Source organism: Pseudomonas sp. NPDC088890 (genome assembly GCF_044900155.1).
GTDB lineage: Bacteria > Pseudomonadota > Gammaproteobacteria > Pseudomonadales > Pseudomonadaceae > Aquipseudomonas > Aquipseudomonas urmiensis.
Genome location: NZ_JBJDNG010000003.1, coordinates 169,549 through 225,566, shown reverse-complemented (window position 1 = coordinate 225,566; position 56,018 = coordinate 169,549). Strand labels below are relative to the sequence as shown.

The window sequence follows — 56,018 nt, the reverse complement described above, 5'->3', positions numbered from 1 at the left end:
GGAGCAGGACGCCCAAGGCTACCCACCCGCCTCGGTCGAAGGCCTGTGGGCCAAACAAGTCGACGCCGGCTACCTGATCGACAGCATCCCGTTTTATACCTATGGCATTGCCCCCGGCGACATCATCAGCGTCACCGACGAGGGTGAGCAAACCTGGTTTGCCGCCCTGCACGGCAATGGCGGTGCATCGGTCTTTCGGATAGTGGTCAAGGCGCCAGGCGCGTTTGAACAGGTCCGCGCGGCCTTGAGCGATTTCGGTTGCCCCTGCGAAGTCGAGCAAGCGGTAAAGATGCTCGCCGTGCACGTGCCGCCACGCCTATCGCTCGATACCCTGCTCTACTACCTGTTGACCCAGCGCGAAGCCGGCACCCTGGCGTTCGAGGAAGGCGTGTTGCGCCACGCCATCCCCGCAGAGTTTCTGTGATACCAGGCCATCGTCTGCCGATGGCCTGGCCAACCTTCACCCTTCTCGCTGGGCCTGTGCCAGGCGCGCGGCCGGCGTCCTGAACACGAACAGCAAGCCGATCACGATCAGCCCCATCCCCAGCAAGCTCAGCGGCGCCAGGCGGTTACCGAAGATCAGCAAGTCCATCACCGCAGTCACAGCCGGCACCAGGTAGAACAGGCTGGTGACATTGACCAGGTTGCCCCGGGCGATCAGCCGGTAGAGCAACAGCGTCGCCAGCAGCGAGACCACCAGGCTCATCCACAACAACGCACCGATGAAGCCGGTGGTGAAATCCACCTCCAGGTTCTGCAACGGCGCGAACAACGCGCACAAAACAAACCCGGCCAGGTACTGCAGCGGCAAGGTGCCCATGGGGTTATCGGTGATGCGCTTTTGCAGGATCGAGCCAAAGGTCATGCTCGCCAGCGCCAGCATGGCGAACAGCATCCCGACCAGGGACACCCCGCCCAGGTTGATGCCTTGGTAGACCACCATGACCAACCCGGCCAAGCCCAAGCCCAGGCCAAACAAGCGGCTCAAGAAGCGCTGGCGCTCCATCAGCACCACGGTGAGGATCGGTTGCACGCCCATCACCGTGGCCATCACCCCTGGGGTGACATGGGTGTTCAACGCCAGCAGGTAGAAGATCTGATAGGCGCCGAGCAACACACAACCGGTGACCAGGGCCTGCAGGATGGCCCGCGGTGAACGCGGCCAGCGCAGGCCCAGCAGCGGGCTGATCAGCAACAGCCCGCACAGCGCCAGAGCTGAGCGCAACAGCAGAAACGCGAACGGGCTGGCATGCGCTAGGCCGAGTTTGGAGACGATCGCCCCGCTGCTCCACAGCAGGACGAACAGGCTGGTAGTGGCCGCCGAGGCCACGGATGCTTTATTGAAGACGAACATGTAGTGCCACCTGTATGCAGGCAAATAAGCCAAACGGCGGGCGTGTGCTTCAGCGAGCGAAGGTGCCGACCGTGTTCAGTAGCGTGCGGGTGCGGGAGGGTTCGGCAAGACGCCGATCAGCCCAGCACAACCACGCAAGGAGGCGCGGTTACTACGCCCCCGACAACGCCACTGACAGGTGGTGGGTAGTGACTGAGCATGACCGGCTGCTGGCTACCACGCACGACCATGCCCGCGACAGGCGCGATGGCAAAGGCGTTGGTGGCAGGGATGGCGGACATGCACAGGCTCTTGGGTGAGGTGAATGGGCTTGACTATAGCGTTGCGCTCATCGCGGGGCAAGCCTGCTCCCACAAGGCTTGGCCCGGCGATGCTGGGCTCAGAACAACCAGCGATACAGCAGGTAAGCGACAACCACTGCCAACACCGGCCGCAGTACTCGATAAGCCTTGGGATTGGCGCGTTTGAATTGCTTGACCCGGCTACTGATCTTGTTGCTGAAGCGCTTGCTCCAGGCGTACGCCTGGTTGATGCCGCCAACCCGCTCGTCGTCGGTGTTCTGCGGCGCGGTGGCGCGGCCGAGGAAGGCGCTGACCTTGCGGTTGATGCGGGTCATCAGCGGGCTATTGAGCGGGCGCTCGACGTCGCAGAACAGGATCACCCGAGTCACCTCGGTTTCGTTCTTCACCCAGTGCACGAAGGTCTCGTCGAACATGACGTCTTCACCGTCACGCCAGGCATACGGCTGGCCGTCAACGTAGATGCGGCAGTTGTCCGAGTTAGGCGTGGACAGGCCCAGGTGATAGCGCAGCGAGCCGGCGAACGGGTCGCGGTGCGGATTGAGGTGGCTGCCGCCGGGCAGCAGGGCGAACATCGCGCCCTTGACGTTGGGAATGCTGCTGACCAACTCGACGGTCTTGGGGCACAGGGCTTGCGCCGAAGGCAGCGGTTTGTCGTACCACTTCAGGTAAAACCGCTTCCAGCCCTTTTTGAAGAACGAGCCGAAGCCTGCGTCATTGTCTTTTTCGGCGGCGCGGATGTAACCCTCGTCGAACAGGCGCATGGCCTCTTCGCGAATCACTTGCCAGTTGTCCTTGAGCACATCGAGCTCAGGGAAGCGCTGACGGTCCAGATAGGGTTTGGACGGTACGCCGGAGAACAGGTACATCAGGCTGTTGTAGGGAGCGAACAACGCCGAATGGTTGACGAATTGGCGTAGCACCGGCAGCCGGGCCTTGCCGCGCAGGTGCACGAACAGCACGCTGCCGAAGAACACCAGCAGAACACCCGCCTTGGCGACAAAGGAAAAGGTCATGCAACACTCCTTGGAATAGGAAATCAGGCCATCGCTTCCAGATAGCCGGACATCATAAACCCATCCGACGCGGGTAAAAACAACTTGGGTCGGATAGCAATGTTGAAGATTTTGTAATAAAGGCCGTGGCTGGGTATTGCGCCGGGTCAGGTAATAGCCCACTTGCGACTGCTACGCAGTCCATCGCAGGCAAGCCAGCTCCTACAGAATTGCGCGGCATGTGTAGGAGCGGGCTTGCCTGCGAAGAGGCCGGCACTGACTGAATGCCTACTGCTGGTTTTCCTGTTCGGTGAACAGATCGGCGAAGAGCATGCTCGACAAGTAGCGCTCACCCGAATCAGGTAGGATCACCACGATGGTCTTGCCCTGCATCTCCGGCTTCTCAGCCAGGCGCACCGCCGCGGCCATTGCCGCGCCGCAGGAAATACCGCAGAGGATGCCCTCTTCCTGCATCAGGCGCAGGGCCATGGCCTTGGACTCTTCGTCGCTGACCCTCTCGACCTGGTCGACCAGCGACAGGTCAAGGTTCTTCGGCACGAAGCCTGCGCCGATGCCCTGGATCTTGTGCGGGCTGGGCTTGAGCTCTTCGCCGGCCAGGGTCTGGCTGATCAGCGGCGAGGCGATAGGCTCGACGGCAACCGACAGGATCGGCTTGCCTTGGGTGTTCTTGATATAGCGCGACACGCCGGTGATGGTGCCGCCGGTGCCGACGCCTGCGACCAACACGTCGACCGCGCCATCGGTGTCGTTCCAGATCTCCGGGCCGGTGGTCTTTTCGTGGATCGCCGGGTTGGCCGGGTTGTCGAACTGGCCCGGCTGGTAGTACTTGGCAGGGTCGGAGGCGACGATTTCGTTGGCCTTCTCGATCGCGCCCTTCATGCCTTTGGCAGGCTCGGTCAGTACCAACTCGGCGCCCAGCGCCTTGAGCACCTTGCGCCGCTCCAGGCTCATCGAGGCGGGCATGGTCAGCAACAATTTGTAGCCGCGGGCGGCGGCGACGAAGGCCAGGCCGATACCGGTGTTGCCCGAGGTCGGCTCGACGATGGTCATGCCCGGCTTGAGCTTGCCGCTGGCTTCGGCGTCCCAGACCATGTTGGCACCGATCCGGCACTTGACCGAGTAGCCAGGGTTGCGCCCTTCGATCTTGGCCAGGATGGTCACCCCGCGCGGGGCGATACGGTTGATCTGCACCAGCGGCGTGTTGCCGATGGAGTGCGCGTTGTCTGCGTAGATACGGCTCATGGCAGGGTCCTTAACCGAGCGGGGAAAGCTTCAAGGGTAAGCCTGCCCGAGAGGAGCGTAAAGCCCGTTCGAACTCCCGCGACGGGCCTGCGGTCAACCGGACATCCTCGATTGGAGAGCCTTCGATGAAAGCGCGTTATCGCTGGCCGCTGGTCGGCCTGGCCAGCCTGGCCGTGCTGCTGGTGGCGCTGCACCTGGCGCTGCCCTACCTGGTGCGCGACTACCTCAACGACAAGCTCGCCGACATGGGCGAGTACCGTGGCCAGATCACCGATGTCGACCTGGCCTGGTGGCGAGGGGCCTACCAGATCAATGGGCTGAAGATCGTCAAGACCACCGGCAAAGTGCCAGTGCCGTTTGTCGATGCGCCGTTGATCGACCTGTCGGTGAGCTGGCACGCGTTGTGGTACGACCGGGCCGTGGTGGCCGAAGTGGTGTTCGTCCGCCCAGAGCTGAACTTCGTCGACGGCGGCAACAAGCAGAATTCGCAGACCGGTCGTGGCACCGACTGGCGTCAGCAGCTGGAAAAGCTGCTGCCGATCACCCTCAATGAAGTGCGCATCGACAATGGCACGCTGACCTTTCGCAATTACAACTCCAAGCCGCCCGTCGAGCTCAAGGCCACTCGATTGCAAGCGAGTATCCGCAACCTGACCAATGTGCGCGACGACAAAGGTCGGCGTGATGCCAGCTTCGAAGGTTCTGCGCTATTGCTTGGTGACGCCAAGGTGGAAAGCCGGGCGACCTTCGATCCGTTCAGCGACTTCGACGACTTTGAGTTCCGCCTGCGTGCGACGGGCATCCAGCTGCGTCGACTCAACGATTTCGCCAGCGCCTACGGCAAGTTCGACTTCAACGCCGGCCACGGCGATGTGGTGATCGAGGCCCAGGCCGAGAAGGGTCGGCTCAATGGCTATATCAAGCCGCTGCTGCGCGATGTGGATGTGTTCAATTGGCAGCAGGATGTCGAGAACAAGGACAAGGGTTTCTTCCGTTCGATCTGGGAGGCGTTGGTCGGTGCCTCGGAAACCGTGCTGAAAAACCAGCCGAAAAACCAGTTCGCCACCCGCGTGGAACTCAGCGGCAGTGTCCATCAGCAGGACATCAGCGGGTTTGAGGCCTTTTTGCAGATTCTGCGTAACGGTTTCGTGCAGGCGTTCAATGCACGATATGAGCAACCTGCGCCTGATTCCGACTGAGCCTGCGTGACGGGCCATTCAGGGACTGAATACCCGGTCTGCGTTTGCATGTGCCTGGGGCCGGGGTATAGTCGCTGACACACATAGACAATGTTGTCTGGGCCGCCCCTATCGCGGGGTACGCACGCTCCCACGCCGCGCTACACACAGAATGCGTGGGAGCGGGCTTGCCCCGCGATGAGGCCGCCACTGACACCCCGCACAGAGGATAGGTTGATGAAGTTCGAAGGCACCCGCGACTACGTCGCCACAGACGACCTGAAACTGGCGGTCAACGCGGCGGTTACCCTGGAGCGCCCACTGCTGGTCAAAGGCGAGCCGGGCACCGGCAAGACCATGCTCGCCGAGCAACTGGCGGCTTCCTTCGGCGCCAAGCTGATCACCTGGCACATCAAGTCGACCACCAAGGCCCACCAGGGCCTCTACGAATACGACGCAGTGAGCCGCCTGCGCGACTCGCAGCTGGGCGTGGACAAGGTCCACGATGTGCGCAACTACCTGAAGAAGGGCAAGCTGTGGGAGGCGTTCGAGTCTGAAGAGCGGGTGATCCTGCTGATCGACGAGATCGACAAGGCCGACATCGAGTTCCCCAACGACCTGCTGCAAGAGCTCGACAAGATGGAGTTCTACGTCTACGAAATCGACGAGACCATCAAGGCCAAGCAGCGGCCGATCATCATCATTACCTCGAACAACGAAAAGGAGCTGCCCGACGCCTTCCTGCGCCGCTGCTTCTTCCACTACATCGCCTTCCCCGACCGCGACACCCTGCAGAAGATCGTCGATGTGCACTACCCGAACATCAAGCAGTCGCTGGTCAGCGAGGCGCTGGATGTATTCTTCGATGTGCGCAAGGTGCCGGGCCTGAAGAAGAAGCCCTCCACCTCCGAACTGGTCGACTGGCTCAAGCTGCTGATGGCCGACAATATCGGCGAAGCGGTGTTGCGCGAGCGCGATCCGACCAAGGCCATCCCGCCGCTGGCCGGCGCCCTGGTCAAGAACGAGCAGGACGTGCAACTGCTCGAGCGCCTGGCATTCATGAGCCGACGCGGCAATCGCTGACAGGAGCCGGTCATGCTGCTCAACCTGTTCAACGAAATGCGCGCGGCCAAGGTGCCGGTCTCGGTGCGCGAACTGCTCGACCTGCTGGCGGCCCTGCAGCAGCGGGTGGTGTTCGCCGACATGGACGAGTTCTACTACCTCGCCCGAGCGATTCTGGTCAAGGACGAGCGACACTTCGACAAATTCGACCGGGCCTTCGGCGCCTACTTCAAGGGCCTGGAGAACCTCGACCGACACCTGGAGGCGCTGATCCCCGAAGAGTGGCTGCGCAAGGAGTTCGAGCGTTCGCTCAGCGATGAGGAGCGCGCGCAGATCCAATCGCTCGGTGGCCTGGACAAGCTGATCGAGGAGTTCAAGAAACGCCTCGAAGAGCAGAAAGAACGCCACGCCGGCGGCAACAAGTGGATCGGCACCGGCGGTACCAGCCCGTTTGGCTCAGGTGGCTTCAACCCTGAAGGCATCCGGGTCGGCGAGGCCGGCAAACGCCAGGGCAAGGCGGTCAAGGTCTGGGACCAGCGCGAGTACAAGAACCTCGACGATCAGGTCGAGCTGGGCACGCGCAACATCAAGCTGGCCTTGCGCCGGCTGCGCAAGTTCGCCCGCCAAGGTGCGGCTGAAGAGCTGGACATCGATGGCACCATCGACCACACCGCCCGCGACGCCGGGCTGCTGAACATCCAGATGCGCCCAGAGCGGCGCAACACGGTGAAGTTGCTGCTGCTATTCGACATCGGCGGGTCGATGGACGCCCATGTGCGGGTATGCGAAGAGCTGTTCTCGGCCTGCAAGACCGAGTTCAAGCACCTGGAGTACTACTACTTCCACAACTGCGTGTACGAGTCGGTGTGGAAGAACAACCTGCGCCGCACGTCAGAGCGCTTTGCCACCTTCGACTTGCTGCACAAGTACGGCGATGACTACAAGGTGGTGTTCGTTGGCGATGCGGCCATGGCGCCTTACGAGATCACCCAGCCTGGCGGCAGTGTCGAGCACTGGAACGAGGAAGCCGGCTATGTGTGGATGCAGCGCTTCAAGGAGAAATTCAAGAAGATCGTCTGGATCAACCCGTATCCCAAGCAGACCTGGGACTACACCGCCTCCACCCACCTGATCCGCGAGCTGGTCGAAGACAAGATGTATCCGCTGACCTTGCAGGGGTTGGAGGATGCGATGAAGTATCTGTCCAAATAGACTTGTGCTGGATTCACCGGCCTCTTCGCGGGCAAGCCCGCTCCCACAGGTACCCCACTGTTCTTGAGTTCAGTGGGGTACCTGTGGGAGCGGGCTTGCCCGCGAAGAGGCCGCGACAGGCCAACACCAAGCCAGCAGCTCAGCGCCAGCTCTCCTTGACCGCCTTGCGCCGCCCGCCAAGAATCACCCAGCCGACCAGCAGCAACACACTCTCGACCACCAAGGCCAGCAAGAACCCCGCCCCCAGGCCCCAGCCAATCGCCTCTGGCACCAGCAGAATCTGGTAGCTGTAGCCCTTGAGGGTTTCTTCGCGCAGCTGTGGATCGGCCTGCACCAGCACATGCCAGCTGCGGCTCAACCACGATCCTTGCAACGCCTGCCACTCGCGCTCGAGCAACTGATTGCGGATCAGCAGGCTCTCGATGCTGTTGGCGTCGCTGAGAAACACCGGATCGTCACTGCTGCGATAGTGGCGCACCAGCGCCTGCAAATCGCCCTTGAAGAAGCGCTCGGCGGTCTCCTGGAAGCCCGACAGCGCCTCGCGCGACTCCAGTACATGCGCCTCGACCCGCTGGCTGTAGTCCTTGACCATGCCCGGGACCTGAATACCGGCCAGCAGGCCGAAGGTGAACAGCAGCAACCGCAGGTAACTTCTGAACATGCAGCGTCCTTAGCTTTGCCCGTGGGCGATGCACTCGCCATGGCGCCACAGCGCCCATTGGCCGGGCTCATAACGGTGCCAGGTTTCGTTTTCGGTCAGGGCCTCGGTGGTGATCACCGTGACCACGTCATTTGGAGTGGTTTCTGCCTGGAAGTCGACGATCATGTCGACATCCTTGAGCCTGGCCGGGCCAAACGGTGCGCGACGGGTAATGTGCGCCAGTTTGGTCGAACAGAAGCAGAACAGCCAGTCGCCGTTGCTCAGCAAACCATTGAACACGCCCTTGCCACGGTACTCGGCGCAGGCCTCGACCAACACGGGCAACAGTTGCTCGACCTCGACCGGCTCCGGGAAGGCGCTACGCACGCGATTGAGCAGGTCGCAGAAGGCCGCTTCGCTGTCGGTGTCGCCAATGGGCCGGTAGAAGGTTTTCTGTCCGCTGAAATCAGCCAGTTGGCCATTGTGCGCGAAACACCAGTTATGCCCCCACAGTTCGCGCACGAACGGGTGAGTATTGGACAGGCAGACCTTGCCGACGTTGGCCTGGCGAATATGGCCGATGACCACCTCGCTCTTGATCGGATAGCGCTGCACCAGCTTGGCCACTTCCGATTCGCTGCTCGCTGCCGGGTCCTGGAACAGACGCAGGCCGCGCCCTTCATAGAAACCGATGCCCCAGCCATCGCGGTGCGGACCGGTACGGCCGCCGCGCTGCATCAGTCCGGAGAAGCTGAAGACAATGTCAGTAGGGACGTTGGCACTCATGCCCAGCAGTTCGCACATACGCGCGGCTTCCTTTACAGACGGGGCTCGACCCGGCCGCGGCCAGGGGCCGCTGGCGGCGGGTCGTTGCGATAACGGTCATTGCGATCGGCGGCAACCGATGCCTCGGCCAGCACCTGGTCATCTTCGCCGACCTGGCGCTGGGCGGCGGCATCGGCCTGCTCGCGGCGCTCGCGGGCGCGTTTTTCCAGCGGCCAGCGGATCAGCACGAAGAGCAGATACAGGGCAAAGGCGATCATGCCGTACATGGCCAGGTCCGAGGCGGCGCGCCAGGCGTTGTTACCGACCTTGAAGGCGATATCCAAGGCACTGATGGCGATGGCCGGGGCGAAGCTTTCCTTGACCGGATCGACGATGGTTGGGGTCAGCAGCAGCACCGCGATGATCACCCGCAGCGGTTCGCGCAGCCAACGCCACATCCAGCCGGTGAGTTTGAAGCCCACCAGCAGGCAGCCCAGGGCGGCCACGGCATAGAGGCCCCAGGCGAGGGTATAGTCGTTCTCGGTCATGGTGTTCGTGCAAGCCAGGCAAAGAGACGCCTATGATAAACACATTTGGGCCTAGGCGCCCCTATCGCGGGGCAAGCCCGCTCCCAGGTGCTGTTTGATTGAACACTGCCAGCGTGGGAGCGGGCTTGCCCCGCGATAGGGCCGGCAAAGCCCGCAACAGCACACCAAGAGATCATTCATGCCAGCCACCGCTAAAGCTCCAATCGCCCATCAGGCCCCAGGCGCCGACCCCTACGCCTGGCTGCAAGAGCGCGACACCCCCGAGGTACTGGCCTACCTGCACGCCGAAAACGCCTACCAGGAGGCCTGCCTGGCCGACCAGGCGCCGCTGCGCGAGCAACTGTTCAAAGAGATCAAGGGCCGCATCAAGGAAACCGACCTGTCATTGCCCTCGCCCTGGGGCCCTTGGCTGTATTACACGCGCACCACCGCCGGCGACGAATACCCACGCCACTACCGCTGCCCGCGCCCGGCCGACGACTCCAACACGGTCGATGAAAGCCGCGAACAATTGCTGCTCGACCCCAACGCCCTGGCCGCTGGCGGCTTCCTGGCACTGGGCGCGTTCAATGTCAGCCCCGACCACCGCCTGCTGGCCTACAGCCTCGACACCAACGGCGAAGAAACCTACACGCTGTATGTCAAGGACCTGGCCAGCGGCAGCATCACCACCCTGCCCTTCGACGACTGCGACGGCAGCATGACCTGGGCCAACGATAGCCAGACGCTGTTCTTCGCTGAACTGGACGACACCCACCGCCCTTGGCGCCTGCGCCGCTTTACCTTGGGCGAGGCTGACGCGCAGACCGTGTTCGAGGAAGCCGATGGACGGTTCTTCCTGCACTGCTACCGCGCCAGCTCCGAGCGCCAGCTGATCCTGCTGCTCAACAGCAAGACCACCAGCGAGGCCTGGGTGCTCGACGCCAGCACCCCACAGGCCGACTTCACCTGCCTGGCGCCACGTGAGGAAAATCACGAGTACTACCCCGATCACGGCCAGCTCGATGGCCAGTGGCGCTGGTTCATCCGCAGCAACCAGGACGGGATCAACTTCGCCCTGTTCCACGCCCCTGCCGAGCAGGTGCCAAGCCGCGCGCAGTGGCAGGTGCTGGTGGCGCACCGTGAGACGATCATGCTCGAAGGCCTGAGCCTCAATGCCAGCGCGCTGGCGCTGAGCCTGCGCGAAGGTGGCCTGCCGATCATCGAAGTGCGCCCGCAAGGTTTGCCGACATACCGCGTGGAGCTGCCGGATGCGGCCTACAGCCTGTATGTGCAAGACAGCCTGGAGTTTTCCAGCAGCCGCATTCGCCTGCGGTATGAAGCGCTCAACCGCCCAGCCCAGGTGCGCCAACTGGAGCTGGCCAGTGGTGCTCAGCAGGTGCTCAAAGAGACGCCAGTGCTTGGCGCGTTCGATGCCGACGCCTACGTCAGCCAGCGCTTGTGGGCGACCGCCAAGGATGGCACGCAGGTGCCGATCAGCCTGGTCCGCCGCCGCGAGGATCTGGACAAGACAGTGCCGCTCTATCTGTACGGCTATGGCGCCTATGGCGAAAGCCTCGACCCATGGTTCTCCCACGCCCGGCTGAGCTTGCTCGAACGCGGCGTGGCCTTCGCCATCGCCCATGTGCGTGGCGGCGGCGAGCTGGGCGAGGCCTGGTACCGGGCTGGCAAGCAGCAACACAAGCAGAACAGCTTCGATGACTTCATCGCCTGCGCCGAACACCTGATCGCCGAGGGCGTCACCGGCCGCGAACGCCTGGCGATCAGCGGCGGCAGCGCCGGCGGCCTGCTGATTGGCGCGGTACTCAACCAGCGTCCGGATCTCTTCCGTTGCGCGATTGCCGAAGTGCCGTTCGTCGACGTGCTCAACACCATGCTCGACCCTGAGTTGCCGCTGACCGTGACCGAGTACGACGAGTGGGGCAACCCCGAGGAGCCGCAGGTTTACGCACGGATCAGGGCTTATGCGCCCTACGAGAACGTCAAGGCCCAGGCCTATCCTGCCATGCTGGTGGTGGCCGGTTACAACGACAGCCGCGTGCAGTACTGGGAAGCAGCCAAGTGGGTCGCGCGCTTGCGTACGCGCAAGACCGACGACAACCTGCTGCTGCTCAAGACTGAGATGGGCGCGGGTCACGGCGGCATGAGCGGCCGGTACCAAGGGCTCAAGGACGTGGCGTTGGAGTATGCGTTCGTCTTCAATGAGCTGGGCGTGGTGTAAATCGGTTTTTTTGTTGTCTTAAGGTGGATTTGTCTTGCCGGTTTTGCGTCGCCAGTGCTGGCCTCTTCGCGGGCAAGCCCGCTCCCACATGGGCCGAGTCGATCACACAATTGATAGGGGTCTGCACGATCCCTGTGGGAGCGGGCTTGCCCGCGAAGAGGCCAGCACTGGCGACAAAAACTGCGCTTGAAAGACGCGAACCAACGATCCACCGCCCCAGACAGAAGAACAACACATGCCAGACGCCTCCCAGCTCAATGCCGAAATCCGCGACATGCTCATGGACTGCGGCCTGTTCGACGCCCTGCAACCAACCGACTTCCACGCCGTGGCCGGCTACTTCAGCCTCGCCCATATGACTGCCGGCGAGACGATTTTCCAGGAAGGCGACGCCGGTACCTTCATGTGCATCCTGCACCGCGGCCAAGTCTCAGTGCGCAAGACCGATGGCAGCGGCCAGGCGGTGGAAATCGCCGTGCTGCGCCGCGGCGCGTTTGGCGAAATGGCCGTGCTCGACGGTGAGCGCCGCTCGGCCAGTTGCGTAGCGGCCAGCGAATGCCAACTGCTGACCCTGGGCAAGGACTCGTTGGAAAAGATGCTCAACGAAGCGCCACGCATCGCTGCGCGGATCATCCGCGCACTGGCTGTGGCGCTATCGAAGCGCTTGCGCATGCAAGACGGCCAGCGCCTGGCCCAGGTCTAATCGTCCTTGGCCGGTGGTCGCGGCGGCTCTTGCGAAAGGCCCGGCAGCGGCTGATCGCGCGGTGGCCCGGGCACGGGCATCGGCGGCAACAGCGGTGCACCGGGCTGGCGGTCGTAGGCCTTGGGCGGTGCGCTCGGGGTAATCTGTGGATAGGGCGTGGGCGTGGCGGTGCCCGGTGCACCAGGCACCGGCGTGGTGATCCGGGGCTGCTGGCCAGCGGCGTGCGCCAAGGGCGCGGCAACCACGATCAATGCGGCGAGGATCGCATGCAACATCTGCAACCTCCTGTCGGGAATCTTTCTACAGGCTACGCCGATCTGCAGGTTTTTGCCTGTCCGCGTGGCCTGCAGGCGCGCTAGACTCAAGGCTATAACCGTCATTCGCCTGAATACAATAAAGGTAACACCATGAGTTCCACCCTATCGGCTACCGCCCGCCTCGACCGCATCCTTGCGGACGCCAAGCGCGACAAGGAAATGGGCTACCGCGACAAGGCCCTGAAGATGTATCCCCATGTCTGCGGCCGCTGCGCCCGTGAGTTCTCCGGCAAACGCCTGTCGGAGCTGACCGTGCACCATCGTGACCATAACCACGACAACAACCCCCAAGATGGCTCGAACTGGGAACTGTTGTGCCTGTATTGCCACGACAACGAGCACTCGCGCTACACCGACCAACAGTACTTCAGCGAAGGCTCGACCAGCACGCCGAGCATCGCCAAGGCCACCCACAACCCGTTCGCCGGTTTGGCCGGCCTGCTGAAGAAAGACTGATCCCCATCACTGCCGGCAAGCCCGTATAATTGCGTCTTTTTTGCGAAGGGCCCCGGCACGTGGCAAACAAACGGTACAGCTGCATCGGCCTGTTCAATCCCAAGTCCCCGGAGAACGTCGGCTCGGTGATGCGCGCAGCGGGTTGCTACGGCGTCAACTCAGTGTTCTACACCGGCAAACGCTATGAACGCGCGCGCGATTTCGTCACCGATACCAAGCGGGTGCACTACGACATTCCGCTGATCGGAATCGATGACCTGCAGCGCATCATCCCCCTGGGCTGCACGCCGGTGGCGGTGGAGCTGGTCGAGGGTGCTCGGCCGCTGCCTGAGTACACCCACCCGGATCGCGCCATCTACATCTTCGGGCCTGAAGACGGCACCCTCGATGAGAGCGTGCGGGCGTGGTGCGAAGAGACCATCTACATCCCCACCGAGGGCTGCATGAACTTGGCGGCGACGGTCAATGTGGTGCTGTATGACCGCTTGGCCAAGGGCCTCAATACGCGCTCCGGGCCCAAATTCAAGTAAGCAGGGCTGACCTCATCGCGGGGCAAGCCCGCTCCCACGCAGTGGGCTGCCGCCTGAAAGCTGGATGGGTTGTCCAACTTCGGGGGGGCAGTTTACTCATGGGCAATTGTGCCCCTCGTGGGCGTGCGATGGGCCGCGAAGCGGCCGCATAATCTCAAGCCAGACGCTCACTGGCAGGCTTGCTCCAGGCCGACAGCACCGTCGCCACGATCACCAGCGCCGCCCCCACCAGCATTCGCAGCGACGGCTGCTCGGCGAACAGCACCCAGGCACAGGCAATCGCATACACCGGCTCCAGGGCAATGATCATCCCCGCGCTACGCGCCTGCAGCCCTTCCAGGCTCTTGACGAACAAGAACTGCGACAACCCCGTGCAAAACACCCCGAGCAGCGCCAGGTAGACCCAATCCGTTACCTGCAAGCCCTGCACCATCAACTGGTTCAGCGCAAACGGCGCCACCAGCACGGCCACCGTCAGGTTCTGCCAGAACGCCACCTGCAGCGCATCCATGCCCCGCGCGGCACGCCGATTGGCGATTGCCAGCAAGGCGAACGACAGACCCGAGGCCAAGCCCCAGAGCAGCCCCAGCGTGCCCTGGTCCAGCAGGTCGAACGACGGCACCACCAGCACCAGCCCCAGCGTCACCAAGCCCAGCAGCAACGCTTCACGCAGGTGCAGACGTTCGCGAAACACCAGCAGGTCGAGCAGCGCGATAAACGCCGGGAAGCTGGCAAAGCCCAGGGTCGCCACCGCTACCCCGCCGACCTTGATGGCGATGAAGAACGTCACCCAGTGCGCTGCCAGCATGGCGCCGGTGAACAGCATCACGGCGAACTTGTGCCAATCAAGGCCAGTGAACAGGGCCTTACGCTGCATCAGCGCCATCACCCCCAGGGCCAGCACGGCGAACACCGCGCGGCCGGCGGTAATGACCGTGGCGTCAGCATGGATCAGGGCGCCGAGAATGCCGGTCAGACCGAACAGCACGGCGGCGATATGGGCAACGAGCAGGGCGTTGCGGTGGGATAGCGCAGGCGCAAGCGCGCTGGCTTGGGAAACGATCATGGCAGTCGACTCACAAAAGATTTTAGGTGCGCACGCAGCCACTCCCCAGTGGATCTGTGCACGGGTTTTTCTTGGTTTCAGGGAATGTGTGGCCGCCGGTGTCCCGGTAGCCGTCAGCGCCGCAGCCTTGTCTAGCTCATTGCCGAGCCGTGCTGCTTATTCGCTGTGAAGCAGGATGTGTCTGTAAGTTGTGTGTCTAGGTTGTGTCTGTTCCGGCCTCTTCGCGGGCAAGCCCGCTCCCACAGGGATAGCGCTCATCTTCGCAACGGCGCTGTACCTGTGGGAGCGGGCTTGTCGGGGCGCCGAACCGCCGCAAAGCGGCCCCAAAATGCTCGGTTTACGCCGCGTTGATCCAGATGGTCTTGAGCTCGGTGTACTGGTCATGCGCCCAAATCGACTTGTCGCGCCCACCAAAGCCGGACTCCTTGTAACCACCGAACGGCGTCGAAGCATCGCCTTCGCCGAAGCAGTTGACCGTGACCACGCCCGCGCGAATCTCCCGCGACAGGCGCAGGGCATTGCGCAGGCTGCCGGTGTAGGCCGAAGCCGCCAGGCCGTAGATGGTGTCGTTTGCCAGCTCGATGGCCTCCTCGATGGTCTCGAACGAGGTAACGCTCAGCACTGGCCCGAAGATCTCCTCGACGAACAGGCGGCTATCGCGCGCCACGCCATCGACGATGGTCGGCTGCACGAACACCCCCTGCTCGGTCTGGCCACCCTGCACCACGTTGAGCTTGTGCTCGGCGGCGTACTCCAGGTAGGACTTGACCTTGTCGAAGTGCGACTTGCTGACCATCGCCCCGAGGCGGTTGTCCGGGTCGAGGGGATCGCCGAGTTTCCATTGCTTCAGGTGCTTGGCAATCAAGCTCAGCAGTTGATCCTTGACGTCCTTGTGCACGATCAGCCGCGACGACGCCGAGCAGTTCTCGCCCATGTTCCAGAACGCACCGGCGGTGACGAACTGGGCCACTTCATCCAAGTCTTCGCAGTCGTTCATCACCACAGCCGGGTTCTTGCCACCCAGCTCGAGGACGATGCGCTTGAGGTTGGACTCGGCCGCGTACTTGAGGAACAAGCGGCCGGTGTCGGTAGAGCCGGTGAAGCTGACCATGGGGATGTCCATGTGCCGGCCAATGGCCTCGCCTACTTCACGGCCACCCCCAGGCACCAGGTTGAACACCCCGGCCGGGACACCCGCCTGATGGGCGAGCTCGGCTACCCGCAGGGCGCTGAGGGTGGTTTCCTTGGCCGGCTTGACCACGATCGAACAACCGGCGGCCAGTGACGGGGCGATCTTCCAGGCCAGCATCAGCAGCGGGAAGTTCCACGGCAGCACCAGGCCGACCACGCCAATCGCCTCGCGCACCACCATGGTCACCGCGGCGTTGCCGGTCGGCGCGGTGTTGTCGTAGATCTTGTCGATCAGCTCGGCGTGCCAACGGATGGTGTGGATGGTTTCTGGAACGTCGACGTTCTGGCACTCGCTGACCGGCTTGCCGCTGTCCAATGCTTCCAGTACCGCCAGCTCGTGGCTGTGGTCTTCCAGCAGCTGGGCGAATTTCAGCAGGATGTGTTTGCGCTCACCCGGTTGCAGCTTCGCCCAGGAACCGTCTTCGAACACGCGCTTGGCGGCCGCCACGGCGACGTCCACGTCCTGCACGTCGCACGCGGCGACTTCAGCCAGCTGCTTGCCGGTGGCCGGGTTGGTGGTGACGAAGGTGCGGCCCGAGATGGCATCGCGGAACTCACCGTCGATGAACGCCTGGGTACGCAGTTGCAGGTCGGCGGCGATGGCCGCGTATTGGTCCTTGCTCAGCAATTGGGCCATGGTCAGGCTCCCCCGGTGATCTGTGCGATGTTGCGCTTGAGTTCGCTCACGACGCGCTCAAGCGCCTGCTTCTCGGCAGCGTCCAGCTCGGACAGCGGCTTGCGCACGCCACCGGTGCTCAGGCCGTTCAGGGCCACGCCGTACTTGATCGACTGGACGAACTTGCCACCTTCGAGGAAGTCCATCAGCGGCATCATCGCGCCCATGATGCGCCGGCCTTTGTCGAAGTCCTTGTCGATCACGCAGGCCTCATACAGGGCCACGTGCTCGCGCGGGATGAAATTGGAGCCGGCGCACACCCAGCTTTGTGCACCCCAGGCGAAGAACTCCAGGGCCTGGTCGTCCCAGCCGCACGACAGCTGGATGTTCGGGCGCTGGATGGCCAGGCGGTGCAGCTGGCCCATGTCACCGGAGCTTTCCTTGATGGCGACGATGTTCTTCACATCCGCCACGGCATCGAAGAATTCCTCGCCCATGCTCACGCTCATGCGGCCTGGGTAGTTGTAGAGCATGATCGGCAGGTCGGCGGCAGCGTCAACGGCTTTGACGTGTTGAGCGATCTCCTGCTGAGTCGGCAGGGCGTACGGCGGCGTGCCGACCAACAACGCATCAGCCTTGATCTCTTTGGCGTGCTTGGCAAAGGCCACCGCGTCTTCGGTGCGGATGCCACCGGTGCCGACGATCAGCGGCAGGCGGCCGTTGAGCACGTCTTTGGCTTGGGCGGCCAACTCGATGCGTTCCTGGGAGGTATGCGCGTAGTACTCGCCGGTGGAACCGCCGATGATGACGCCATGAATCTTCGAATCGATCAGGTACTCAAGGACGTCGGCGAACGCCGCCTTGTCGATCGAGCCGTCCGCGGCCAGCGGAGTGATTGCCGGGGTATAGATGCCTTCGAATTTCACGGTGAGTTCTCCAATGCAACGATCAGTTTTGTTCAGGCCGCAGCGCCCGATCAGCGCCACGCCGTGGTGGTGATTCAGCCCAGCGATGCAGCTTGCTGCAGGTTCAGCGAACGGGTTTCCGGCGCCAGCGCGACAGAGAACGCCAGGCCAATGAAGGTGACGATGGCCGCGGCGTACATGGTGAAAGCGATGCCGTAGCTATCCAGCGCCATCGGCACCAGCCAGGTGCCGATGGCAGCACCGACCCGCGACAGCGAAGTGCCCACGCCGACCGCGCCTGCACGAATTTCAGTGGGGAACAGCTCGTTCGGATACACCAGCTGCAGCACCTGCGCGCCGCCGATGAACAGCGCGTAGGCGCCAAACAAGCCGAGGATCAGCAGCTCGGAGCCGGCGTGGAATGCCGCCAGGCCCAGCAGCGCCATGCCCGACCAGGCAAAGCTGTTGATCAGCATGCGCCGCCGACCCATGCCGTTGATCAGGCGGGTGGCGATGATGCAGCCGACCACGAACAGGAAAGTGATCGCCACCGAACCGAACGAAGCCCAGTCGCCCTTGAGGTTGAGCGCGGCCAGCACCTTGGGCGCGAAGGCATACACGGCGAACACCGGGATGACCGAGCAGGTCCAGAACATCGCCACGAACAGCATGCGTTTGCCGTAGCCTGAGTGCAGCAGGCTGAGCAACGAGAGTTTCTTCTGCTTGGGCTCTTCAGGCAGGTTGCGCAGGGAGAAATCACTGCCGTAGACCTGCTTGATCACCGCCTCAGCCTCGGCCGCACGGCCTTTGCTCAGCAGCCAGCGTGGCGATTCCGGGGTGCCCATGCGTAGCACCAACAGCAGCGCGCCGATCACCACCGGGCTGGCCAGCACCAGGCGCCAGGACTCCTCGCCGCCGTGGCGCAAAAGCAGATCGCCAATGACATAGGCGAACGCCGCCCCGGCAAACCAGAGAATGGTCAGGGTAGCCAGGCGCGGGCCGCGGTTCTTCTTGGGCAAGAACTCCACCAGCAGCGAGGTCGCCACCGGGTACTCGATGCCCACCGCGATGCCGATGGCAAAGCGCAGCAAAAACAGCACCAGCGCCGACTCGACCCAGAACTGGCTGAGCGAGGCCAGCATGAACAGCACCGGGCCCACGAAGAACACCCGTTTGCGGCCAAAACGGTCGGTCAGCCAACCGCCGAAAAAGCCACCAAAGAAGATCCCGATCAGCGCCGACGCGGCGATCATGCCTTGCCAGAAACTGCTCAGGTTCAAGCCGGCGGACATCTGCACCAGGGCCACGCCAATAATGCTCAGTACATAGCCATCGACGAACGAGCCACCGCCGGAGCGCACGGTCAGCAACTGGTGAAAGCGATTGAGCGGTACATCTTCAACGGAAATATTCGGACTTGTCATTATTGTTCCTACCACTTCTGTAGTGCACTTATTCAAGGCGAGCGCGTGCGCGACACTGAAAACTGCCTTCAGCCTCGTTCGATCGACTACCCGCCTCGATCATCTTTGTCTGGGCAAAGGGCGCCCGTGCCGGGTAACTAAGCCCCAGCCAATTGCACGTGAATCGTTAACTTATCGATGGCTCAGCTTTCTTTTCCGGCGCGGTATTGCCCCCACATCAGATTCAGGTTCAAGCCCAGCGATACCAAGGGCTGCGGTGGATTGGCAGAAGGCCCTGGAGCGTTCAGCAAGAAGTCGATCAACTCATTGCTTTGGCCCGCCAGCCAATCGGCCAAGAGTTTGCCGGTCACCGTACCGCGGGTAACACCAAGCCCATTGCAGCACAGCGCACCGAATACATTCGGCGCCAACTTGCCGAAGAAGCCCATGTGATTACGCGACAGGGCCAATGCACCGCCCCAGGTATAGTCAAAGTCGACCTCGGGCAACATCGGGAAACGCCGGGCGAACGACTCGCGGTGACGCTCGACGAAACGTTGCAGGTATTTGCCATTGCTGCGCCCATCGGGGTTGTAGCTGAAGCTGTTGCGGATCAGCAGGCGGTTGTCGACCGTGCGGCGCAAGGTAGTGCCGAACGGGTCCGCCGGAATCACGCCCCAATAGGGCTTGCCGCCCAGGCGCGCCTGCTCGTCCTCGCTCAGCGGGCGGGTGATGCTGGCATAGGTGAACACCGGCAGCATGCGCCCTTTGAGAAAGCCAAAGCTCATGCCAAAGGCGTTGGTGGTCAGCACCAGGTTGTCGGCCATGATCGAGCCATTGGCGTGGCGCAAGAGCACCTTGTCGCCATATTCGACATCAAGGATTGGGGTGTTCTCGTACAGCGCAACGTTGCTCGGCAGGTTGTCGGCCAGACCTTTGACCAACGCCGCTGGCTGGATCAGCGCGGTGCCTGGGGTAAACAGGCCCTTGCGGTAGAAATCGGTGCCGATGTGCTCGGGCAAATCGCGCCCATCGATCATCTGGTAAGGTTGATCGAGCTTGTCCAGCCCCCGGCGATAGGCTTCCAGCACGGCGATGCCGCGATCTTCGACGGCCGCCTGGTATTTGCCGCAGTGCTTGAACTGGCAGTCGATGGCATAGCGCTCGACCAGCTCCTTGAGGTAAGCCTGACCGCCCAGATTGAGCTTGAGGATGCTCTTGGCGATGCCGATGTCGCCAATGTAGTCCTCTGCGCCGATGTCATGCGGCAGGTCGATGGCAAAGCCGGCATTGCGCCCGGAGGTGCCATAGCCAACCTGCTGGGCCTCGATCAGCACGATCTGGTCATCGGGAAAGTTCGCTGCCAGTTGCCGCGCGGCAGCAAGGCCGGTAAAACCGGCGCCGACCACCACCCAGCGGGCTTTGCCCTGGCCGCTGTGGGCGGGCCGGGGCTGACGGGGCTTGCTCAGGTGGAACCAGCCACAGGAGGCATCATCGGCAGGCAGCGAAGTTATTCTTGTCATTTCATGGACCTGGTGTGTTGTGGTCGTGCATTCACCGCTACGGACGGTGACTTCAATCTCTACATTTCGATCGGCACATCCAGTCCCTGGGGTGCGGCGTACTCGGCCATGCGTCGGCGCGACAATTCCATGTGCGCACGCACCACGCGGCCCGCGGTTTCAGGATCGCGCCGCTCGATCGCCTCGATGATCTGCTCGTGCTGCGCGCAGGCAAGTTCCAGATCGCGCTGCATGTCATCGGTGGTCGGGTGGCGGTAGAAGATCTTGCCCAGGCGAGTGTGGTCGATAAGGATCCGCCGCAGGCTGGGCATCAGGTAGTCGTTGTGCGCCATCTTGCCGATTTCCAGGTGGAAGGCATCGTTGTAGAGCACCCGGTTTTCCACGTCTCGCTGTTCGATCGCCTGGCGGAACTGGGCTTGGATGCCCTTGAGCCCTTCGATCTCGGCGGCGCTGGCGTAGCTGGCGGCCAGCTGGGTGGTGGCGACGTAGATCAGCGGCGCGGCCAGGTAAAAGCTGTGCAGCGACTCGTGGTTCATCGCCGCTACCCGTGGCGCACGGTTGGCTTCCAGCTCGATGTAGCCTTCGGCGGCAATCTGGCGCAGCAGCTCGCGAACCGGTGGACGCGACAGGCCGAATTCGTCGCACAGGGCCAGTTCATCCACCACCGCACCAGGCGCCAGCTCCATGCTGAGGATGCGCCGACGCAGCGCTTGGGCCAGGACGGCCTTGCGGTCCTGGGGCACCTCGTTGCTGATCGGCTGGACGATGCTAGTGGCTTTCATGGCGGCCTTCTTTGTTGTCATAGCGCTGTGTCTACTATTTGTATAACGACTATAGGGCGCTGTTAGACAATTTGTCTACAGCCTTTTGGATGAATGGCTCGATCCGCGCAGGGCACGTATTTAGCGGCCTGCATGGATTCTAAGCGACCGAGTTGGCGTGCTGAATGATGCATTGCCAAACCCGACAGAAAAGTATTCAGACCGGACATTGTGAAGCACGATCGCCGGCTTGCGTTACCTGTCGAAGCAGGGGCCAACACGCGCAGCGCAACCGCCGTCCAGCAATCGAAATGAACGCGCCTGTTACCAGCAGGGTCAGCTGCTTACACTTCCAACGGAGAGTTCGTCATGCTCGATATCCATTCCCCCACAGTTAGCAAAGAGCACAACGTCCACGGCCTGGAACGCGCCAGTTCGCTGGCGGGTGGTGCATTGATGATCGGCAAAGGCCTGCGCCATGGCGGCCTGATCGGCCTGTTGCAGGTGGCGGTTGGAGGGTTGGCACTGGCACGCGGGATCAGCGGGCACTGCTCGACCAAGGCCTGGTGGTTGAGCCATCGCCAGGAGTATCAGCGCCTGCGTGGCGACATTCAGCGCAGCGCGGCAGAGCTTGAGGTGCTCAGGGCCAGTGCCGAGGCGGCGACGCGCGGGGTGACGGTGACTGGGACGGATCCTGCGGCGAAAATTTAACTGCAGCGTCGGGCCGGTGATCGCCATCGCGGGGCAAGCCCGCTCCCACAGGTTTAGCGCAGGTTTTGAGAGATAAGCCCGCTCGCACAGGTTTAGCGCAGGTTTTGAGAGACAAGCCCGCTCGCACAGGTTTAGCGCAGGTTTTGAGAGAAAGGCGTCAGCGCAGGAGCTTGCTTTGCAGCACTTCGGATTGGCGCCCCAGCACGCTTTCGCTGAGCTGGATGAACTCTTCGGTGTTGACGCTCGGCACGCGCATCAGCGCCCGCGCGACATCATCCAGCGAGCGCTTGTTCTGGGTGTGCAGGCGGATCTCGCGGTCCAGCGCCTGCAACAGCTGCACGCCCCGCGCGACCTGACCAGGGTCGGCCTGGTTGCCGCGCAGGCGGGTGACTTTGCTGCCTAGCTTTTGCAGGCGCGCCTGCCAGGCCTGATAGCGGTCATCACTGACGCCTCCAGCGCGACGCAGCAATTCGTTGGCGTAGTAATCGGTCAGGCTCTCACCGATCCAGTCGCTGCCATCGCGGTCATTGATCTGTGCGAACACCTGCACCAGTTCGCGTAGCAGCGGACTATTGCCGCTGTCACCGATCAACGGCCGGTTACTGTGCAGGAACAGCGAATTGCGTCCGGTCAGCACGCCGCGCCACATCTCATCGCGCGCGCCGACCAATAACAGCTTGGGCGGATTACGTGGGAACACCGCCTGCACTTGAGGCCAGACGAACGTCAGTAACGTCAGGGTATCCATGCGGCGCATGCCCTGCCCTTGCGGCGCCGCCACGGTCACGTCGGTTTCGCCCAGGCGCGCCCGGCGGCTGCCAAGGTTGCCAGCCAGCATCCAACCGGTGGGACGGTCGAACAGCCGCGAGACGTTATCGATACGGAACTTCTGCTTGCCGATGCGCGGCCAGGCGGTTTCTACACTCTTCCAGCCCGCCGGCAATTCAAAAGCCAGGCGTGCGACCAGCTCGGTGCCGTCCTGCTGGTCGAGGCGCGCCGGGGGCACCAGCTGATCGCCACGAAACACTGCCCAGTGCGGGGTGATGCGGCTTTCATAGGCGCCGCCGTGGGGTTTCTGGTCGAGTTGCACGCGGTAGCTGAGGCTGGTCTTGCCTGGCGCCGGGCGCCATATCCCGCGCTCGCCCTGCTGCTGCCATTGGCCGTCGGCGTGAAACTCGCTGTAGGCGCCCGCCTTGCCCAGGTCGAAGTCCAGGCTGCGCACCGCGCTGCCGTCAGCCAGGGTCAGGCGCACCTCGGCCTGGCTGGTCGATGGCAGCAATCGCACCTGGTAATCCAGATCGACCTTCTTGGCCCAGGCCGGCGTGCAGGCCGCAAGACCCAGGACCAACAGCAGAGGGCGACGCATACAGAAACTCCTTGTTCAGCAGAGGCGAAAGACCGGGGCTCAGCCGGCGCGGAAAATCAGGTGGTCTTCCCAGTCGTCTTCATCCACATCGTTCTCACTGAGCATACGTCCAGACTGGGAGATACGCTGCTCATGCACCTGCTTGCGGTCACCGCAGACCAGGTGGTGCCAGGCGGGCAGATCCTTGCCTTCACTGACCAGGCGATAGCCGCAGGTGGGCGGCAACCATTTGAACTGATCGGCCTTGCCGGGGGTGAGCTGGATGCAGTCAGGCACCTGGGCAAAGCGGTTGGGATAGTCGCTGCACTGGCAGCTGTCGAGATCGAGCAGCTTGCAGGCGATACGCGTGTAGTAGACGCTGTTGTCGTCCTCATCCTCGAGCTTTTGCAGGCAGCACATGCCGCAGCCGTCACAGAGCGATTCCCACTCCTGCGCATCGAGCTGTTCGAGGGTCTTGCGCCGCCAGAAGGGCGCGGTTTGCGGCATCATCACACGGTTTCCTGCATTGATTCTTCATTCACGGCGCGCGGCGGCGCCAGTCTAGAGCCTGGCCTTGGGCAAAGCCAGACCGCTTGTCAGTACCTGCTGGACGCAGTAGCGTGCGCTTCTGGTCTTTCCCTACCTTGCAGGAGCCACCATGAGCGCCAATCCCCGCATTGCCGATTACGCCATCAACGAGCAGTTCATCAACCGCTGGTCGCCGCGCGCGTTTACCGCCGAGCCGATCAGCGAAGACATTCTGCTGAGCTTCCTGGAAGCGGCGCGCTGGGCGCCGTCGGCGTACAACTCACAGCCATGGCGCTTCCTTTATGCGCGGCGCGACACCCCCAACTGGGAGCGCTACCTGGAACTGCTGGTGCCGTTCAACCGTAGCTGGGCCCAGCAGGCTTCGGCATTGGTGCTGATCATCTCCAAGACCAGCTTCGATGACAAACCGGCGCTGTGGCACACCTTCGACACCGGTTCCGCCTGGGGCCACCTGGCCCTGCAAGCGAGCATCAGTGGCTGGCACACCCACGGCATGGCCGGGTTCGACCAGGAGCTGGCGCGCAAGGAACTGAAGATCCCCGAGGGCTATGACCTGCATGCCATGGTTGCGATCGGCAAGCTGGGCGACAAGGCCACCCTGGCCGAGGCGTTGCAGGCGCGTGAAGTGCCGAGCCCGCGGCGGCCGTTGAGCGAATTGGCGGCTGAGGGTGATTTCAGCTTGTAATAGGTTTATCGCCTGTGCCGGCCTCATCGCGGGGCAAGCCCGCTCCCACGAGATACTGAGCTACGCCCCAGATGATGGATGGGTGTCCAACATCTGGGGCGCAGCTCATACGAGCGTGGGAGCGGGCTTGCCCCGCGATGAGGAGCAATCAAGTTCAGTACCCGCGCAGAAAATCCACTTCCCCACGCAAGCCCTGTCCCGCCGCATACGCCCGTGCATTCTCGACGAACAAACGCACCATCGCCGCTGGCGAGGTGGGCGCCGAGCTGTGCCCGGTCAACAGCAAGCCCCAGGCGGTCCAGAACGGGTGGCGCTGGGGCAACGGCTCCTGACGGCAGACATCGATCACCGCGCCTGCCAGATGCCCTTCCTTGAGCGCCTCGACCAGGTCGCCATCGACCACCGCCACCCCGCGCCCGGCGTTGATGAACAGCGCGCTGGGCTTGAAGCGCTTGAACAGCGCAGCGTCGTACAGATCATGGGTCGCGGGTGTATCGGGCAGCAGGTTAAGCACATAGTCCGATTGTTCGACCATGTGCGGTAACTGATCCAACCCCGCCACTTCAACGAACGGCGCCTGCTCCCGGGCACTGCTGGCAACGCCGCGCAAGACCACGCCAAATGGCAGCAGGAACTCGGCAACACGTTGACCGATATCACCGGTCCCGACGATCAGCACCTGACGCCCCTCCAAGGTGCGCCCTGGGCGGTCGTCCCAACGCCGCTCGACCTGGCTGACCAGCCGCGACAGCACATCGCGCTCATGGCCGAGCATGTAGGTCAGCATGTATTCGGCCATGACCTGGCCAAAAATCCCCACGGCGCGGGTCAGGCGGTAATCACGTGGCAGGCCGTCAGCCAACAACGGGGTGATGCCGGCCCAGGTCGATTGCACCCATTGCGGCTTATGGCCCTGGCGCAGCAGGCTGGCGAGCAGGTCAGGCTGCCCCAGCCACACTGGGCTGTCGGGCGCCAGGCGGGCCAGTTCGGCGGAGTCCCCGCTGGTCACCACCTGCAGGTCCGGGGCCGCTTCGGCCAACAGGCGAGCGTAGTTGGCATGATCCTGTTCAGCGATCAGAACGCGCATCTTGAAAAACAACCTTGGCAGACAACTAAATGCGGCCCGACTGGCGGGCCGCTTGGCAGAGGATTAGCCGCGGGCCGCAATCAGACCGGGTCGTTGCGGCGCAGCAGCTCTTCGGGCAGGTGCTCGATGTACTCGTCTTCAGCGGGCGGCATCTGCAAGTGATAACCCTGACTCTCAAGGTTCTCGAGCACCTTGGCGATATCCTCGCGGGCCAGCTTGCGCTCTGGGCTGAGCACCAGGTCGAAGGCGTGGATCGGGGTGCCGAAAAACGGCAGCAGGCCGTCGGGAACACGCTCCAGGCCATCGGCCTTGAGCACGTAGAGGTACATCTCGTTCTTGCGCGGGCTTTTGTAGATCGAACAGATACGTTTCATCAGGCTTCTCCGGCACCTGCCAGATCATCCAGCAGGGCCTGGCCCATCCGCTCGCGACGCCAGCCGCGCAGCGAATCAGGCAATTGATAGGGACCGTTGGGGTAGCCGCTCTTGAGCAGGGCTTCGAGGGTCTTTTTGCGCAGCATCAGCTCGGGGGCGATGCCCAACCGCTCGCCTTCGGCCTGGCCAACCGCACGCAGGCGCTTGAGGATGCCAGAGGCTTCGATCGGCAGGGGTTCGGGCAAGGCTTCCGGGTACTGCTCGGCGGGCACGCTGCCGGCCTGCTTGATCAGCTTGAGCAGGAACTCGCCGTCCTGGCGGATGGTACGCGGGTGCATGTCATCGATCTTGGCCAGCGCCGAGAGGTTGTCGGGCTGGGTCTTGGCCATCGGCCACAGCGAATGCTCACGCAGCACGCGGTTGCGCGGCAGGTCGCGGATACGCGCCTCGCGCTCGCGCCAGGCGCACAGCTCACGCAACACCGCAAGTTGCTGGCGCGACAGTTTCCAGGCCAGCTTGACGTCGCGGTAGAGGGTCTCGGGTTCAACCTCGCGGCGCATCTGCGCGACCAGCTCGGCGCCGTCTTCCAGCACCCAGGCGTATTTGTCGTCCGACAGTTTCGGGCGCAGTTTGCGGAACAACTCGGCCAGGTGCACGGCATCTTCGGCGGCGTAGCTGACCTGAGTTTCCGACAGTGGGCGCTGCAACCAGTCGGAGCGCGTCTCGCCCTTGGGCAGGTCGAGCCCGAGCACCTCCTGCACCAGGCGCGAATAGCCCATCGAGAAGCCAATGTTCAGATAGGCCGCGGCCAGTTGCGTGTCGAACAACGGTTGGGGCAGCTTGCCGGTCAGGCGCAGCAGCACTTCGAGGTCTTCGCTACAGGCGTGCACGACCTTGACCACAGCGCTGTCTTCGAGCAACTCGGCCAGCGGCTGCCAGTTGCCGATCAGCAACGGATCGATCAGAAAGGCCTTGTTGCCATCGCCGATCTGCAGCAGGCCGGCTTTCGGATAAAAGGTGTCGACCCGCATGAATTCGGTATCGAGCGCTACGAAGGGCAGTTCGCGCCAGGTCCGGCAGTGCTCGGCCAGGCTTTGGTCGTCACAGATCCAGTGTATTTCGATGGCCACGAGGCTCTCCCACAATCATTGGCGCGCAGTATATACGCCGTGGGCTCTGCACGCGAAACCTGGCGACCATCGCGCCCATCCTGGGCGTGCTCAGCGACCTGCCGCCAGCCAGGGCCGGCAGCCAGCGAACAGGTCCAGCGCCTGCTGGTAGACCTCGGTGTGCACCTGCAACAGGCCGAGCATCGAATGGAACAGGTTGTCCTGGCTCAACGGCGCGTCACGCAGGCGCGCCAGGCAATCGGTATCGAGGGCGAAATCCTCCCGGTAGCTGTCGGAGAACCACGCCAGCATCGGCACATGACGTTGTTGCTCTGGCGCCAGCATGTACGGCGTGCCATGCAGATAAAGGTTGTATTCGCCCAGCGACTCGCCGTGGTCGGAGAGATAGATCATAGCGGTGTCGACCTGGCCCTGGCGGCTGCGCAGGATATCGATCAGCGAAGCCAGGACCTGATCGGTATAGCCCAGGGTGTTGTCGTAGCTGTTGACAATGGCCTGTTGATCGCACTGGTTCAGGGCATTGCTCTGGCAGACCGGGGTGAAGCGCTGGAAAGCCTGTGGGTAGCGTTTGTAGTAGTCAGGGCCGTGGCTGCCCATCTGATGCAGGACCAGCACGGTGTCCTGATCAAGGTTGTCGAGCAGTTGCGTGAGACCCTGCAAGAGGATCTCGTCATGGCATTCGCCATTGGCGCACAGGGCCGGATCCTTGAGGTTGCTGACATCGACGAACTGCACCCGGTCACAGGTGCCCTTGCAGCCCGATTGGTTGTCTCGCCATTGCACGCTCAGGCCAGCACGCTGGAGGATATCCAGCAAGCCTTCGCGATTGCGGGCAACGCTGGCGTCGTAGTCCTTGCGCGGCATGCCGGAGAACATGCACGGCACCGAGACCGCGGTTTCGGTGCCGCACGAATGCACATCGGCGAATGCCAGCAAGCCTGGCTCCTTGCTCAGGCGCGGGGTGGTGTCGCGGGCGTAGCCCAATACCCCGAAGTTCTCCGCCCGCGCACTTTCGCCAACCACCAGCACTGTCAGCGACTTGCGTTGATGGCGTTGCCAGGCCGCATCGCGCCGGGCGTCTTGGCCATAGTGCGCAAAGGGCTGGGCAGCGCTGCCCAGGCGCTCGCTGGCATAACTGAACGAGGCCCCGACGATATTGCTTGGGGTGAGCATCAGGCGGATTTCGTGGTGATTGCGAAACAGCGAGGCCAGGCCTTGATAATTGACCAGCGCCACCGAGCCCAAGGCCACCGCGCAGGCACCACTGACCAATAGCTTGCCAAACAACTCCCGGTGCCAGGGGCGGTAGGCAATCGGGGCCTTGTACACCAGCAAGGACGGCAATACGCCCAGCAGAAGAATAGACAAGGCAAACTTCAACGAGAGCAGATCGCGTACTTCAGTGATATTGGTTTCAGCGACATTGCGAAACATGCCTGCATCAATAAGCACGCCATATTGATTCATGAAGTAGGCCACTGCCGCGCCGCTGATAAACAACAGCATCAACACCGGTTTCAATACATATCGAAAGGCAACCAGTGTCAGCACCAGATTGAACGCAAAGAACATCAGTACGGCAAACGCCAGCAGCAGCCAAAGCCCCACCACACCGGGCGGCACTACCGATTGTAAATGCCCCCAGAGCAGGCCGTTGAAGCCGATCAACAGGTAAAGGCTGGCCAGCAGCGTGACCCATTCGGTCCGCAGGTTCTTGAGCTTGAGCATGATGTCCGCAATCGAGATGGATTATCGGCCAGTGCGCCGAGCGGGCGCCTGGGAAGTGGCCGAATTGTGGAAAGCGTGCCATCAATTTTTTGTGAAAAAGACGCCAACAAACAATCGCCAGGCGCCTTTTAATCGATTAAATCAAGTTCATTCAGCGGGCATTCAGCCGGGCAGCCGAAGTTTGGCATACGGCTCACGCTCGATATCCAGCACTTCTACGCACAACTGGATATCCAGGCCGGGCTGCGCCGGGATGGTCTCGCGCAGCACCTCCAGCAGATGCGCGCTCAGTTGTTTCTTGACCGCTTCGGTGCGCCCGCTGAGGATCGCCAGGCGCACATGGGCAAACGCTCGCGCGGCCAGCGCGGTGCCTACCTGGTAGTTGGCGAAGGCCTGGGCACGGCTCTTGATATCCAGCTCATCGGCAAATTGGCCGCTGGCCAACAAGGCGTTGTTTAGGCGCAACAGCAGTACATCGACCTTCAGCTCAGGCAGGTTATCGCTGTATTCCAGGTTCAAGTGCGGCATGGCAGGGGTTTCCGGTTCGCGGGCAGAAGCGACAGCCTACCCCACTCCCCCCGCGCGGCAAAGGCGACTATCCTCAGGGTTCAACACCTTTCGCTAACCCTGAACAGAGGTGAAGAAATGCCCGTACCGCATGATCTGCTCGCTGACTTGCACATTACTGCTGATGCCTTCCAGGCCCTGATCGACAAGGACCCGGCGCTGCACAAGCTGCACAAGGAATACAACGGCAAGGACAAAGAGGTGGTGGCCGCCGAGGGCAACGGCACCGCAGACGACGCCGTCAACCGGCTTCGCAAGGAAAGGTTGCTGATCAAGGACAAGATCGAACGAATTATCCATCCGCCCAAATCCTGAGCCGGGCACAACCAAACATCGCCGGGCACACCTGCTGCCACCTGCTACTCGCGACGAGTTCGACGTGGCAGCGGGCTTGCCCCGCGATGGCTCTGTCAGGCGCTTACGCAGACGCCTTCAGGGCCACATCCAGATCCTCGATCAGATCCCGGTAATCCTCGATCCCCACCGACAGCCGCAGCAGGTTTTCGCCGATCCCCATCAGCCCTTTCTGCTCAGGGCTCAGGGAGTTGTGCGACATGCTCCAGGAGTGGTTGATCATGCTTTCCACCCCACCCAGGGAGTCGGCCAGGACAAAGATCGACAGCGCTTCGACCAGGCGATTGACCGCCGCCCGATCACCCTTGATGCGCATGGCCACCACCGCACCACCGGTGCGCATCTGGCGCTTGCTCAGCGCGTGTTGCGGATGGCTCTCAAGGCCTGGGTAATACACCTGTTCGACCTGTGGATGCGCCTCAAGGAACTGCGCTACACGCAGGGCGTTGGCGCTCTGGCGCTCCATACGCACATCGAGGGTCTTCAGCCCGCGCAGGGCCAGGTAGCAATCGAACGGGCCCTGGATCGCGCCCACCGCCATGCTGATCTTGCGCAGGCGCCCGAGCAGCTCCTGGTTGGCCGCGACCACCACGCCACCGGTCAGGTCGGAGTGACCGCCAATGTACTTGCTCGCCGAATGCATCACCAAGTCCACGCCCAGGGTGATTGGCTGCTGGTTCCAGGGCGAGCAGAAGGTGTTGTCGATGCAGGTCAGAATGCCGCGCTCGCGGGCCAGCGTGCACACCGCCTGGATATCGACCAGGTGCAGCAGCGGGTTGGTCGGCGACTCGATCCAGATCAGCTGGGTTTCTGGGCGAATTGCGGCAGCGACGGCCTCCAGGTCATTGAGGTCGACATAGCTGGTGGTCAGCCCCGAGGTGCGCCCACGGTAGTCTTCAAGCAGACGGAAGGTGCCGCCATAGACGCCGTTCATCACCACCACGTGAGCGTCCTTGGAGAGCAGCTCCAGCACTGTGGCGGTGGCGCTCACACCCGAGGCGCACGCCACCGCGCCAACCCCTTCTTCCAGAGCGGCGACGCAGGTTTCATAGGCATGCCGGGTCGGGTTGGCGACGCGGCTGTAGGCGTACTCGGGGTTATCGTCCAGGCCGCGCTTGATGTACGAGCTGGCGGTGTAGATCGGCGGGAAGATGGCGTTGTCGGCAACGCTGGATTGCTCGCCAGCATGAATGGTGCGAGTGGCGAAATTACGCGGCTTGTCGGACATGGTCGGGTCCATTGACTGGGAAAGAAGTGAAGTGCGCCACTATCGCATATCCAACGCGCCCTGGCCGAGCGGGGAATTTCCTTTGCGCGGATAAGCCCATGGTGTTTTCTGCATGCTCTGGCTGAGCTAATGTGGAGGATATTTTTCTGCTGATAGCCGCCCGCCGATATGGACAGTTTCGACCAGCACATCCTCACCCTGCTCCAGCGCGACGCATCGATTTCCCTCAAGGACTTGGCCGAAGCGGTCAACCTCACCACCACCCCCTGCTGGAAGCGGGTCAAGCGCCTGGAAGACGAAGGCTACATCCGTGGCCGCGTCGCCCTGCTCGACCCTGAGCGCCTGGGGCTGGGCCTGACCGTGTTCGTCCAGCTCAAGACCCAACGCCACGACAGCGCCTGGCTCGAGCAGTTTGCCGCGACGGTGAGCAGCTTCGAAGAGGTGATGGAGTTTTATCGCATGTCGGGGGATTGGGACTACATGCTGCGTGTGGTGGTGGGCGATATCGCAGCCTATGACCGCTTCTACAAGAAGCTGATTACCAGCACCGATGGGCTGTCGAACATCACCTCGAGTTTTGCCATGGAGCAGATGAAGTACACCACGGCTTATCCGGTTCATCGCTGAAACCTGGGCAAGTTGCAGCGGCGCACCGCCGCTGCAACTTGCCCGCGAAGTGGCCGGTATTGGCGCCATCAATCAGCAGTAACCAGCCCGATCCGATTGCCCTGTTTGGCTTTCTCCAAACGAATCGCCACGAACTTGGAGGTCGGCGTGTACGTTCCTTCGCCATAGCTCTCCAACGGCACCAGCGGATTGGTCTCCGGGTAATACGCCGCCGCCTGCCCCTCGGGCACATCGAACGCCACCAGGCGAAAGCCACTAACCCGCCGTTCACGGCCGTCCTCCCAGAGCGAAACCATGTCCACCTGCTCGCCAGGCTCGAAGCCCAGGCGGCGGATGTCGGCTTCGTTGACGAACACCACTTCGCGCAGGCCAAACACCCCGCGATAGCGATCATCCAGGCCATACAGCGTGGTGTTGTACTGATCGTGCGAGCGCAAGGTCTGCAAGATCAGATCGGGTTTATCCCCGCGTGCCAGCACCTGGGCGTTGACCAAGTGCTCAGGCAGGGCGCTGGCGGTAAAGCGCGCGGTGCCCGTAGAGGTGCGCCAGTTGCGCTCGGCCGCACTGTTGCCCAGGTGGAAGCCGCCGGGTTGCTCGAGGCGCTGATTGAAGTGGGCAAAGCCCGGGATCACATCAGCGATCATGCTGCGGATCCGGCTGTAGTCGGCGATGGCGTACTCCCAGTCGATCGGGTGCTTGCCCAAGGTCGCCTGGGCCATCCCGGCAATGATCGCCGGCTCCGAGCGCATGTGCGGCGAGCGCGCTTTGAGCTGGCCGTGGGAGATGTGCACCATGCTGAAGGTGTCTTCCACCGTCACCCCTTGCGGGCCGTTGGCTTGCAGGTCGATCTCGGTCCGGCCCAGGCACGGCAGGATCAGCGCGTCCCGCCCGGTCACCAGGTGCGAGCGGTTGAGCTTGGTGGATATCTGCACGGTCAGCGCACACTTGCGCAGCGCCTCGTGAGTGCGTGGGGTATCCGGCGTGGCTTGGGCGAAATTGCCACCCAGGCCGATGAACACCTTGGCCCGGCCCTGCTCCATCGCCTGGATCGCCAGCACGGCGTTATGCCCATGCTCACGCGGCACCTTGAACTGGAAGCGTTTTTCCAGGGCGTCGAGCAACGCTGCCTTGGGCTTCTCGTCGATGCCCATGGTGCGGTCGCCCTGCACGTTGCTGTGGCCGCGCACTGGCGACAGGCCGGCCCCCGGCTTGCCGACGTTGCCGCGCAGCAGTTGCAGGTTGACCAGCTCCTGCACGGTCGGCACCGAGTGGCGATGCTGGGTAACGCCCATGGCCCAGCACATGATCACCCGCTCAGCCTTGCGGTACATGCGTGCAGCCAGCTCGATCTCGGCCAGGGTCAGGCCAGACTGCTCGACGATATGCTCCCAGGAAGTAGCATCGACCGCCGCCAGGTAGTCGTCGATGCCATCGGTGTGCTCGGCGATGAAGGCATGGTCGAACACCGCCGGCTGGCCATTGGCCTGAGCCTCGCGCTCCCACTGCAAAAGGAACTTGGCGATGCCGCGCATGGCCGCCATGTCACCGCCCAGCGCTGGGCGGAAGTAGGCGGTATTGGTGGGTTCAGAGCCATTGCTGAGCATCTCGAACGGGTGCTGCGGGTGCTGGAAGCGCTCCAGGCCGCGCTCCTTGAGCGGGTTGAAACACACCACCTGCGCGCCCCGGCGGACCGCCTCACGCAGCGGTTCGAGCATGCGCGGGTGATTGGTGCCAGGGTTCTGACCAATCACGAAGATCGCATCGGCCAGTTCCAGGTCATGGAACACCACCGTGCCCTTGCCCACCCCGAGTGTGCTGCCCATGCCCACGCCACTGGCTTCATGGCACATGTTCGAGCAATCGGGGAAGTTGTTGGTGCCATAGGCGCGGACGAACAGCTGATAGAGAAACGCCGCTTCGTTGCTGGCCCGACCTGAGGTGTAGAACTCGGCTTCATCGGGCGAAGCGAGCGCTTTAAGGTGCTTGGCGATCAGGGCGAAGGCCTCGTCCCAGCTGGTCTCTACGTAATGATCGGTGGCGGCGTCGTAGCGCATCGGGTGGGTCAGGCGGCCTTGGTATTCGAGCCAATAGTCGCTCTGCTCGGCCAGGGCGCTGACGCTGTACTTGGCGAAGAACGCCGGGTCCACCGAGCGGCCGGTGGCCTCCCAGTTAACCGCCTTGGCGCCGTTTTCGCAGAACTTGACCATGTCGCTTTCCGGCGACTCGCCCCAAGCGCAGCCGGGGCAGTCGAAGCCCCCATTCTGGTTGGTCTTGAGCATGGCCCGCAGGTTCTTGAAGGCGTTTTCACTGCCCAGCCAGCTCTTGGTCACGCTCTTGAGCGCGCCCCAGCCGGCGGCCGGGCCCTTGTAGTCCCTGATGTGTTGGTCTTGGCTCATGCGGTAGATCCTCACGCGGGGCATCGAATGGTTCACCGGATCGAGTCGCCCGATGTTTTTTCCAGCCTAAGAAGGCCGCCCCTGGTGCGTCCAATCGAAATGTCTTACAGCACGATAAGCCCTGTCGATCATGGCCTACAGCCCTTGCCAATCGAGGCCTGCGGCAGTGATAGAGGAGATTGATCATGTGAGAGGGCAAAGCAATTTGACGCAGCCCGGCGCAGGTTATAGCTTGGACCTAACCCCCTCTTACTCAGAGCGCGAATGTGGAACCCAACGGCCAGGCCCTGATCGACGGCTTCAACCGAAGAATCGACTACCTGCGGATGTCGGTCACCGACCGTTGCGACTTCCGTTGCGTGTACTGCATGGCCGAAGACATGCAGTTCTTGCCGCGCCAGCAGATCCTCAGCCTCGAAGAGCTGTACCAAGTGGCCGAGCGTTTCGTCGCCCTCGGTACCCGCAAGATCCGCCTGACCGGTGGCGAGCCACTGGTGCGCCAGGGCATCGTCGAACTGTGCGCGCGTATTGCTGCCCTGCCCGGCCTGCGTGAGCTGTGCCTGACCAGCAACGGCTCGCAACTGGGCCGACTCGCGCAGCCTTTGTTCGACGCCGGCGTCAGCCGCCTGAACATCAGCCTCGACAGCCTCGACAGCGCGCGTTTCCGCCAACTCACCCGCACCGGCGACCTGGCCCAGGTGATCGCCGGCATCGACGCTGCACGCCAGGCAGGCTTTCGCCGCACCAAGCTCAACTGCGTGGTGCTCAAGGGCCGCAATGACGATGAAATCGTCGACCTGGTGCGCTTTGCCATCGACCGCGAGCTGGATATCTCCTTTATCGAAGAAATGCCGCTCGGGGTGATCAGCGAGCATCAACGCGGCGAATCCTACTGTTCCAGCGACGAAGTGCGCGAGCTTTTGGCCGAGCACTTCACTCTGATCGAATCGGCCGAGTCCTCCCAAGGGCCGGCCCGTTACTGGCGCCTGGCCGAGGCGCCGCAAACCCGGGTCGGTTTCATCTCGCCGCACAGCCACAACTTCTGCGCCACCTGCAATCGGGTGCGCCTGACCGTCGAAGGGCGCTTGCTGCTGTGCCTGGGCAACGAGCATTCGATGGACCTCAAGCAGATCCTGCGCGCCCATCCGGGTGATAGCCATCGGCTGGAGAACGCCATCCGTGAGGCCGTGCACCTCAAGCCTTACCGTCACCACTTCGAGGTCGGCGGCGAGGTACAGATCCTGCGCTTCATGAACATGACCGGCGGCTGATCGGCCGCCTCTGGATTGCCATGATCGTCCACTCCCGCCCTGATGTGCTGCGTGTGCTGTTCACCCTCAAGGGCTCGATCGTCAAACGCATCGCCTTGCGCTGCCTGCTGGTGACCTTGCTGGCTGCACTGATCGTGCTGGTCGAGCGGCATTATCCGGAACGCTTCTCGCCGGTCAGCGCCACTCCGTTCACCTTGCTTGGCCTGTCGCTGTCGATCTTCATGAGCTTTCGCAACAACGCCTGCTATGACCGCTGGTGGGAGGGGCGCAAGGCCTGGGGCAGGATGATCATCGAGATGCGCTCGTTCGTGCGCGAAAGCACGGCAATTGCCGATCAGCGACTGCGTGCAGAGCTGCTGCGCAGCTTGTGTGGCTTTGCCCATGCACTCAATGCCGGGCTGCGCAATGAAGATCCGCTCAGTGCTGCGCGGCCATGGCTGGCCGAGTCGAGTGCGATCAGTTCGCACAATGTCTGTGATGGGATCCTGCGCGAGCTGGGCCAGCACTGTTCGGACTTGGCGCAGCGCCAGCAGATCAGTGAGTGGCGCTACACCCTGCTTGAGCAGCGGCTGGTCGGGTTGTCGGAAGTCCAGGCGACCTGCGAGCGGATCAAAGGTACGCCGCTGCCCTTCCCCTACACCTTGCTGCTGCACCGAACCATCTACATCTTCTGTTTGTTGCTGCCGTTTGCCCTGGCCGAACCGCTGGGCTGGCTGGCGCCATTGTTCACCACCATCGTCAGCTACACGTTCTTTGGCCTGGATGCGATTGGCAACGAGCTGGAAGATCCGTTTGGCCGCGATGAGAACGACCTGCCGACCGATGCCCTGGTGCGCACGATCGAGCGCGATGTGCTGTCGGCGCTGGGGCATGAGCCGCTGCCACCGGCGTTGGTGCCGGTGGATCATGTGCTGAGCTGACTAGCAGGAGCGCCCCTATCGCGGGGCAAGCCCGCTCCCACGAGATGTCCAAGATAAATGTCGACTGCGTGGGAGCGGGCTTGCCCCGCGATAGGGCCGGCACAGACGACACCCTATTCCCATTCACTCATCCACGCGTTTCACACAACCCCACGGCCTTCAAATGCGGCACGAAGTTGCACGGCCGATGGCGCGCATCCAACTGCTCGGCCAAGATCCCCTCCCATGCCGTACGGCACGCCCCCGTCGACCCCGGCAGGCAGCACACCAGGGTGCCATTGCTCAACCCGGCCAGCGCCCGGCTTTGCACGGTCGAGGTGCCGATATCGAGGATCGACAACGCCCGGAACAGCTCACCGAAACCATCGATACGCTTGTCCAGCAAACATTCCACCGCCTCCGGCGTACTGTCGCGCCCGGTAAATCCAGTGCCGCCGGTGATCAACACCACCTGCACCTGATCATCGGCAATCCAGGTCGCGACCTGGGCGCGGATCTTGTACAGGTCGTCCTTGAGCAACACCCGCTCGACCAGACGATGGCCAATCTGCACCGAGCGGGTGGCCAACAGCTCGCCCGAGGTGTCGTTGGCAAAGCTGCGGGTATCGCTGACGGTCAGCACGGCGATATTCAGCGGCACGAACTGCGCATCGGGTTTTACACTCACCTGGGCATCCTCTGGAAATTGGCAGTGCCGTCACGCTAGTGGCAAGCCTTGGCAGCGTCCAATCGATATGGCGAACCAGCCGATCAACCGCCTCTATCATTCGGTCACCATTAAAGATTGGCCAGCCTCGGCAGACTTGGTTAAGGTCAAGCAACTCCGTTTCCCGCCCGCCAGGCCGCCCCATGGATATCAAGCAGCTCAAGTTTCTCCTCGCCCTCGACCAGACCCGCCACTTCGGCCAGGCCGCGGCGCTGTGCCACATCACCCAGCCGACCCTGTCCATGCGCCTGCGCAACCTGGAAGACGAACTGGACCTGGTGCTGGTCAAGCGTGGCCAGCGCTTCGAAGGTTTCACCGAGGCCGGCGAGCGCATCCTGGCCTGGGCCCGCACCCTGCTGGCGGCGCATGACGGCCTGCAAGCCGAAGCGGCCAGCTGTCGCGGCCAAGTGGTCGGCAGCCTGCGCCTGGGCAGCGTGCCGCTGGCCAGCTTCAACCCCATGCACCTGCTGCTGCCGCTGCGCGAAAAATACCCCGAACTGCACTTTCAGCTCAGCTCGCACACCTCCGAGCAGATCGTCGACGGCCTGAGCCGCAACCAGCTGGACCTGGGCATCTGCTATCTGGACCAGGTCAACGCGAGCTTCTTCGACGTGATCGAACTGGGCACTACCACCATGGGCCTGTTGCACGACACCCGGCATTTCCAGCTCGAGCACAGTGCTTTGCGATGGGAGGAGCTCGGCGATATCCCGTTGGGCCTGTTGAGCAAGGGCATGCATTACCGCCAATCGCTCGACTTGAGCTTTCGCAGCCGCGGCCTGGAACCGATGGCCGTGCTGGAAAGCGACTCCACCTTCCAGCTGATCCAGGCCATCACCAGTGGCGTGTGCTGTGCGGTGATGCCGCTCGATTGCGGCCTGGAAGACTTGAGCGAACACATGCGCATCATCCCCATCACCGACGCCAGTGTGCTCAGCCCGGTTGGCCTGCTATTGCGCCGCAGCGAGCCTCGGTCGGCAATTGCCGAGCAATGCTTCGACGAGGCGCGAGCGTTGTTTGCGTCGACGCCCCGTTGAAAGCATCGCGGGACCCGCCCGCTCCCACGAGGTGTTCGATTACATCCCGTGGGAGCGGGCTTGCCCCGCGATAGCGCCGTAACTGACTACAAATCAGCTAGGGCTCAACGATAGCGCTCAAGCCAATGCGCATAGGGTGCTGGCAAGGTCCACGAGGCCTTGTCGACCCCCAGTTCCTTGGCCGCAAAGTATGCCCAGTGCGGATCTGCCAGGTGCGCCCGGCCTACCGATACCAGGTCCAATTGACCGGCCTGCAACGCCCCCTCAGCCAGCTGCGGCGTACCGAAGCCCCAGGCTGAAGTCACCGGCAAATCTGCCTCACGACGCACGCGCTCGGCAATCGGCCCCATGAACGCCGGGCCCCACGGGATGTTGGTCTCGGCAATGGTGAAGCCGACACTGACGCTGAGCAGATCCAGGCCACCGGCCTTGAAGCGGCGGGCCAGCTCGATCGATTCCTCAAGGGTCTGCTCGTCGCGACCGTCATATTCCAGCACACCGAAACGCGCCGTCAGTGGCAGGTTCTCCGGCCACACTTCGCGCACCGCAGCCAGGGTTTCCAGAAGGAAGCGGCTGCGGTTGTCGAAGCTGCCGCCGTAGGCGTCGGTGCGCTGGTTGGAATGCTCGGAGAAGAAGCTTTGGCCCAGGTAACCGTGGGCAAAATGCAGCTCGATCCACTCGAAGCCTGCGTCACGCGCGCGCCGGGCGGCATCGACGAAGTCTTGTTGAACACGGGCGATGTCAGCCAGGGTCATCTCACGCGGCACTTTCGGCAAGTGCGCACCGAAGGCGATGGCCGAGGGCGCGATGGTCTGCCAGCCGCGCGCATCGTCGGCAGCAATGTGGTCGTCCCCTTCCCACGGCCGATTGGCGCTGGCCTTGCGCCCGGCGTGGGCGATCTGGATGCCTGGCACCGAACCTGCCGCCTTGATCGCCTTGACCACCGGCACGAAGGCTTGCGCATGGGCGTCGCTCCAGATACCGGCGCAGCCGGGGGTGATGCGCCCCTCCGGTGCGACTGCCGTGGCCTCGACCACCACCAGGCCTGCACCGCCACGGGCCAGGCTGGCCAGGTGGACGTGGTGCCAGTCATTGATCATGCCGACCTCGGCGGTGTACTGGCACATCGGCGGAATGGCGATGCGATTGCGCAGGGTAACGTCCTTGAGGGTGTAGGGTTGGAATAGCGCGGTCATGAACAATCTCCAGAAGCTGAATTGGCATTCGATTGTTCGATCATATTCGAACTATGGCAATTTGTGAAACCCCCGTTATCATGTGTGCCATGCGAGCCTATAAACATCCCAACCCTGAAGACCTGATTCTGGAGCGCGTGCTCTACGCCTTGAGCGACCCTGTGCGCCTGGAAATCGTCCGCCATCTGGCGGCTGTGGCCGAGGCCAGCTGTGGCGAGTTGGACGGTGGGCGGCCCAAATCGAGCATGTCCCATCACTTTCGTGTGCTGCGCGATGCCGGGCTGGTGCATACGCGCAATGTCGGCACCACGCATATGAATTCGCTCAGAAGCGCTGAGCTCGATGGGCGTTTTCCGGGCTTGCTGGGGTCGATTCTCCAGCAGCAGTAAGCGCGGCTGGCCCAACCCCTTTGCGGTGGTTGGGCGAGGCGTCAGTGTGCTGAGATCACCGCGCGCACCACGCAGTCGGCCATGGCCTGGCGGGCCTGCAAGGTGGCGCTGCCCAAATGCGGCTGGAGCACCACGTTGTCCATGCCCAGCAACGCCTCGGGCACTTGCGGCTCATCGGCAAACACATCCAGCGCAGCGCCGGCCAGACGGCCGTCGGCCAAGCGAGCGACCAGTTCAGCTTCATCGACCACGCTGCCCCTGGCCACGTTGACGATGACCCCGTTCGGCCCCAAGGCCTCCAACACCCGGGCATTGACCAGGTGACGCGAGCCGCTACCGCCAGCCGCAGCCACCACCAAGATATCGCAGGCCGCAGCCAGGCTCAGTGGATCGGCGTGATAGGCAAACGTACAAGCGGCTCGTGGCCGACGGTTGTGGTAGGCAAGCACGACGCCAAAGGGCTGCAGCCGTTCGGCGATGGCCATGCCGATCCGCCCCAGACCGATGATGCCAACTCGCTGCCCGCGCAGGCTGGTCCCCAACAGCGGGAAACCACCCAAGGGCCACTGCCCCTGCCTGACGAAGCGATCGGCCAGGCACACCTGGCGCAGTTGAGCCAGCAGCAGGGCCACGGCCTGGTCGGCCACGGCATCGGTGAGGAGATCGTCGGTGGTGACGATCGCGATGCCCCGCGCGTGCGCCTGCTCAAGGTCGATGCGGTCCACCCCCACCCCATTGACCGCAATCAGCCGCAGGTTGACCAGCGCCTGCATGAGCCAGGGCGGGACGCCCTCGCCGCCATTGGTCACCAGCGTGGTGAAGCGCTCCGGGCGCTCGCTCAGCAATGCCCGCCGGCTGCCTTCATCAAAGGCGCAGACCCGCTGGAAACGCTCATCCAGGCGCGCCTGGTAATCGGCCAGCAATGGCGCCAGCATCAACAGTTCAGCTTTCATCGACTCACTCTCAATCTGCCTGTACGGTGAGCTGGCGTTGTTCACCAAGGCCTTCAATGCCCAAGTGCATGACCTGCCCGGGACGCAGGAACACCGGCGTTGGCTTGATCCCCATGCCGACTCCGGGCGGGGTGCCAGTGGAGATCACATCACCCGGCTGCAGGCTCATGCAGCGGCTCAGGTAGGCGATCAACTGGGCAATACCGAAGATCAAGGTACGGGTGTTGCCGCGCTGATAACGCTTGCCGTCGACCTCCAGCCAGAGATCCAGCGCATGCGGATCGGGCACCTCGTCACGGGTCACCAGCCACGGTCCAATCGGCCCGAACGTGTCGAAGCCTTTGCCCTTGTCCCAGGTACCGCCGCGCTCAAGCTGCCATTCGCGCTCCGATACGTCGTTGATCACGCAGTAGCCGGCGACGTGCTCCAGGGCATTGGCTTGGTCGATATAGCGCCCGCCCTTGCCGATCACTACCCCCAGCTCCACTTCCCAGTCAGTCTTGGTCGAGCCTCGTGGGATCTGCACATCGTCGTTGGGGCCACAGATCGCGCTGGTCCACTTGTTGAAAATGATCGGCTCGCTGGGCACGGCCATGCCGGCTTCAGCGGCATGGTCGGCGTAATTGAGACCGATGCAGATGAACTTGCCAATCTGCCCGACGCAGGGGCCGATACGCGGCGTGCCAGGGACCAACGGCAGGCTGGCAGGATCCAGGCTGGCCAGGCGCGCCAGGCTGTCGCTGGACAGTGCTGCACCGGCGATATCCGCCACATGTTGGCTGAGGTCGCGAATCTGCCCTGCGCTGTCCAGCAGGCCCGGACGCTCGGCCCCTTTGTCGCCATAACGCAACAACTTCATGGGTATCTCCTGTCTCGATACAAAGGATTCACAAGCTCATGCCACCGTCGATCAGGTGCACACCGCCGGTGGTGTAGGCCGCCGCGTCGCTGGCCAGGTACACGGCCAATTGCGCGATCTCCTCGGCGCTGCCCAGCCGGCCCATGGGCTGGCGGTTGACGAATTGCCGGTAGACCTCCTGCGCATCGCGGCCTTGGGCCAGGGCCTGGGCCGCGATGCGCTGGTGCAACGACGGTGAGTCGACGGTACCCGGGCAGATCGCGTTGCAGCGGATGCCCTCGGCGACATGGTCGGCGGCGACGGCTTTGGTCAGGCCGATCACGGCCGCCTTGCTCGCGCCATAGGCGACGCGATTGGGCACCGCCTTGACGCTGGAAACCACCGACGCCATGTTGATGATCGAACCGCCACCGCGGCGCTGCATACCTGGCAGGAACGCACGGATCATCCGGTACATGGCGGTGACGTTGAGCGCCAGCGAACGCTCCCAGGCCGCTTCGTCGCACTTCAGAATGCCACCGCTGTGCACGAAACCTGCGCAGTTGAACAGCACGTCGATATCGCCCAGTTCGGCGCGCAGCGCCTCGATCGCCGAGGCCGAGGTCACATCCAGAACCCGCGCCTGGATACCTGGCTCATCGAGCAGGCTGTCGATGCGAATATCGCTACCGAACACCTCTGCCCCGGCGGCCGCGAACGCCTGCGCGCTGGCCAGGCCAATGCCTTGGCCAGCGGCAGTGATCAGCACCCGTTTGCCCTGAAGGTTCATGCCGCCTCCAGTTTCAGTGATGCATTGCTCGGGGCTTCACGCCGCCCCAGCATGCTTGCCGGGATGGCCAGGATCAGCACGGCACTGACGAACAGGCACAAGCCCAACACATAGGTGCCGTTGTTGATGTTGCCGGTCAGGTTCTCGGCCACCGCCGTGATCATCGAACCGGTGAAACCGGACAGGTTGCCGATGGCGTTGATCATGCCAATCCCCGCCGCAGCGGCAACTCCCGACAACAGGGTGCCCGGCAGGGTCCAGAAGATCGGCATCAGGCTGAGCACACCGGAGGCCGCGACAGTGAGGAACACCACCGAGAGCACCAGGTTATCGGAGAAAAACGCGCTGAGGATCAAGCCGCAGCCGCCGATGAACGCAGGTATCACCGCGTGCAGGCGGCGCTCGCCGGTGCGGTTGGAGTGGCGCGCATTGAGCAGCATGGCGATCACCGCAACGCCATAGGGGATGGCCGTCAACAAGCCGATATCAAAGCTGCTGGTGATGCCGGCGCTCTTGATGATCGACGGCATCCAGAAGGCCAGGCCATAGAAACCGGTGTTGAAGGTCAGCAGGATGAACACCAGCAGCCACACCCGCGGATTGAAGAACACCTCGCTCAGGCGTGAGACCTTGCCCTGGTTGTCTTGCTGCAGATTGGCCTTGAGCAACTGCTTCTCGTCAGCCGACAGCCAATGGGCCTTGTCGATGTTGTCACACAGGCAGGTGAACACCACCACCGCCATGATCACCGAAGGCAGGCCTTCGATCAGCAGCATCCACTGCCAGCCGGCCATGCCGTGCCAGCCATCGAGGCTGGTCATCAACCACCCTGAGAGCACCCCGCCCAAGGTCAGGCTGACCGGCATGGCCATCAGGAAGCCGGACATCACCCGGCTCTGGCGCTGGGTCGGGAACCAGTAGTTGAGGTAGAGGATCACGCCGGGGAAGAACCCCGCCTCGCAGATACCCAGCAAGAAGCGCAGCACGTAGAACATGGTGCTGGCCTCGACGTGGAACAGTTTCGCCAGCGGCACGGTGAAGGCCACGGCCATGGAAATGATCGCCCAGCTCGCCATGATCCGGGCGATCCAGAAGCGCGCGCCGTAGCGGTGCAGCAACAGGTTGCTGGGCACCTCGAACAGGAAGTAGCCCCAGAAGAACACGCTGGCGCCCAGGGCATACACGGTGTTGCTGAATTGCAGGTCGTTGAGCATGTCCAGCTTGGCAAAACCGATGTTGACCCGGTCCAGGTAGGCGGCCATGTAGCACAACAGCAGAATTGGCAGGATACGCAGGATCACCTTGCGATAGGTACGGTCTTCGAAGCCCGGATCGCGGGCCGGTGCGGCGGGTTGGCTGTGCATCGTTGAAGCCCCTCGGCATGTCGGGCATGCCTGATTGTTGTTATCGACAGGGCACCGGGCGCAGTACGCCCGGTGGTGCAGCGGGTCAGGACAAAGGGTCGCGGCTGGGCTGGCCATCGACCAGGCGCAGCAGCGCGAGTGGGTTGCTGTCGCGTAGCGCCTCGGGCAACAGTGCCTGGGGGAAGTTCTGGTAGCACACCGGGCGCAGGAAGCGATCGATCGCCAGGGTGCCGACCGAGGTGCCGCGGCTGTCGGAAGTGGCTGGATACGGCCCGCCGTGGACCATCGCCTCGCAGACCTCGACGCCGGTCGGGTAGCCGTTGATCAGCAGGCGCCCGGCCTTGTGTTCGAGCAGCTCCACCAGGTCGCAGGCCTCGGCCAACTCAGCCGGCTCGCCAATCAGGGTGGCCGTCAGTTGCCCGCCGAGCGCCGCCAGCGCCGCCAGCAACTCGCTGCGATCGGCGACCTCGACCAGCACCGTGGCAGGGCCAAACACTTCTTCCTGAAGCAACGGTTCACCGCTCAACAGCAACTCGGCATCGGCCTGGAACAGCTGCGCGCAGGCCTGCCCTGCTGGCTGCTCGGCGCCGGCCAGGTGGCGGATGCCCGGGTGCGCCTTGAGCTGAGCCACACCCTGGGCATAGCTGCGCAGGGTGCCAGCGTTGAGCATGGTCTGCGGCGGCTGGTCGGCGATACGCGCCTGTAATTGCTCGACGAAAGCGCTGAACGGCGCAGAACGCACGCCCAACACCAGCCCTGGGTTGGTACAGAACTGTCCGCAGCCTAGCACCACCGAGGCGGCCAGCTCGCCAGCAATGGCCTCACCTCGGCTCGCCAGAGCCTCTGGCAAGATGATCACCGGGTTGATGCTGCTCATCTCGGCAAACACCGGGATCGGTTGCGCACGTGCCGCCGCCATGTCGCACAGCGCTCGCCCGCCCTTGAGCGAACCGGTAAAGCCCACTGCCTGGATCGCCGGATGCTTGACCAGCGTTTCACCGACCCCGGCACCAAAGATCATGTTGAACACCCCAGCCGGCATGGCGCAGCGCTCGGCCGCACGAATGATGGCCTGGGCGACCGCCTCGGCAGTGGCCATATGCCCGCTGTGCGCCTTGAACACCACCGGGCAGCCGGCAGCCAGCGCCGCAGCGGTGTCGCCACCGGCAGTGGAAAAGGCCAAGGGGAAGTTGCTGGCACCAAACACCGCTACCGGGCCAAGGCCCATGCGGCACTGGCGGATATCGCTACGCGGCAGCGGCGTGCGCTGCGGTTGAGCGCGATCGATGCGGGCTGCGAGGAAATCACCGCGACGCAGTAGCTGGGCAAACAAGCGCAACTGACCGCTGGTGCGAGCGCGCTCACCCTGGATACGCGCCGCCGGCAACGCCGTCTCGCGGCTGACCAGGGCGATGAAGTCTTCTCCCAGGGCATCAAGCTGTTCGGCAATGCTGTCGAGAAACTGCGCCCGACGCTGCGGCGCCAGTGCCCGATAGACGGGATAGGCCTGGGCGGCGGCACGTGCGGCAGCGTCGATCTCGGCGTCGCTGGCCTGGTAAAAGGCCCCCGGCAAGGCCTGGCCCGTGTGGGCGTCGATGCTGTGCAACAGCGGTTGGCCTGCGCCGCTACGGGCGCCGCCGATAAATTGCTGACCTGCGTTCGGAGTCATGGATGTTCCTTGGCATGCTGGAAAACACTGGTCGCTAATCTAGGCGGGCCTGCGATTCTTTCCCAATGGCATTTGTGGATCATCCGATAACAGATCGTTATCGGATTTCTCGCGCTTTCTGCGCATCGGCCAACAGGATCTGGGCAAACTCCAGCGCCGCGCCACTGAGCACTTCACCTTTGCGGGTGAGAATGCCGTAGTCCTGCGGCGCCAGATGCAAGGGCGTATCGAGGATGCGCAGCACGCCGCTGGCCAGGTGCGGCTCGACCATGGCCTGGGGCAACATGCCGATCATCGGTCCGCCCTGCAGCACCTTGAGAAAGGTCTGCATGGAAATGGTATCGATGGTGTTGCGTGGCACCCCGACTCCCGCCTCGGCGAAGGCGCGTTCCATGCGGCCCCTGATCGGCGTGCCCTTGGGGTAGAGAATCCATGGCCATTCGAGCAACTGCTGCAGGGTCACCGGGCCGTGGTCGCACAGCGGGTGCTGCTGATTGACCACGAAACAGAACGGCTCCGGCGCCAGTGCCTGGAAGTCGAAACGCTGGCGCTGGGCCTCGTCAGTGAAGCGCGCTACCGCCAGGTGCAGGATCTTGTCATCGAGCATCTCCATCAGATGGTCGCTGGTCTGCTCGACCACTTCTATCGACAGCAACGGCCAGCGTTGCTTGATCTGCACGATGGCGTCCGGCAGGGCGACGGCGGTAGCGGCGAAAATCCCGCCCACTTTGAGATGGCCATGCCCGCCCTGGCGCAGGCTGCCGATCTGGTCGACGAAGTTGCGCGCATCGTTGAGGGCGACCTGGGCATAACGCAGCACCTGCTCGCCCAGGGCCGTGGGCGGCATGCTGCGCGGTTGACGTTCGAACAAGGCAAAGCCCAGCAGGCTTTCGATCTCTTTGAGCATCTTGCTGATCGCCGGCTGGCTGAGGTTCATCTGCTGGGCAGCCAAGTGCATGTTGCGGGTGCGGCCAAGGGTGTCGATGAGCAGCAGATGGCGGAACTTGAGCCAGTTGCAAACGTGGGAGAACGACAGGTCCGACATGGTATCCACCTTTGGTGCAATAACCTGATGTTATCGATTAGTGAAAAGATGCCATTGGAGTTTATCGCGTCGCTTACCTAGCGTGCAGCTTTCAGGACTCAAGAGACCCTCTGCCATGCCGCTGACCCTTACTCCCGCCAACACCCTGCCCCACGACGGCCTCACCGGCACCCTGGTCGGTCGGGCCTGGATCCCTGGCCAGATCGCCGGCCCCTCGCCGATCGTGCTGCGCGCCGATGGCGTGTTCGACCTGTCCGAGCGCTTCGCCACCTTGAGCGAACTGCTTGAAAGCGAATCCCCCCTGCACGCCTTGCGCGCGACGGCCGGGCGCTTCATCGGCAGCGTGCAAGAGCTGCTGGCCAACAGCGCCAGCCAACCTGACAGCAGCCGCCCCTACCTGCTGCCGCCGCTGGACCTGCAAGTGATCAAGGCCGCCGGAGTGACCTTCGCCGCGAGCATGATCGAACGGGTCATCGAGGAGCAGGCGGGCGGCGACGCAGCCCGCGCCGAGGCAGTGCGAGCGACGGTGAGTGCGGTGATCGGCGACAACCTGCGTGCGGTCAAGCCTGGCTCGGAACAGGCCATGGCCCTCAAGGCCCTGTTGATCGAGCAAGGCATGTGGTCGCAGTACCTGGAAGTGGGCATCGGCCCGGACGCCGAAGTGTTTACCAAGGCCCCGGTACTGGCGGCGGTGGGCAGCGGCAGCGTGATCGGCGTGCACCCAGGCTCGCAATGGAACAACCCCGAGCCGGAAGTGGTGCTGGCTGTCGACAGCCGTGGGCGCATCCACGGCGCGACCCTGGGCAACGACGTCAACCTGCGTGATTTCGAAGGGCGCAGCGCATTGCTGCTGAGCAAGGCCAAGGACAACAATGCCTCCTGCGCGATTGGCCCGTTCATTCGCCTGTTCGACGAAACCTTCGACTTGGATGCGGTGCGCAACTGCGTGGTCGACCTTGAGGTGCGCGGCAGCGATGGCTTCGTGCTCGCCGGAAGAAGCTCGATGGACCAGATCAGCCGCGACCCCGAGGACCTGGTGCGCCAGACCCTCAACCGCAACCACCAATACCCCGATGGTTTCTTGCTGTTCCTCGGCACCCTGTTCGCGCCGACCGAAGACCGCGATCACCCAGGCGCGGGGTTCACCCACAAGGCCGGTGACCTGGTGACCATCTCAAGCCCGTTGCTCGGTGCCCTGCACAACCAAGTCAGCCGCAGTGACCAGGCTGCGCCCTGGACCTTCGGCCTGGCTGCACTGATGCGCAACCTGGCGCAACGAGGGTTGCTGCAACGCTAAGCCGACTTACCCGCTGCGCCCATAACAACAACAAGCGAGGCAGAACATGCAAACCGAGAGCAACGTCCCCCCCACGCCCGATCCCCGCCAACTGCGCCGAGCGATTTATACCGGCGCCGTCGGCAGTGCTCTGGAGTACTACGATTTCGCCCTCTACGGGCTGGCTTCGGCGCTGGTCTTCGGGCATATCTTCTTCCCCTCGCTGGGCACCACCGGCGCCTTGCTGGCCAGTTTCGCCACCTACGGCGCGGGGTTTCTGGCGCGGCCGTTCGGGGGGCTGTTCTTCGGCTCGCTGGGTGATCGCAAAGGGCGCAAGCTGGTGTTGCTGCTGACCATCGCGCTGATGGGCGCGGCGACTACCCTGATCGGCCTGCTGCCGACCGGGCCCACCGGGGCCCTGCTGCTGGTGCTGCTGCGCCTGCTGCAAGGCTTTGGCGCCGGTGCCGAGCAGACCGGCGCGGCCACCCTGATGGCCGAGCTGGCGCCGCGCGAGCGTCGCGGCTTCTACGCGGCCCTGCCGTTCATTGGGGTGTTCAGCGGGCTGGCCCTGGCGACCATCACCTTTCGCGTGCTACAGGCCACGTTAACCCAAGAGCAACTGCTCGACTGGGGCTGGCGCTTGCCGTTTCTGGCCAGCGTGGTGCTGATCTTCATGGCGGTGTGGATTCGCCTGAAGCTCAAGGAAAGCCCGGTCTTCCAGCAGCTCAGCCAGAACCAACAGGTGATCGAGTCGCCGATGCGTGCAGTGCTGCGCAACGCCCGTCGGCCACTGGCCGCCACCACCTTGATGCGCATGGCCGAAACCGGCTGCTCGACCCTGTACGCCACGGTCTCGATTGCCTTTCTCACGGGTTTTGCCAGCCGTCACCTGGGCGAGAGCGGCGCCAACCTGGCGGGCATCGGCACCAATGCGGTGCTGGCGGCGAGTATCCTCAGCATTTTCACCACGCCGCTGTTCGGCGCGCTATCGGACCGTTATGGGCGCCTGGCGGTATACCGCGGCGGCGCTCTGTTCGGCGCGTTGTGGGCATTCCCGTCGTGGTGGATGATCGACAGCGGCGACCCGACCCTGGTGTGCATCGCCGTGGTCGGTGGCTTCGCCCTGGCCGCCAACAGCATGCTCGGTGCCCAATGCGCGCATTTCACCGAGTTGTTCGGCAACCGCTATCGCTATAGCGGGGTGGCGCTGTCGCGAGAGATCGGCGCGATGCTCTCCGGCGGCCTGGCGCCGATCCTCGGTATCTTCCTGGTCGGCCTTGCCGGTGGCGGCTATTGGGTGCTGGCCCTGTATACCTTGGCGCTCACCGGCCTTACCCTGCTCGGCACCCTGCTGTCGACCGAAACCCGTGGCCGTGACCTGACCGCGCTGGATGACGCCGTCGGCCGCGGTGCGGCTGCCCCTATCGCACCTGTTCACGCCAGCGTCTTGCAACGCTGACCTGCGCCCCATAAAGACAAGAGAGTTCCTGACATGAGCCAGACCCCGAAACGCCCCCTGCGCAGCCAGCAATGGTTCGACGACCCAAGCCACGCCGACATGACGGCGCTGTATGTCGAGCGCTACATGAACTACGGCCTGACCCGCGACGAACTGCAATCGGGGCGGCCCATCATCGGCATCGCCCAGACCGGCAGCGACCTGACCCCGTGCAATCGTCACCACATCGAACTGGCGCAACGGGTCAAGGCCGGTATCCGCGATGCCGGTGGCATCCCGATGGAGTTCCCGGTGCATCCGATCGCCGAGCAAAGCCGCCGCCCCACGGCCGCGCTGGATCGCAACCTGGCCTACCTGGGCCTGGTGGAGATCCTGCATGGCTACCCGCTGGACGGCGTGGTATTGACCACCGGCTGCGACAAGACCACCCCGGCCTGCCTGATGGCCGCAGCCACCACCGACCTGCCGGCGATCGTGCTATCGGGCGGGCCGATGCTCGATGGTCACCACAAAGGGCAGTTGATCGGCTCCGGCACGGTGCTCTGGCATGCGCGCAACTTGATGGCCGCCGGTGAGATCGACTACGAAGGCTTCATGGAAATGACCACCGCCGCCTCGCCGTCGGTGGGCCACTGCAACACCATGGGCACGGCGCTGTCGATGAACGCACTGGCCGAAGCCCTGGGCATGTCCCTGCCAGGTTGCGCCAGCATCCCGGCGCCCTACCGCGAGCGTGGGCAGATGGCCTACGCCACCGGTAAGCGCATCTGCGAGCTGGTCATGGAGGATATACGCCCTTCCGCGATCATGACCCACCAGGCATTCGAAAACGCCATCGCCGTCGCTTCGGCCTTGGGCGCCTCGAGCAACTGTCCGCCGCACCTGATCGCCATCGCCCGGCACATGGGCATCGAGTTGTCGCTGGACGACTGGCAGCGGGTCGGTGAAAGCGTGCCGCTGCTGGTCAACTGCATGCCGGCAGGTAAGTACCTGGGCGAAGGTTTCCACCGTGCAGGTGGCGTACCGGCCGTGATGCACGAGCTGCACAAGGCCGGCCGCCTGCATCAAGACTGCGCCACGGTCAGCGGCAAGAGCATCGGCCAGATCGTCAGCGACAGCGTCACCAGCAACACCGACGTGATCCTGCCCTACGACGCGCCACTCAAGCATGGCGCCGGCTTCATCGTGCTTAGCGGCAACTTCTTCGACAGCGCGATCATGAAGATGTCGGTGGTCGGCGAAGCCTTCCGCCAGACCTACCTGTCGGAACCGGGCAAGGAGAACAGCTTCGAGGCCCGCGCGATCGTCTTCGAGGGCCCCGAGGACTATCACGCGCGGATCGATGACCCGGCGCTGGACATCGACGAGCGCTGCATCCTGGTCATTCGCGGTGCCGGAACCGTTGGTTATCCGGGCAGCGCCGAAGTGGTCAACATGGCCCCGCCCGCAGCGCTGATCAAGCGCGGCGTCGATTCGCTGCCATGCCTGGGCGACGGTCGCCAGAGCGGCACCTCGGCCAGCCCGTCGATCCTCAACATGTCGCCGGAAGCGGCGGTGGGTGGCGGCCTGGCACTGCTGCAAACCAACGACCGGTTGCGCGTCGACCTCAACCAACGACGGGTCGACCTGCTGGTGGACGAAGACGAGATGGCCCGCCGTCGCGCCGCCTGGACGCCGAACGTCCTGGCCTCGCAAACGCCTTGGCAAGAGCTGTATCGCCAGTTGGTCGGGCAGCTGTCCACCGGCGGCTGCCTGGAGCCGGCCACCCTGCACATGAAGGTGATCGCCCGCGAAGGCGGCATGCCACGCCACTCTCACTAAGCCGTCAAGCTGCGCGGGTGGTCTGCTCCACTTGCTCCTCGAACCAGCTCAGCACCGCTTTGCACGCGGGGTGCCTCACCCCGCTGTCACGCAGCCACAGCGCGTACACCCCACCGGTGCGCAACGCCTCGCCGAACGGCACCACCAGATCGCCGCGGGCCAACGCATCGTGGGCGAGCATCTTGTCGGTCATCGCCACGCCCAAGCCTCGGGCAGCCGCATCCAGCGCCAGATCATCGAGGTTGAACAGCAAGTGCTGGTAGCTGCGCTCGGCCTGGTCCTGCTGGGCCTGTAGCCACTGGGTCCATTCATGACGGCCCGTGGAGCCGTGGATCAGCGCGTGTCCGGTCAGTTCATCCAGCGAACGCGGTGCAGGTTGCCCGCCGCTGAGCAGCGGCGCGCAGACGGGTATCAGGTATTCATCGAACAGCGGCGTCAACGGCCGCTGGTCCAGCCCCTCTGGCAGGTACAAGACGTAGGCATCGCAGTCGCCACCGGTGTCCACCCGCTCGCCGCTGACGGTTTCGATCGATAGGCTCAGCCCGGGATTGATGGCATAGAACGAACTCAAACGCGGTAACAACCAGCGTACGGCCAAGGACACGAAGATACGGATACGAAATGGTCGGTCCTGCGCTGGCGGCGCCAGGCGAAGCTGCAGATCGCGCAGCGACTCCAGCATCTCTTGCGCCACCGCATAGACTTCGCGGCCATGGGCGGTCAGCGCCACCTTGCGACTGGTGCGTTCGAACAGCACGGTTTGATAGTGCTCTTCAAGCTGCTGCACCTGTCGGCTGATGGCGCTCTGCGTCAGGTGCAACTGACGCGCCGCTTCGGTGAAGTTGCTGGTATCGGCCACCCGAACCAGGGCTTGCAGCGCTTGCAACGAGGGAATACGCAGCGTGTTATCCATGCAAATCTCGAATGGATGGATGAATTTTTAACGTTAGATTCCGCCCCTGAATTGCCCGTAGATTAAGTGCTAACGGCGCATGCAGGGGGTTCTCTCCGATCACTCCTGCGCATTGATTGTGAAGGAGTGCCCTACAATGAACAACCACTGTGGCTGGATCGCGCTGGCCGGCGAGTCCGCGCCCCGCCCCTGCCTGCAAGGCTCACAGAAAGCGGATTGGCTAATCATCGGCGGCGGCATTACCGGGCTGTCGGCAGCACATACCCTGGCCAGTCGCTTTCCCGCTCAGCGCATCGTGCTAGTCGACCGCCAGCGCATCGCCCAGGGCGCCTCGGCGCGCAATTCTGGCTTTGTCGTGAGCCACGAACTGCCAAGTGCTGGCGAACTGATCGGCGCTGCCGGTTTTGCCGCTTATCAAGTCGCCTCGCGCATCGGGGTCGCGGCCGGCGATGAAGTGCGTCAGCGCGTACGCCAACTGGGCATCGCCTGCGAGCTGGATGAAGGCGGCTATCACTTCGCGGTGCACCAGCCTGCGCACCTGGCAAACGCCGAACTTGCCGTGCAAACCCTGGCGGCGGTTGGCGCCAAGGCCCAGTACCTTGAAGCACAGGCGTTGCAACAGCGCTTGGGGACTGCGTTCTACACCCAGGCGATTCACTGCGCGGGCGGCAACGGCCTGCTGCAGCCGGCGAAGTATGTCAAAGGCTTGGCCGACAGCCTGCCTGAGCAGGTCGAGGTTTATGAAAACACAGCGGTGAGCGCTCTGCAGCGTGCACCGGGTGTGGGCTGGAAGGTGACCACTGCCAACGGCGAAGTGCAGGCACCCCAGGTGTTGCTCTGCGTCGGCGCCTTCCTGCCGCGCGTGGGCTTGCACCGCAGCGGCACCTTCGCCCTGGAGCTCAGCGCCAGCATCACCCGCCCGCTGAACGAGCCGCACTGGCAGGCGCTGTTCGATGACCAGGGCTGGGGTGTGTTGTCCACCCTGCCTGGCGGCTGCACCTTGCGCCTGCTGCCGGGTCGGCGCCTGCTGATCCGCAATACGGTGGAGTACCGCCAGCACGACCTGGACGCCAATGCCCTGGCCGTGCGCCAGCAACGCCACCTGCTCGGGCTGCAAACGCGCTTCCCCGGCATCCAGCGCAGTGACCTGCAATACACCTGGACCGGCCACCTGAGCGGCACTCGCTCCGGCGAGCCGTACTTCGCCAAGGTCGAGCAAGGCCTGCACGCGGTCGCCGGTTGCAATGGTTCAGGGGTCGCGCGCGGCACCTTGTGGGGCCGTTTGCTGGTCGATCTGGCAATCGGCGCCGACTCGTCGCTACTGAGCGATGTGCTCAGCCAGGCGCAACCGGGTTACCTGCCGCCCAAACCCTTTTTCGACATCGGCGCCAGCGTGCGCATGGCCTGGGAGGTTCACCGGGCGCGACACGAACGTTGATCGACCCGGCGCATCTTCCGTTACAACAAGAGAGAAAAACGATGATCAAGCGCAGCTGCCTCGCCCTGTCCATCTCCGCCTTGCTGGCCTGTGCGGTCCAAGCCACGGAAACCGTCAACATCGCCAACTGGAGTGGCTACATCGCCGACGACACGCTGGCCGAGTTCAACCGCCGTACCGGCGTGCAGCCGACCTACGACCTGATCGACAGCAACGAAACCACCGAAGCCAAACTGATGACCGGTGGTAGCGGCTACGACCTGGCCAGCCCGTCCAACCACTTCCTGCCGCGCCTGATCAAGGCCGGGGCGATCCAGGAGTTGGACCGCAGCAAGCTGCCCAACTGGCACAACCTCGATCCCAAGCTGATGCACATCCTCGAGGCCAGCGACCCCGGCAATCGCTATGCGATCCCCTACCTGTGGGTGACCACGGGCATTGGCTACAACGTCGACAAGATCAAGGCGATCTTTGGAGATATCGAGGTCACCCAGTCCTGGCAGATGTTGTTCAAGCCCGAGAACATCAAGAAGCTCAGCCAGTGCGGGGTGGCCTTCCTCGACAATCCGACGCAGATCATTTCCATCACCCTCAAGACCCTGGGGTTGGATCCGCACAGCCAAAAACCTGAAGACCTCAAGCAGGCTGAAGCAGCGCTGCTGGCTGTGCGCCCGTACATCCAGTATTTCCATCAATCGAAGTACGTCAGCGACCTGGCCAACGGCAATATCTGCGTGGCTATCGGCTTCAGTGGCGACGTGTTGCAAGCCATGAGCAGCGCTCAGCAGGCTGGCAATGGCGTGAACATCGGCTACAGCATTCCCCGAGAAGGCTCCACGGTGGCAGTCGATATGGTGGTGATCCCCAAAGGCGCGCCGCACCTGGACAATGCCTATGCGTACTTGAACTACCTGCTCGAACCCAAGGTGATTGCCGGGATCAGCAACGCGGTCAAGTACCCCAACGGCAACGCGGCCGCCCTGCCCTTGGTCGATGAGGCGCTGCGCACTAACGAGGCGGTTTACCCGCCACAAGCTGTGCTCGATACGCTGTTCCCGATTCAGACCATGAGCCCGGCGGGGATGCGCTTGAGTACGCGGATCTGGACACGGGTGCTCAGCGGTAAGTGATTGGGCGTAAAAAAACCACGAGGGGTTAACCTCGTGGTTCTTGGCTGAAGCTACTGGCCTCATCGCGGGGCAAGCCCGCTCCTACGGGATTGCGTAGGAGCGGGCTTGCCCCGCGATGGCACCGGCGACATCACAACGTCGCCAGGGCCGGCGCAGTCTTACAACGCCATGTCGCTAGCAGGATTGGCTTCAACCGGCTTGCTCGGGGTAGTGTCGGTGCCCACGGTCTGATCGATGACCGGTGGCTTCTCCAGCTGCAGCACTTCAGAGGTGTAGTTCCACTCTTTCTGCACCGCGGCTGGCGAGTCGTTCAGCTTGGTGCCGTAGCTCGGCACGATCTGGTGCAGCTTGGCTTGCCACTCAGGCGTGGCGACTTTCTCTTTGAACACGGTTTCGAGCACGGTCAGCATGATCGGCGCGGCGGTCGAGGCACCTGGCGATGCACCCAGCAGGCCTGCGATCGAGCGGTCCTGGGAGGTGACCACTTCGGTGCCCAGCTTCAGCACGCCGCCCTTGTCTTCGTCACGCTTGATGATCTGCACGCGCTGACCCGCCTGCCACAGACGCCAGTCTTCTTTCTTGGCTTGCGGGAAGTAGGTCTGCAGGGCCGCGAAGCGATCGTCGTCAGACAGCATCAGCTGGCCTGCGAGGTACTCGACCAGCGGGTACTGATCGACACCGACCTTGGTCATCGGCCAGACGTTGTGCAGCGTGGTGCTGCTCAGCAGGTCCAGGTACGAGCCGTTCTTGAGGAACTTGGTCGAGAAGGTCGCGAATGGGCCAAACAGGATCACGCGCTTGCCATCGAGCACGCGGGTATCGAGGTGCGGCACCGACATGGGTGGCGCGCCGGTCGAGGCGATGCCGTAGGCCTTGGCCATGTGCTGCATGGCAATGGTCGGGTTCTCGGTCACCAGGAACGAGCCACCCACCGGGAAGCCTGCGTATTCCTTGGCTTCCGGGATGCCGGATTTTTGCAGCAGCTTCAGCGCGCCGCCGCCAGCACCGATGAACAGGAACTTGGCGTCGGTGGCGGTGGTGGTGCCGTCCTTGAGGTTCTTGTACTCGACGTGCCAGGAGCCGTCTTCGTTGCGGGTGATGTCCTGCACTTCGCTGGACAGCTTGAGGTCGAAGTTCTCGCGGGTTTGCAGGTGCTTGACGAACTGGCGGGTGATCTCGCCGAAGTTGACGTCGGTGCCGATCGGCGTCCAGGTCACGGCCAGCTTCTGGTTCGGGTCACGCCCTTCCATCATCAGCGGAACCCACTTGGCGATTTGCGCGTGGTCTTCGGAGTACTGCATCGGGCGGAACAGCGGGCTGGTTTGCAGCGCGTCGTAACGCTTCTTGAGGAACTTGATGTTGTCATCACCCCAGACGAAGCTCATGTGCGGGGTGGTGTTGATGAACGAGCGCGGGTTGTTCAGCACGCCCTGACGGACCTGCCACGACCAGAACTGGCGGGAGATCTGGAACGACTCGTTGATCTCGATGGCCTTGGAGATATTGACGTTGCCGTCTTTGTCTTCCGGGGTGTAGTTCAGCTCGGCCAGGGCGGAGTGGCCGGTACCGGCGTTGTTCCAGCCGTTGGAGCTTTCTTCAGCCACGCCATCCAGGCGCTCGACCATCTCCATCGACCAGCTAGGCTCCAGCTCGTTGAGCCAGACCGCCAGGGTCGAACTCATGATGCCGCCGCCAACCAGCAGCACGTCGACTTTCTTGGCTTCGTCAGCGTGCGCCTGCATCAGGCTTGCCGCTACAGCCAGACCCAGCAGGGTCTTGCCAGCTTTCTTGAACATTGATCAATTCCAATCGTTAGCACGTAAGGAAGGCCTAGGCCGGGCCTCGTTTATCCATGTCCTTCAGCGCACGCTTGTTATTGATCATTGGAGTCAGCAGCTTAGAAACAGGGACGCCAGCCGATGGTCGAATTGACCGGCCAGGGCTGAAACGTTTCGCCGATTGTAACCCAAATGCCAGCACAAACAAATTGCGCAGGCCGGCGCAAGGTGGCGGG

General features: G+C 63.2%; 54 protein-coding genes (1 of these 54 running past the window's edge). 21 read left to right on the top strand and 33 right to left on the bottom strand.

Annotated features, from left to right (window positions below; translation table 11 throughout):
- Positions 1–424 carry the 3' portion of a DUF4265 domain-containing protein gene (locus ACI2JX_RS08805; protein ID WP_368973208.1) on the top strand. It extends 47 nt beyond the left edge of the window, so the window shows 424 of its 471 coding nt (coding positions 48–471); the start codon falls outside the window, past its left edge; it ends in the stop codon at positions 422–424.
- A 36-nt stretch (positions 425–460) separates the two neighbouring features.
- On the opposite strand, the gene ACI2JX_RS08800 is transcribed toward ACI2JX_RS08805, so the two are convergent.
- The 4 genes from ACI2JX_RS08800 to cysK form a co-directional block, all read right to left on the bottom strand.
- A complete protein-coding gene (locus ACI2JX_RS08800; protein ID WP_404689905.1) occupies positions 461–1,354 on the bottom strand; it encodes a DMT family transporter in 894 nt (297 codons plus the stop codon).
- Between the two features lie 116 nt (positions 1,355–1,470).
- Positions 1,471–1,635 (bottom strand): hypothetical protein, encoded by a 165-nt coding sequence (locus ACI2JX_RS08795; protein ID WP_264236207.1) that lies wholly within the window; start codon positions 1,633–1,635, stop codon positions 1,471–1,473.
- A gap of 98 nt (positions 1,636–1,733) precedes the next feature.
- Positions 1,734–2,669: an aspartyl/asparaginyl beta-hydroxylase domain-containing protein gene (locus tag ACI2JX_RS08790; protein WP_264236206.1), complete on the bottom strand. Its 936-nt coding sequence runs from the start codon at positions 2,667–2,669 to the stop codon at positions 1,734–1,736.
- A 267-nt stretch (positions 2,670–2,936) separates the two neighbouring features.
- Positions 2,937–3,911: a cysteine synthase A gene (gene cysK, locus ACI2JX_RS08785; protein ID WP_368973206.1), complete on the bottom strand. Its 975-nt coding sequence runs from the start codon at positions 3,909–3,911 to the stop codon at positions 2,937–2,939.
- Positions 3,912–4,036: 125 nt separating this feature from the next.
- On the opposite strand from cysK, the gene ACI2JX_RS08780 reads away from it, so the two are divergent.
- The 3 genes from ACI2JX_RS08780 to ACI2JX_RS08770 all read left to right on the top strand — a co-directional run bounded on the left by ACI2JX_RS08780 (position 4,037) and on the right by ACI2JX_RS08770 (position 7,363).
- The gene (locus ACI2JX_RS08780) at positions 4,037–5,110 is read left to right on the top strand and encodes a DUF748 domain-containing protein (RefSeq protein ID WP_264236204.1); all 1,074 of its coding nucleotides are present in this window, start codon (positions 4,037–4,039) and stop codon (positions 5,108–5,110) included.
- Positions 5,111–5,326: 216 nt separating this feature from the next.
- A complete protein-coding gene (locus tag ACI2JX_RS08775; RefSeq protein WP_186557470.1) occupies positions 5,327–6,172 on the top strand; it encodes a MoxR family ATPase in 846 nt (281 codons plus the stop codon).
- A 12-nt stretch (positions 6,173–6,184) separates the two neighbouring features.
- On the top strand, positions 6,185–7,363 hold the full coding sequence (locus tag ACI2JX_RS08770) for a VWA domain-containing protein (RefSeq protein ID WP_368973205.1): 1,179 nt from the start codon (positions 6,185–6,187) through the stop codon (positions 7,361–7,363).
- A 139-nt stretch (positions 7,364–7,502) separates the two neighbouring features.
- Here ACI2JX_RS08770 and ACI2JX_RS08765 read toward each other — a convergent pair whose 3' ends face one another.
- The 3 genes from ACI2JX_RS08765 to ACI2JX_RS08755 are packed head-to-tail and all read right to left on the bottom strand — an operon-like array spanning position 7,503 to position 9,316.
- Positions 7,503–8,024 carry a DUF2937 family protein gene (locus tag ACI2JX_RS08765; RefSeq protein WP_368973204.1) on the bottom strand — a complete coding sequence of 174 codons (522 nt, stop codon included), beginning with the start codon at positions 8,022–8,024 and terminating at the stop codon, positions 7,503–7,505.
- 9 nt (positions 8,025–8,033) lie between these two features.
- Positions 8,034–8,807, bottom strand: coding sequence for a class II glutamine amidotransferase (locus tag ACI2JX_RS08760; protein ID WP_264236201.1), 774 nt, complete (start codon positions 8,805–8,807; stop codon positions 8,034–8,036).
- Between the two features lie 14 nt (positions 8,808–8,821).
- On the bottom strand, positions 8,822–9,316 hold the full coding sequence (locus ACI2JX_RS08755) for an MFS transporter (RefSeq protein ID WP_404689904.1): 495 nt from the start codon (positions 9,314–9,316) through the stop codon (positions 8,822–8,824).
- Positions 9,317–9,494: 178 nt separating this feature from the next.
- On the opposite strand from ACI2JX_RS08755, the gene ACI2JX_RS08750 reads away from it, so the two are divergent.
- Together ACI2JX_RS08750 and ACI2JX_RS08745 are read left to right on the top strand one after the other, a co-directional pair.
- Positions 9,495–11,537 (top strand): S9 family peptidase, encoded by a 2,043-nt coding sequence (locus ACI2JX_RS08750; protein ID WP_404689903.1) that lies wholly within the window; start codon positions 9,495–9,497, stop codon positions 11,535–11,537.
- Between the two features lie 235 nt (positions 11,538–11,772).
- Positions 11,773–12,240, top strand: a complete 468-nt coding sequence (locus tag ACI2JX_RS08745; RefSeq protein ID WP_368973201.1) for a cyclic nucleotide-binding domain-containing protein — start codon at positions 11,773–11,775, stop codon at positions 12,238–12,240.
- Here the strand turns inward: ACI2JX_RS08745 and ACI2JX_RS08740 are convergent.
- Positions 12,237–12,515 (bottom strand): hypothetical protein, encoded by a 279-nt coding sequence (locus tag ACI2JX_RS08740; RefSeq protein WP_186555288.1) that lies wholly within the window; start codon positions 12,513–12,515, stop codon positions 12,237–12,239. The genes ACI2JX_RS08745 and ACI2JX_RS08740 overlap by 4 nt on opposite strands.
- A 132-nt stretch (positions 12,516–12,647) precedes the next feature.
- On the opposite strand from ACI2JX_RS08740, the gene ACI2JX_RS08735 reads away from it, so the two are divergent.
- Both ACI2JX_RS08735 and ACI2JX_RS08730 read left to right on the top strand, forming a co-directional pair.
- Positions 12,648–13,013 carry a YajD family HNH nuclease gene (locus ACI2JX_RS08735; protein ID WP_186555289.1) on the top strand — a complete coding sequence of 122 codons (366 nt, stop codon included), beginning with the start codon at positions 12,648–12,650 and terminating at the stop codon, positions 13,011–13,013.
- Between the two features lie 59 nt (positions 13,014–13,072).
- Positions 13,073–13,543, top strand: a complete 471-nt coding sequence (locus ACI2JX_RS08730) for an RNA methyltransferase (protein WP_186555290.1) — start codon at positions 13,073–13,075, stop codon at positions 13,541–13,543.
- A 154-nt stretch (positions 13,544–13,697) separates the two neighbouring features.
- Here ACI2JX_RS08730 and ACI2JX_RS08725 read toward each other — a convergent pair whose 3' ends face one another.
- The 6 genes from ACI2JX_RS08725 to ACI2JX_RS08700 form a co-directional block, all read right to left on the bottom strand.
- A complete protein-coding gene (locus ACI2JX_RS08725; protein ID WP_404689902.1) occupies positions 13,698–14,609 on the bottom strand; it encodes a DMT family transporter in 912 nt (303 codons plus the stop codon).
- A 337-nt stretch (positions 14,610–14,946) separates the two neighbouring features.
- Positions 14,947–16,437: an aldehyde dehydrogenase gene (locus ACI2JX_RS08720; RefSeq protein ID WP_404689901.1), complete on the bottom strand. Its 1,491-nt coding sequence runs from the start codon at positions 16,435–16,437 to the stop codon at positions 14,947–14,949.
- A gap of 2 nt (positions 16,438–16,439) precedes the next feature.
- Positions 16,440–17,342, bottom strand: a complete 903-nt coding sequence (locus ACI2JX_RS08715) for a dihydrodipicolinate synthase family protein (RefSeq protein WP_404689900.1) — start codon at positions 17,340–17,342, stop codon at positions 16,440–16,442.
- Between the two features lie 74 nt (positions 17,343–17,416).
- Positions 17,417–18,745, bottom strand: a complete 1,329-nt coding sequence (locus ACI2JX_RS08710; protein ID WP_404689899.1) for an MFS transporter — start codon at positions 18,743–18,745, stop codon at positions 17,417–17,419.
- Between the two features lie 182 nt (positions 18,746–18,927).
- Positions 18,928–20,247 (bottom strand): NAD(P)/FAD-dependent oxidoreductase, encoded by a 1,320-nt coding sequence (locus ACI2JX_RS08705; protein ID WP_404689898.1) that lies wholly within the window; start codon positions 20,245–20,247, stop codon positions 18,928–18,930.
- A 59-nt stretch (positions 20,248–20,306) separates the two neighbouring features.
- Positions 20,307–21,029: a GntR family transcriptional regulator gene (locus ACI2JX_RS08700; protein ID WP_404689897.1), complete on the bottom strand. Its 723-nt coding sequence runs from the start codon at positions 21,027–21,029 to the stop codon at positions 20,307–20,309.
- A 348-nt stretch (positions 21,030–21,377) separates the two neighbouring features.
- On the opposite strand from ACI2JX_RS08700, the gene ACI2JX_RS08695 reads away from it, so the two are divergent.
- Complete coding sequence (locus ACI2JX_RS08695; RefSeq protein WP_186555297.1) at positions 21,378–21,719, top strand: DUF2892 domain-containing protein; 342 nt, start codon at positions 21,378–21,380, stop codon at positions 21,717–21,719.
- A 157-nt stretch (positions 21,720–21,876) separates the two neighbouring features.
- On the opposite strand, the gene ACI2JX_RS08690 is transcribed toward ACI2JX_RS08695, so the two are convergent.
- Complete coding sequence (locus ACI2JX_RS08690; RefSeq protein ID WP_404689896.1) at positions 21,877–23,085, bottom strand: hypothetical protein; 1,209 nt, start codon at positions 23,083–23,085, stop codon at positions 21,877–21,879.
- 39 nt (positions 23,086–23,124) lie between these two features.
- Positions 23,125–23,574 (bottom strand): YcgN family cysteine cluster protein, encoded by a 450-nt coding sequence (locus ACI2JX_RS08685; protein ID WP_186555299.1) that lies wholly within the window; start codon positions 23,572–23,574, stop codon positions 23,125–23,127.
- Positions 23,575–23,722: 148 nt separating this feature from the next.
- Between ACI2JX_RS08685 and ACI2JX_RS08680 the strand changes: the two genes are divergently transcribed.
- Positions 23,723–24,298, top strand: a complete 576-nt coding sequence (locus ACI2JX_RS08680; RefSeq protein ID WP_186555300.1) for a nitroreductase family protein — start codon at positions 23,723–23,725, stop codon at positions 24,296–24,298.
- A gap of 154 nt (positions 24,299–24,452) precedes the next feature.
- On the opposite strand, the gene ACI2JX_RS08675 is transcribed toward ACI2JX_RS08680, so the two are convergent.
- The 5 genes from ACI2JX_RS08675 to ACI2JX_RS08655 form a co-directional block, all read right to left on the bottom strand.
- Complete coding sequence (locus ACI2JX_RS08675; RefSeq protein ID WP_404689895.1) at positions 24,453–25,385, bottom strand: D-2-hydroxyacid dehydrogenase; 933 nt, start codon at positions 25,383–25,385, stop codon at positions 24,453–24,455.
- 80 nt (positions 25,386–25,465) lie between these two features.
- Positions 25,466–25,759, bottom strand: a complete 294-nt coding sequence (locus tag ACI2JX_RS08670) for a YcgL domain-containing protein (RefSeq protein ID WP_368973197.1) — start codon at positions 25,757–25,759, stop codon at positions 25,466–25,468.
- Entirely contained in the window at positions 25,759–26,889 is a 1,131-nt protein-coding gene (gene rnd / locus ACI2JX_RS08665) for a ribonuclease D (protein WP_404689894.1), read from the bottom strand. Before rnd ends, ACI2JX_RS08670 begins: the two co-directional genes overlap by 1 nt.
- A gap of 90 nt (positions 26,890–26,979) precedes the next feature.
- On the bottom strand, positions 26,980–28,617 hold the full coding sequence (locus tag ACI2JX_RS08660) for a phosphoethanolamine transferase (protein ID WP_264236189.1): 1,638 nt from the start codon (positions 28,615–28,617) through the stop codon (positions 26,980–26,982).
- Between the two features lie 162 nt (positions 28,618–28,779).
- Positions 28,780–29,145: a 5-carboxymethyl-2-hydroxymuconate Delta-isomerase gene (locus ACI2JX_RS08655; RefSeq protein ID WP_264236188.1), complete on the bottom strand. Its 366-nt coding sequence runs from the start codon at positions 29,143–29,145 to the stop codon at positions 28,780–28,782.
- A gap of 117 nt (positions 29,146–29,262) precedes the next feature.
- Between ACI2JX_RS08655 and ACI2JX_RS08650 the strand changes: the two genes are divergently transcribed.
- Positions 29,263–29,499 (top strand): YdcH family protein, encoded by a 237-nt coding sequence (locus ACI2JX_RS08650; protein WP_404689893.1) that lies wholly within the window; start codon positions 29,263–29,265, stop codon positions 29,497–29,499.
- Between the two features lie 103 nt (positions 29,500–29,602).
- Here ACI2JX_RS08650 and ACI2JX_RS08645 read toward each other — a convergent pair whose 3' ends face one another.
- Positions 29,603–30,778: a PLP-dependent aspartate aminotransferase family protein gene (locus tag ACI2JX_RS08645; protein ID WP_186555306.1), complete on the bottom strand. Its 1,176-nt coding sequence runs from the start codon at positions 30,776–30,778 to the stop codon at positions 29,603–29,605.
- A gap of 156 nt (positions 30,779–30,934) precedes the next feature.
- On the opposite strand from ACI2JX_RS08645, the gene ACI2JX_RS08640 reads away from it, so the two are divergent.
- Complete coding sequence (locus ACI2JX_RS08640) at positions 30,935–31,393, top strand: Lrp/AsnC family transcriptional regulator (protein WP_186555307.1); 459 nt, start codon at positions 30,935–30,937, stop codon at positions 31,391–31,393.
- A 68-nt stretch (positions 31,394–31,461) separates the two neighbouring features.
- Here the strand turns inward: ACI2JX_RS08640 and ACI2JX_RS08635 are convergent, their stop codons facing one another.
- Entirely contained in the window at positions 31,462–33,789 is a 2,328-nt protein-coding gene (locus ACI2JX_RS08635) for an FdhF/YdeP family oxidoreductase (RefSeq protein ID WP_404689892.1), read from the bottom strand.
- Between the two features lie 266 nt (positions 33,790–34,055).
- On the opposite strand from ACI2JX_RS08635, the gene moaA reads away from it, so the two are divergent.
- Together moaA and ACI2JX_RS08625 are read left to right on the top strand one after the other, a co-directional pair.
- Positions 34,056–35,060: a GTP 3',8-cyclase MoaA gene (gene moaA, locus ACI2JX_RS08630; RefSeq protein WP_264236185.1), complete on the top strand. Its 1,005-nt coding sequence runs from the start codon at positions 34,056–34,058 to the stop codon at positions 35,058–35,060.
- A gap of 20 nt (positions 35,061–35,080) precedes the next feature.
- Complete coding sequence (locus ACI2JX_RS08625; protein WP_368973767.1) at positions 35,081–35,980, top strand: bestrophin family protein; 900 nt, start codon at positions 35,081–35,083, stop codon at positions 35,978–35,980.
- 127 nt (positions 35,981–36,107) lie between these two features.
- Here the strand turns inward: ACI2JX_RS08625 and moaB are convergent, their stop codons facing one another.
- Complete coding sequence (gene moaB / locus ACI2JX_RS08620; RefSeq protein WP_186555311.1) at positions 36,108–36,647, bottom strand: molybdenum cofactor biosynthesis protein B; 540 nt, start codon at positions 36,645–36,647, stop codon at positions 36,108–36,110.
- Positions 36,648–36,829: 182 nt separating this feature from the next.
- Here moaB and ACI2JX_RS08615 point away from each other — a divergent pair, with 182 nt between their 5' ends.
- Complete coding sequence (locus tag ACI2JX_RS08615) at positions 36,830–37,723, top strand: LysR family transcriptional regulator (protein WP_264236183.1); 894 nt, start codon at positions 36,830–36,832, stop codon at positions 37,721–37,723.
- A gap of 104 nt (positions 37,724–37,827) precedes the next feature.
- Here ACI2JX_RS08615 and xenA read toward each other — a convergent pair whose 3' ends face one another.
- On the bottom strand, positions 37,828–38,919 hold the full coding sequence (xenA, locus tag ACI2JX_RS08610) for a xenobiotic reductase XenA (protein WP_404689891.1): 1,092 nt from the start codon (positions 38,917–38,919) through the stop codon (positions 37,828–37,830).
- A 53-nt stretch (positions 38,920–38,972) separates the two neighbouring features.
- Between xenA and ACI2JX_RS08605 the strand changes: the two genes are divergently transcribed.
- Positions 38,973–39,308: a helix-turn-helix transcriptional regulator gene (locus tag ACI2JX_RS08605; RefSeq protein WP_186555479.1), complete on the top strand. Its 336-nt coding sequence runs from the start codon at positions 38,973–38,975 to the stop codon at positions 39,306–39,308.
- A 41-nt stretch (positions 39,309–39,349) separates the two neighbouring features.
- On the opposite strand, the gene ACI2JX_RS08600 is transcribed toward ACI2JX_RS08605, so the two are convergent.
- From ACI2JX_RS08600 to ACI2JX_RS08575, 6 genes are all read right to left on the bottom strand, one after another.
- Complete coding sequence (locus ACI2JX_RS08600) at positions 39,350–40,261, bottom strand: 2-hydroxyacid dehydrogenase (protein ID WP_404689890.1); 912 nt, start codon at positions 40,259–40,261, stop codon at positions 39,350–39,352.
- 10 nt (positions 40,262–40,271) lie between these two features.
- Positions 40,272–41,120, bottom strand: a complete 849-nt coding sequence (locus tag ACI2JX_RS08595) for an ureidoglycolate lyase (protein ID WP_404689889.1) — start codon at positions 41,118–41,120, stop codon at positions 40,272–40,274.
- A gap of 28 nt (positions 41,121–41,148) precedes the next feature.
- Positions 41,149–41,889 carry an SDR family oxidoreductase gene (locus ACI2JX_RS08590; protein WP_404689888.1) on the bottom strand — a complete coding sequence of 247 codons (741 nt, stop codon included), beginning with the start codon at positions 41,887–41,889 and terminating at the stop codon, positions 41,149–41,151.
- A complete protein-coding gene (locus ACI2JX_RS08585) occupies positions 41,886–43,253 on the bottom strand; it encodes an MFS transporter (RefSeq protein WP_404689887.1) in 1,368 nt (455 codons plus the stop codon). The genes ACI2JX_RS08590 and ACI2JX_RS08585 overlap by 4 nt, the downstream gene beginning before the upstream one ends.
- 85 nt (positions 43,254–43,338) lie before the next feature.
- Entirely contained in the window at positions 43,339–44,922 is a 1,584-nt protein-coding gene (locus ACI2JX_RS08580; protein ID WP_404689886.1) for an aldehyde dehydrogenase (NADP(+)), read from the bottom strand.
- Positions 44,923–45,019: 97 nt separating this feature from the next.
- Positions 45,020–45,967 (bottom strand): LysR family transcriptional regulator, encoded by a 948-nt coding sequence (locus ACI2JX_RS08575; protein ID WP_264236176.1) that lies wholly within the window; start codon positions 45,965–45,967, stop codon positions 45,020–45,022.
- A 115-nt stretch (positions 45,968–46,082) separates the two neighbouring features.
- Between ACI2JX_RS08575 and ACI2JX_RS08570 the strand changes: the two genes are divergently transcribed.
- Genes ACI2JX_RS08570 through ACI2JX_RS08560 form a run of 3 tightly spaced genes read left to right on the top strand, consistent with a single transcriptional unit; the run spans position 46,083 to position 50,523 of the window.
- Positions 46,083–47,264, top strand: coding sequence for a fumarylacetoacetate hydrolase family protein (locus tag ACI2JX_RS08570; RefSeq protein ID WP_404689885.1), 1,182 nt, complete (start codon positions 46,083–46,085; stop codon positions 47,262–47,264).
- 46 nt (positions 47,265–47,310) lie between these two features.
- Entirely contained in the window at positions 47,311–48,702 is a 1,392-nt protein-coding gene (locus tag ACI2JX_RS08565; protein ID WP_404689884.1) for an MFS transporter, read from the top strand.
- 33 nt (positions 48,703–48,735) lie between these two features.
- Positions 48,736–50,523 carry an IlvD/Edd family dehydratase gene (locus ACI2JX_RS08560; RefSeq protein WP_186555321.1) on the top strand — a complete coding sequence of 596 codons (1,788 nt, stop codon included), beginning with the start codon at positions 48,736–48,738 and terminating at the stop codon, positions 50,521–50,523.
- 4 nt (positions 50,524–50,527) lie between these two features.
- On the opposite strand, the gene ACI2JX_RS08555 is transcribed toward ACI2JX_RS08560, so the two are convergent.
- Positions 50,528–51,436, bottom strand: coding sequence for a LysR substrate-binding domain-containing protein (locus ACI2JX_RS08555; protein ID WP_186555322.1), 909 nt, complete (start codon positions 51,434–51,436; stop codon positions 50,528–50,530).
- A gap of 136 nt (positions 51,437–51,572) precedes the next feature.
- Between ACI2JX_RS08555 and ACI2JX_RS08550 the strand changes: the two genes are divergently transcribed.
- Positions 51,573–52,874, top strand: a complete 1,302-nt coding sequence (locus ACI2JX_RS08550; protein WP_404689883.1) for an NAD(P)/FAD-dependent oxidoreductase — start codon at positions 51,573–51,575, stop codon at positions 52,872–52,874.
- A 41-nt stretch (positions 52,875–52,915) separates the two neighbouring features.
- A complete protein-coding gene (locus tag ACI2JX_RS08545; protein ID WP_404689882.1) occupies positions 52,916–54,004 on the top strand; it encodes a polyamine ABC transporter substrate-binding protein in 1,089 nt (362 codons plus the stop codon).
- Positions 54,005–54,162: 158 nt separating this feature from the next.
- On the opposite strand, the gene mqo is transcribed toward ACI2JX_RS08545, so the two are convergent.
- On the bottom strand, positions 54,163–55,800 hold the full coding sequence (gene mqo, locus ACI2JX_RS08540; RefSeq protein ID WP_404689881.1) for a malate dehydrogenase (quinone): 1,638 nt from the start codon (positions 55,798–55,800) through the stop codon (positions 54,163–54,165).
- Between the last annotated feature and the right edge of the window lie 218 nt (positions 55,801–56,018).

Coding starts and splice junctions, on each gene's coding strand:
- ACI2JX_RS08750 (WP_404689903.1), top strand. CDS start 9,495: ATGCCAGCCACCGCTAAAGCTCCAATCGCCCATCAGGCCCCAGGCGCC.
- ACI2JX_RS08755 (WP_404689904.1), bottom strand. CDS start 9,316: ATGACCGAGAACGACTATACCCTCGCCTGGGGCCTCTATGCCGTGGCC.
- ACI2JX_RS08545 (WP_404689882.1), top strand. CDS start 52,916: ATGATCAAGCGCAGCTGCCTCGCCCTGTCCATCTCCGCCTTGCTGGCC.
- ACI2JX_RS08595 (WP_404689889.1), bottom strand. CDS start 41,120: ATGAAGTTGTTGCGTTATGGCGACAAAGGGGCCGAGCGTCCGGGCCTG.
- ACI2JX_RS08680 (WP_186555300.1), top strand. CDS start 23,723: ATGAGCGCCAATCCCCGCATTGCCGATTACGCCATCAACGAGCAGTTC.
- ACI2JX_RS08555 (WP_186555322.1), bottom strand. CDS start 51,436: ATGGATAACACGCTGCGTATTCCCTCGTTGCAAGCGCTGCAAGCCCTG.
- ACI2JX_RS08645 (WP_186555306.1), bottom strand. CDS start 30,778: ATGGACCCGACCATGTCCGACAAGCCGCGTAATTTCGCCACTCGCACC.
- ACI2JX_RS08685 (WP_186555299.1), bottom strand. CDS start 23,574: ATGATGCCGCAAACCGCGCCCTTCTGGCGGCGCAAGACCCTCGAACAG.
- ACI2JX_RS08650 (WP_404689893.1), top strand. CDS start 29,263: ATGCCCGTACCGCATGATCTGCTCGCTGACTTGCACATTACTGCTGAT.
- ACI2JX_RS08760 (WP_264236201.1), bottom strand. CDS start 8,807: ATGTGCGAACTGCTGGGCATGAGTGCCAACGTCCCTACTGACATTGTC.
- ACI2JX_RS08705 (WP_404689898.1), bottom strand. CDS start 20,247: ATGACAAGAATAACTTCGCTGCCTGCCGATGATGCCTCCTGTGGCTGG.
- ACI2JX_RS08780 (WP_264236204.1), top strand. CDS start 4,037: ATGAAAGCGCGTTATCGCTGGCCGCTGGTCGGCCTGGCCAGCCTGGCC.
- ACI2JX_RS08575 (WP_264236176.1), bottom strand. CDS start 45,967: ATGTCGGACCTGTCGTTCTCCCACGTTTGCAACTGGCTCAAGTTCCGC.
- ACI2JX_RS08675 (WP_404689895.1), bottom strand. CDS start 25,385: ATGCGCGTTCTGATCGCTGAACAGGATCATGCCAACTACGCTCGCCTG.
- ACI2JX_RS08745 (WP_368973201.1), top strand. CDS start 11,773: ATGCCAGACGCCTCCCAGCTCAATGCCGAAATCCGCGACATGCTCATG.
- ACI2JX_RS08585 (WP_404689887.1), bottom strand. CDS start 43,253: ATGCACAGCCAACCCGCCGCACCGGCCCGCGATCCGGGCTTCGAAGAC.
- ACI2JX_RS08635 (WP_404689892.1), bottom strand. CDS start 33,789: ATGAGCCAAGACCAACACATCAGGGACTACAAGGGCCCGGCCGCCGGC.
- ACI2JX_RS08590 (WP_404689888.1), bottom strand. CDS start 41,889: ATGAACCTTCAGGGCAAACGGGTGCTGATCACTGCCGCTGGCCAAGGC.
- ACI2JX_RS08600 (WP_404689890.1), bottom strand. CDS start 40,261: ATGAAAGCTGAACTGTTGATGCTGGCGCCATTGCTGGCCGATTACCAG.
- ACI2JX_RS08550 (WP_404689883.1), top strand. CDS start 51,573: ATGAACAACCACTGTGGCTGGATCGCGCTGGCCGGCGAGTCCGCGCCC.
- ACI2JX_RS08720 (WP_404689901.1), bottom strand. CDS start 16,437: ATGGCCCAATTGCTGAGCAAGGACCAATACGCGGCCATCGCCGCCGAC.
- ACI2JX_RS08560 (WP_186555321.1), top strand. CDS start 48,736: ATGAGCCAGACCCCGAAACGCCCCCTGCGCAGCCAGCAATGGTTCGAC.
- ACI2JX_RS08740 (WP_186555288.1), bottom strand. CDS start 12,515: ATGTTGCATGCGATCCTCGCCGCATTGATCGTGGTTGCCGCGCCCTTG.
- ACI2JX_RS08790 (WP_264236206.1), bottom strand. CDS start 2,669: ATGACCTTTTCCTTTGTCGCCAAGGCGGGTGTTCTGCTGGTGTTCTTC.
- ACI2JX_RS08765 (WP_368973204.1), bottom strand. CDS start 8,024: ATGTTCAGAAGTTACCTGCGGTTGCTGCTGTTCACCTTCGGCCTGCTG.
- ACI2JX_RS08640 (WP_186555307.1), top strand. CDS start 30,935: ATGGACAGTTTCGACCAGCACATCCTCACCCTGCTCCAGCGCGACGCA.
- ACI2JX_RS08660 (WP_264236189.1), bottom strand. CDS start 28,617: ATGCTCAAGCTCAAGAACCTGCGGACCGAATGGGTCACGCTGCTGGCC.
- ACI2JX_RS08605 (WP_186555479.1), top strand. CDS start 38,973: ATGGCAATTTGTGAAACCCCCGTTATCATGTGTGCCATGCGAGCCTAT.
- ACI2JX_RS08770 (WP_368973205.1), top strand. CDS start 6,185: ATGCTGCTCAACCTGTTCAACGAAATGCGCGCGGCCAAGGTGCCGGTC.
- ACI2JX_RS08735 (WP_186555289.1), top strand. CDS start 12,648: ATGAGTTCCACCCTATCGGCTACCGCCCGCCTCGACCGCATCCTTGCG.
- ACI2JX_RS08655 (WP_264236188.1), bottom strand. CDS start 29,145: ATGCCGCACTTGAACCTGGAATACAGCGATAACCTGCCTGAGCTGAAG.
- ACI2JX_RS08695 (WP_186555297.1), top strand. CDS start 21,378: ATGCTCGATATCCATTCCCCCACAGTTAGCAAAGAGCACAACGTCCAC.
- xenA (WP_404689891.1), bottom strand. CDS start 38,919: ATGACCGCGCTATTCCAACCCTACACCCTCAAGGACGTTACCCTGCGC.
- ACI2JX_RS08725 (WP_404689902.1), bottom strand. CDS start 14,609: ATGATCGTTTCCCAAGCCAGCGCGCTTGCGCCTGCGCTATCCCACCGC.
- ACI2JX_RS08570 (WP_404689885.1), top strand. CDS start 46,083: ATGCCGCTGACCCTTACTCCCGCCAACACCCTGCCCCACGACGGCCTC.
- cysK (WP_368973206.1), bottom strand. CDS start 3,911: ATGAGCCGTATCTACGCAGACAACGCGCACTCCATCGGCAACACGCCG.
- ACI2JX_RS08580 (WP_404689886.1), bottom strand. CDS start 44,922: ATGACTCCGAACGCAGGTCAGCAATTTATCGGCGGCGCCCGTAGCGGC.
- ACI2JX_RS08625 (WP_368973767.1), top strand. CDS start 35,081: ATGATCGTCCACTCCCGCCCTGATGTGCTGCGTGTGCTGTTCACCCTC.
- ACI2JX_RS08690 (WP_404689896.1), bottom strand. CDS start 23,085: ATGCGTCGCCCTCTGCTGTTGGTCCTGGGTCTTGCGGCCTGCACGCCG.
- ACI2JX_RS08670 (WP_368973197.1), bottom strand. CDS start 25,759: ATGAAACGTATCTGTTCGATCTACAAAAGCCCGCGCAAGAACGAGATG.
- ACI2JX_RS08800 (WP_404689905.1), bottom strand. CDS start 1,354: ATGTTCGTCTTCAATAAAGCATCCGTGGCCTCGGCGGCCACTACCAGC.
- ACI2JX_RS08795 (WP_264236207.1), bottom strand. CDS start 1,635: ATGTCCGCCATCCCTGCCACCAACGCCTTTGCCATCGCGCCTGTCGCG.
- ACI2JX_RS08700 (WP_404689897.1), bottom strand. CDS start 21,029: ATGAAAGCCACTAGCATCGTCCAGCCGATCAGCAACGAGGTGCCCCAG.
- ACI2JX_RS08710 (WP_404689899.1), bottom strand. CDS start 18,745: ATGACAAGTCCGAATATTTCCGTTGAAGATGTACCGCTCAATCGCTTT.
- mqo (WP_404689881.1), bottom strand. CDS start 55,800: ATGTTCAAGAAAGCTGGCAAGACCCTGCTGGGTCTGGCTGTAGCGGCA.
- ACI2JX_RS08615 (WP_264236183.1), top strand. CDS start 36,830: ATGGATATCAAGCAGCTCAAGTTTCTCCTCGCCCTCGACCAGACCCGC.
- ACI2JX_RS08775 (WP_186557470.1), top strand. CDS start 5,327: ATGAAGTTCGAAGGCACCCGCGACTACGTCGCCACAGACGACCTGAAA.
- ACI2JX_RS08565 (WP_404689884.1), top strand. CDS start 47,311: ATGCAAACCGAGAGCAACGTCCCCCCCACGCCCGATCCCCGCCAACTG.